Origin of the sequence: Saccharospirillum impatiens DSM 12546 (assembly GCF_000423605.1) — a bacterium.
In the GTDB taxonomy this organism is placed as follows: domain Bacteria; phylum Pseudomonadota; class Gammaproteobacteria; order Pseudomonadales; family Natronospirillaceae; genus Saccharospirillum; species Saccharospirillum impatiens.
In genome coordinates, this window is record NZ_KE384062.1 from 1 (window position 1) to 57,671 (window position 57,671).

At 56.2% G+C, this 57,671-nt stretch carries 47 protein-coding genes (1 of these 47 running past the window's edge); 29 read left to right on the forward strand and 18 right to left on the reverse strand.

Features of this window, described 5'->3' with window-relative positions:
• From G565_RS25485 to G565_RS0121515, 5 genes are all read left to right on the forward strand, one after another.
• Window positions 1–312: transposase domain-containing protein (locus G565_RS25485; protein ID WP_037341062.1), on the forward strand; the 312-nt coding region annotated here is incomplete at its 5' end.
• A gap of 287 nt (window positions 313–599) precedes the next feature.
• On the forward strand, window positions 600–1,349 hold the full coding sequence (locus tag G565_RS0121500) for a helix-turn-helix domain-containing protein (protein WP_037341089.1): 750 nt from the start codon (window positions 600–602) through the stop codon (window positions 1,347–1,349).
• Window positions 1,350–1,725: 376 nt separating this feature from the next.
• The gene (gene putA / locus G565_RS0121505; protein WP_211227255.1) at window positions 1,726–4,911 is read left to right on the forward strand and encodes a bifunctional proline dehydrogenase/L-glutamate gamma-semialdehyde dehydrogenase PutA; all 3,186 of its coding nucleotides are present in this window, start codon (window positions 1,726–1,728) and stop codon (window positions 4,909–4,911) included.
• 291 nt (window positions 4,912–5,202) lie between these two features.
• On the forward strand, window positions 5,203–6,666 hold the full coding sequence (gene putP, locus G565_RS0121510; RefSeq protein WP_028672622.1) for a sodium/proline symporter PutP: 1,464 nt from the start codon (window positions 5,203–5,205) through the stop codon (window positions 6,664–6,666).
• A gap of 157 nt (window positions 6,667–6,823) precedes the next feature.
• Window positions 6,824–7,162, forward strand: coding sequence for a carboxymuconolactone decarboxylase family protein (locus G565_RS0121515; protein WP_028672623.1), 339 nt, complete (start codon window positions 6,824–6,826; stop codon window positions 7,160–7,162).
• 55 nt (window positions 7,163–7,217) lie between these two features.
• Here the strand turns inward: G565_RS0121515 and nhaD are convergent, their stop codons facing one another.
• On the reverse strand, window positions 7,218–8,576 hold the full coding sequence (gene nhaD / locus G565_RS0121520) for a sodium:proton antiporter NhaD (protein ID WP_028672624.1): 1,359 nt from the start codon (window positions 8,574–8,576) through the stop codon (window positions 7,218–7,220).
• 655 nt (window positions 8,577–9,231) lie between these two features.
• Here nhaD and G565_RS0121530 point away from each other — a divergent pair.
• From G565_RS0121530 to G565_RS0121545, 4 genes are all read left to right on the forward strand, one after another.
• Window positions 9,232–9,834 (forward strand): DUF998 domain-containing protein, encoded by a 603-nt coding sequence (locus G565_RS0121530; RefSeq protein WP_028672626.1) that lies wholly within the window; start codon window positions 9,232–9,234, stop codon window positions 9,832–9,834.
• 39 nt (window positions 9,835–9,873) lie between these two features.
• Complete coding sequence (locus G565_RS0121535) at window positions 9,874–10,755, forward strand: AEC family transporter (RefSeq protein WP_028672627.1); 882 nt, start codon at window positions 9,874–9,876, stop codon at window positions 10,753–10,755.
• A 275-nt stretch (window positions 10,756–11,030) separates the two neighbouring features.
• Window positions 11,031–12,242 carry a cyclopropane fatty acyl phospholipid synthase gene (gene cfa, locus G565_RS0121540; protein WP_051208409.1) on the forward strand — a complete coding sequence of 404 codons (1,212 nt, stop codon included), beginning with the start codon at window positions 11,031–11,033 and terminating at the stop codon, window positions 12,240–12,242.
• A 472-nt stretch (window positions 12,243–12,714) separates the two neighbouring features.
• Window positions 12,715–14,850 (forward strand): M4 family metallopeptidase, encoded by a 2,136-nt coding sequence (locus tag G565_RS0121545; protein WP_028672629.1) that lies wholly within the window; start codon window positions 12,715–12,717, stop codon window positions 14,848–14,850.
• A 205-nt stretch (window positions 14,851–15,055) separates the two neighbouring features.
• Here the strand turns inward: G565_RS0121545 and ppsR are convergent, their stop codons facing one another.
• Window positions 15,056–15,889 (reverse strand): posphoenolpyruvate synthetase regulatory kinase/phosphorylase PpsR, encoded by an 834-nt coding sequence (ppsR, locus tag G565_RS0121550; protein WP_028672630.1) that lies wholly within the window; start codon window positions 15,887–15,889, stop codon window positions 15,056–15,058.
• A gap of 211 nt (window positions 15,890–16,100) precedes the next feature.
• Here ppsR and ppsA point away from each other — a divergent pair, with 211 nt between their 5' ends.
• Window positions 16,101–18,473 (forward strand): phosphoenolpyruvate synthase, encoded by a 2,373-nt coding sequence (gene ppsA, locus G565_RS0121555; protein WP_028672631.1) that lies wholly within the window; start codon window positions 16,101–16,103, stop codon window positions 18,471–18,473.
• 16 nt (window positions 18,474–18,489) lie between these two features.
• Here ppsA and G565_RS25490 read toward each other — a convergent pair whose 3' ends face one another.
• Together G565_RS25490 and G565_RS0121565 are read right to left on the reverse strand one after the other, a co-directional pair.
• Window positions 18,490–19,506: an endonuclease/exonuclease/phosphatase family protein gene (locus G565_RS25490; protein WP_051208411.1), complete on the reverse strand. Its 1,017-nt coding sequence runs from the start codon at window positions 19,504–19,506 to the stop codon at window positions 18,490–18,492.
• A gap of 33 nt (window positions 19,507–19,539) precedes the next feature.
• Window positions 19,540–20,775 (reverse strand): MFS transporter, encoded by a 1,236-nt coding sequence (locus G565_RS0121565; protein ID WP_028672632.1) that lies wholly within the window; start codon window positions 20,773–20,775, stop codon window positions 19,540–19,542.
• 100 nt (window positions 20,776–20,875) lie between these two features.
• Here G565_RS0121565 and G565_RS25500 point away from each other — a divergent pair, with 100 nt between their 5' ends.
• The gene (locus G565_RS25500) at window positions 20,876–21,811 is read left to right on the forward strand and encodes a LysR family transcriptional regulator (RefSeq protein ID WP_051208413.1); all 936 of its coding nucleotides are present in this window, start codon (window positions 20,876–20,878) and stop codon (window positions 21,809–21,811) included.
• A 14-nt stretch (window positions 21,812–21,825) separates the two neighbouring features.
• Here G565_RS25500 and G565_RS0121575 read toward each other — a convergent pair whose 3' ends face one another.
• Complete coding sequence (locus G565_RS0121575) at window positions 21,826–22,134, reverse strand: isoamylase early set domain-containing protein (RefSeq protein ID WP_028672633.1); 309 nt, start codon at window positions 22,132–22,134, stop codon at window positions 21,826–21,828.
• 174 nt (window positions 22,135–22,308) lie between these two features.
• Between G565_RS0121575 and G565_RS0121580 the strand changes: the two genes are divergently transcribed.
• The 3 genes from G565_RS0121580 to G565_RS0121590 all read left to right on the forward strand — a co-directional run bounded on the left by G565_RS0121580 (window position 22,309) and on the right by G565_RS0121590 (window position 26,058).
• Entirely contained in the window at window positions 22,309–23,571 is a 1,263-nt protein-coding gene (locus G565_RS0121580) for a DUF2868 domain-containing protein (RefSeq protein WP_028672634.1), read from the forward strand.
• A complete protein-coding gene (locus G565_RS25505; protein WP_051208415.1) occupies window positions 23,568–24,986 on the forward strand; it encodes a DUF3482 domain-containing protein in 1,419 nt (472 codons plus the stop codon). The genes G565_RS0121580 and G565_RS25505 overlap by 4 nt, the downstream gene beginning before the upstream one ends.
• A 76-nt stretch (window positions 24,987–25,062) precedes the next feature.
• Window positions 25,063–26,058, forward strand: a complete 996-nt coding sequence (locus G565_RS0121590) for an alpha/beta hydrolase (RefSeq protein WP_028672635.1) — start codon at window positions 25,063–25,065, stop codon at window positions 26,056–26,058.
• A gap of 20 nt (window positions 26,059–26,078) precedes the next feature.
• Here the strand turns inward: G565_RS0121590 and G565_RS0121595 are convergent, their stop codons facing one another.
• Window positions 26,079–26,519 carry a hypothetical protein gene (locus tag G565_RS0121595; protein WP_028672636.1) on the reverse strand — a complete coding sequence of 147 codons (441 nt, stop codon included), beginning with the start codon at window positions 26,517–26,519 and terminating at the stop codon, window positions 26,079–26,081.
• 206 nt (window positions 26,520–26,725) lie between these two features.
• Here G565_RS0121595 and trhO point away from each other — a divergent pair, with 206 nt between their 5' ends.
• Window positions 26,726–27,733 carry an oxygen-dependent tRNA uridine(34) hydroxylase TrhO gene (trhO, locus tag G565_RS0121600; RefSeq protein ID WP_028672637.1) on the forward strand — a complete coding sequence of 336 codons (1,008 nt, stop codon included), beginning with the start codon at window positions 26,726–26,728 and terminating at the stop codon, window positions 27,731–27,733.
• Between the two features lie 209 nt (window positions 27,734–27,942).
• Here trhO and G565_RS25510 read toward each other — a convergent pair whose 3' ends face one another.
• The 3 genes from G565_RS25510 to G565_RS0121615 form a co-directional block, all read right to left on the reverse strand.
• Complete coding sequence (locus G565_RS25510; protein ID WP_051208417.1) at window positions 27,943–29,013, reverse strand: aldose epimerase family protein; 1,071 nt, start codon at window positions 29,011–29,013, stop codon at window positions 27,943–27,945.
• A gap of 89 nt (window positions 29,014–29,102) precedes the next feature.
• The gene (gene galK, locus G565_RS0121610; protein WP_028672638.1) at window positions 29,103–30,251 is read right to left on the reverse strand and encodes a galactokinase; all 1,149 of its coding nucleotides are present in this window, start codon (window positions 30,249–30,251) and stop codon (window positions 29,103–29,105) included.
• Complete coding sequence (locus G565_RS0121615) at window positions 30,251–31,300, reverse strand: UDP-glucose--hexose-1-phosphate uridylyltransferase (protein ID WP_028672639.1); 1,050 nt, start codon at window positions 31,298–31,300, stop codon at window positions 30,251–30,253. The genes galK and G565_RS0121615 overlap by 1 nt, the downstream gene beginning before the upstream one ends.
• A gap of 155 nt (window positions 31,301–31,455) precedes the next feature.
• On the opposite strand from G565_RS0121615, the gene G565_RS0121620 reads away from it, so the two are divergent.
• The 4 genes from G565_RS0121620 (at window position 31,456) to murI (ending at window position 35,032) form a co-directional block, all read left to right on the forward strand.
• Window positions 31,456–32,472: a LacI family DNA-binding transcriptional regulator gene (locus G565_RS0121620; RefSeq protein WP_028672640.1), complete on the forward strand. Its 1,017-nt coding sequence runs from the start codon at window positions 31,456–31,458 to the stop codon at window positions 32,470–32,472.
• 15 nt (window positions 32,473–32,487) lie between these two features.
• The gene (locus G565_RS0121625) at window positions 32,488–32,781 is read left to right on the forward strand and encodes a hypothetical protein (RefSeq protein WP_028672641.1); all 294 of its coding nucleotides are present in this window, start codon (window positions 32,488–32,490) and stop codon (window positions 32,779–32,781) included.
• 231 nt (window positions 32,782–33,012) lie between these two features.
• Window positions 33,013–34,134, forward strand: a complete 1,122-nt coding sequence (gene ald, locus G565_RS0121630; RefSeq protein ID WP_028672642.1) for an alanine dehydrogenase — start codon at window positions 33,013–33,015, stop codon at window positions 34,132–34,134.
• Window positions 34,135–34,216: 82 nt separating this feature from the next.
• Window positions 34,217–35,032, forward strand: coding sequence for a glutamate racemase (murI, locus tag G565_RS25515; RefSeq protein WP_051208419.1), 816 nt, complete (start codon window positions 34,217–34,219; stop codon window positions 35,030–35,032).
• On the opposite strand, the gene G565_RS0121640 is transcribed toward murI, so the two are convergent.
• Window positions 35,005–35,250, reverse strand: coding sequence for a DUF2164 domain-containing protein (locus tag G565_RS0121640; protein ID WP_028672643.1), 246 nt, complete (start codon window positions 35,248–35,250; stop codon window positions 35,005–35,007). The genes murI and G565_RS0121640 overlap by 28 nt on opposite strands.
• A 202-nt stretch (window positions 35,251–35,452) precedes the next feature.
• Here G565_RS0121640 and G565_RS0121645 point away from each other — a divergent pair, with 202 nt between their 5' ends.
• From G565_RS0121645 to G565_RS0121655, 3 genes are all read left to right on the forward strand, one after another.
• Entirely contained in the window at window positions 35,453–36,721 is a 1,269-nt protein-coding gene (locus G565_RS0121645) for an ABC transporter substrate-binding protein (protein ID WP_028672644.1), read from the forward strand.
• Between the two features lie 100 nt (window positions 36,722–36,821).
• On the forward strand, window positions 36,822–38,699 hold the full coding sequence (locus tag G565_RS0121650; protein ID WP_245584234.1) for an ABC transporter transmembrane domain-containing protein: 1,878 nt from the start codon (window positions 36,822–36,824) through the stop codon (window positions 38,697–38,699).
• A gap of 387 nt (window positions 38,700–39,086) precedes the next feature.
• Window positions 39,087–40,715, forward strand: a complete 1,629-nt coding sequence (locus tag G565_RS0121655; RefSeq protein WP_028672646.1) for a BCCT family transporter — start codon at window positions 39,087–39,089, stop codon at window positions 40,713–40,715.
• A 101-nt stretch (window positions 40,716–40,816) separates the two neighbouring features.
• Here the strand turns inward: G565_RS0121655 and G565_RS0121660 are convergent, their stop codons facing one another.
• From G565_RS0121660 to G565_RS25530, 8 genes are all read right to left on the reverse strand, one after another.
• A complete protein-coding gene (locus G565_RS0121660; RefSeq protein ID WP_028672647.1) occupies window positions 40,817–41,323 on the reverse strand; it encodes a glycine cleavage system transcriptional repressor in 507 nt (168 codons plus the stop codon).
• 250 nt (window positions 41,324–41,573) lie between these two features.
• Window positions 41,574–44,459, reverse strand: coding sequence for an aminomethyl-transferring glycine dehydrogenase (gene gcvP / locus G565_RS0121665; RefSeq protein WP_028672648.1), 2,886 nt, complete (start codon window positions 44,457–44,459; stop codon window positions 41,574–41,576).
• A 97-nt stretch (window positions 44,460–44,556) separates the two neighbouring features.
• On the reverse strand, window positions 44,557–44,946 hold the full coding sequence (gene gcvH, locus G565_RS0121670) for a glycine cleavage system protein GcvH (RefSeq protein WP_028672649.1): 390 nt from the start codon (window positions 44,944–44,946) through the stop codon (window positions 44,557–44,559).
• Window positions 44,947–45,289: 343 nt separating this feature from the next.
• Window positions 45,290–45,529 (reverse strand): hypothetical protein, encoded by a 240-nt coding sequence (locus G565_RS0121680; protein ID WP_028672651.1) that lies wholly within the window; start codon window positions 45,527–45,529, stop codon window positions 45,290–45,292.
• A gap of 88 nt (window positions 45,530–45,617) precedes the next feature.
• Window positions 45,618–46,184 carry a cob(I)yrinic acid a,c-diamide adenosyltransferase gene (locus tag G565_RS0121685; RefSeq protein WP_028672652.1) on the reverse strand — a complete coding sequence of 189 codons (567 nt, stop codon included), beginning with the start codon at window positions 46,182–46,184 and terminating at the stop codon, window positions 45,618–45,620.
• A 59-nt stretch (window positions 46,185–46,243) separates the two neighbouring features.
• Entirely contained in the window at window positions 46,244–47,974 is a 1,731-nt protein-coding gene (locus tag G565_RS25520) for a sensor histidine kinase (protein ID WP_051208421.1), read from the reverse strand.
• Between the two features lie 46 nt (window positions 47,975–48,020).
• Window positions 48,021–48,908 (reverse strand): ketopantoate reductase family protein, encoded by an 888-nt coding sequence (locus G565_RS25525; RefSeq protein ID WP_169579700.1) that lies wholly within the window; start codon window positions 48,906–48,908, stop codon window positions 48,021–48,023.
• A 68-nt stretch (window positions 48,909–48,976) separates the two neighbouring features.
• Window positions 48,977–49,996, reverse strand: coding sequence for a GGDEF domain-containing response regulator (locus tag G565_RS25530; protein ID WP_051208423.1), 1,020 nt, complete (start codon window positions 49,994–49,996; stop codon window positions 48,977–48,979).
• Between the two features lie 259 nt (window positions 49,997–50,255).
• On the opposite strand from G565_RS25530, the gene G565_RS0121700 reads away from it, so the two are divergent.
• The 7 genes from G565_RS0121700 to gspD form a co-directional block, all read left to right on the forward strand.
• On the forward strand, window positions 50,256–52,133 hold the full coding sequence (locus G565_RS0121700; RefSeq protein WP_028672653.1) for a DUF294 nucleotidyltransferase-like domain-containing protein: 1,878 nt from the start codon (window positions 50,256–50,258) through the stop codon (window positions 52,131–52,133).
• Window positions 52,130–52,864 (forward strand): 3'-5' exonuclease, encoded by a 735-nt coding sequence (locus G565_RS0121705; RefSeq protein WP_028672654.1) that lies wholly within the window; start codon window positions 52,130–52,132, stop codon window positions 52,862–52,864. The genes G565_RS0121700 and G565_RS0121705 overlap by 4 nt, the downstream gene beginning before the upstream one ends.
• Window positions 52,865–53,070: 206 nt before the next feature.
• On the forward strand, window positions 53,071–53,358 hold the full coding sequence (groES, locus tag G565_RS0121710) for a co-chaperone GroES (RefSeq protein WP_028672655.1): 288 nt from the start codon (window positions 53,071–53,073) through the stop codon (window positions 53,356–53,358).
• Window positions 53,359–53,399: 41 nt separating this feature from the next.
• Window positions 53,400–55,052 (forward strand): chaperonin GroEL, encoded by a 1,653-nt coding sequence (gene groL / locus G565_RS0121715; protein ID WP_028672656.1) that lies wholly within the window; start codon window positions 53,400–53,402, stop codon window positions 55,050–55,052.
• Between the two features lie 199 nt (window positions 55,053–55,251).
• Complete coding sequence (gspN, locus tag G565_RS0121720) at window positions 55,252–55,986, forward strand: type II secretion system protein N (protein WP_028672657.1); 735 nt, start codon at window positions 55,252–55,254, stop codon at window positions 55,984–55,986.
• Window positions 55,986–56,897 carry a type II secretion system protein N gene (locus G565_RS0121725; RefSeq protein WP_028672658.1) on the forward strand — a complete coding sequence of 304 codons (912 nt, stop codon included), beginning with the start codon at window positions 55,986–55,988 and terminating at the stop codon, window positions 56,895–56,897. Before gspN ends, G565_RS0121725 begins: the two co-directional genes overlap by 1 nt.
• 36 nt (window positions 56,898–56,933) lie before the next feature.
• Window positions 56,934–57,671: the beginning of a type II secretion system secretin GspD gene (gene gspD / locus G565_RS0121730; protein WP_051208425.1), read on the forward strand. 1,233 nt of this gene lie beyond the right edge of the window; only the first 738 of its 1,971 coding nucleotides appear in the window; its start codon is at window positions 56,934–56,936; its stop codon lies off the right edge, out of view.

A 57,671-nucleotide genomic window follows, 5' to 3' on the forward strand; every position in this document is an offset into this window, starting at 1 on the left:
GAGCCGGATGTGCCAATGGATACCAATCATCTGGAGCGTGCTCTAAGGCCGATACCGATGGGCCGTAAAAACTGGCTCTTCTGTTGGTCAGAACTGGGCGCCGAGCACGTGGGTGTGATCCAGAGCCTGATCACTACCTGCAAGCTGCACGATATCAACCCCTACGTCTATCTGACTGATGTGCTACTGCGTGTTGGTGATCACCCGGCGAAAGAGGTTCAGGATCTGACACCAAGACTTTGGAAAGAACGCTTCGCTGCTGATCCGAGGCAATCAGATCTTTATATGGCCTGCAACCACTCCGTAGAATGACCGGTTACTTTGCAAGGCCTGTGCCTTTAAAATCGCCGCTTCCGGGATACTTGAAAGCCAAAAACGCTTTATTTTGGTGCGGATGCGCTTCTCTGGGGCGTTTTGTCGCACTTTCCCGGAGCACACTTGTCGCGCTCAAATTACCGCATTAGCCTGATCTCTCTTGGCGGCTGAGGCGACGGGGCGTATGGTATGAGACTGCAGTCGACGCCTTTTTGTCGCCGGTATCTGTTTAACACCTCTGGGGGTGCGTTATGTGGTTGGGAGGATTGAGTCGTTTGGAGCCCATGCCTCAAACGGGTGGTCGGCACCACCACAGCCACCATCAGGTTGTACTCGGGTTCGAGGGGAACGCCGCTTTTGAGCTTGAGGGTGAAGGGGGTGACCAGTTGTGCCTGGGCAATGGGTGCCTGGTGCCTACCCAGAGCGATCATGCCTTTCAGGGCCTGGGCGATAACCGCATGGTGGTGCTGGATTTCTCGGCGGACGCTTCTGTTGACAGCAGCATCGACCATGAGATGCTGTGCCGCCTGTTTGATCGCCCCCATTATTTTCAACTGGACGCTCAGTTTGGCAGCCTGCTGACCGCGATGGCGCGGGAGATTGATCAGTTCGGTCACGACCCTCACATGCAGCAACACGTCAGTGCCCTGTTGCTCCACAGCCTCTACCAGCGCCTGACAGGCCGTGCCGTACCGGGCCAGGAGTCCCTCGGGCGGTTCGATTTATCGAGAATCGACCAGATGATCCGCCACCGGCTGCAGGAAAAAGTGTCGGTGACGGAGATGGCGGATCTGTGTCACATGAGCATCAGCCAGTTTCACCTCCGGTTTCGCCAGGTCACTGGTATGACGCCCTATCAGTATGTGATGAAACTGCGCCTCGACCAGGCGATTTGGCTGTTACGCTGCTCTTCCCATTCCATCGCCGATATCGCACTCGAAACCGGCTTCAGCAACCAGAGTGCGCTGACGCACGCCGTTAAAAACCGCACAGGGCACTCGCCGGGTCAGATCCGTAAGAAGGGGATGAACTGACTTAGGGCGATAAAAGACGTAGGACATCAAAAGACGTAGGACATGGAAAGACGCAGGACATGGAAAGACGCAGGACATGGACTGACGTGAAACAGTAAGGGACGCAATACAATAAAAGACGCTCAACACGAAAAGACGATGGAGCGTCGGTATTTGGCAGGTTCTGCGTCAGTGAGTGTCCCACGTCTTTTATTGTTTCGCGTCTTTTCAGGTGTTACGTCAGTCCATGTCCCGCGTCTTTTGTTGTCCTGCGTCCTGCGTTTTTCCTTCATTTCCGTACTTTTTAACAAAAAAAGCCCCGTTTTTGACAATCGCTGCGCGAAGGTCACGGCTACTGTGTCTGCATAACGCCAACTAAATTGCAGGCAGGATGGTTATGACTCAGTTTGACGCCGCTCGGGCAGTATCGGGAGACTATCGGGATCTGACACCACAACAGTGGTTTCAGTTTATCGTGGATCAGTACGCCGTCGATGAAGATGAGTACATGGCGCAACTGGTTGAGGTTGCCGAACCCGGTGAGGGCGGTGCCGAGGCTATAGAGTCAACGGCCCGGCGAATTGTGGATCGTGTTCGCAGCCAGGGTGATGTAGCCCACGCGGTTGATAAATTGCTGCAGCAGTACAGTCTGGACAACGAAGAGGGCGTCATCCTGATGTGTCTGGCTGAAGCGCTGATGCGCGTGCCAGATCCGGATACCGCCGATGACCTGATTCGCGACAAACTGTCTGTAGCCGACTGGAAAGACCACATGGGCAAGTCGGATTCGCTGCTGGTAAACGCGTCTACCTGGGGTCTGATGCTGACTGGCCGGGTTACGTCGCTCGACAGCCGTGAAACGTCTCCGGCGAATTTGTTGTCAAAGCTGATTAACCGGGCAGGCGAGCCGGTGATTCGTGCGGCAATGAATCAGGCCATGCGCATTATGGGCAAACAGTTTGTGCTCGGGCGCACCATCAAAGAAGCCATTAAGAACGGCAAGTCCTACCGTAAAAAAGGCTACACCTATTCGTTCGACATGCTTGGTGAAGCCGCATTTACCGACCACGATGCAGAGCGCTATTTTCAGTCCTACCGCAATGCCGTCCAGACTCTGGGTGCTGGTATGGACGAGTGGGGCAACGATGCGCCCAAACCGACCATTTCGATCAAACTGTCGGCGTTGCACCCGCGCTATGAGGAATCCCATCAGGAATGGGTGATGACCGAGCTTGCCCAGCGTGTAACTGATTTGGTCAGTGAAGCCCGCGGATTGGGCGTGGGCATCACCATCGATGCCGAGGAGGCCGATCGTCTGGAGTTGTCATTGCGTCTGTTTGAACAGGTGTACCAGAGCGATGCCGTCAGGGGGTGGGGTAACTTTGGACTGGTCATTCAGGCCTATTCAAAACGCGCCTTAGCCGTACTGGGGTATCTGACGTCCCTCGCCAAAGAGCAGGGTGACCTCATACCGGTGCGTCTTGTCAAAGGGGCCTACTGGGATACTGAAGTCAAACACGCTCAGGTGCTGGGCCTGGCTGATTACCCGGTGTTTACCCGCAAGGAAAATACGGATGTATCGTACATTGCCTGCGCTCGCTATCTGATGAGTGCGGACGCTGATGGCGCGATTTATCCGCAGTTTGCAACGCACAACGCGCACACCGTAGCGGTGGTGGCCGAGTATTCCCGACAACGACCGGAGCGGGATTTTGAGTACCAGCGTCTGCACGGTATGGGCGATGCGCTGTACGACACGCTGCTCAGTGAAGACAAACATCGGGTACGCATTTATGCACCGGTGGGTGCTCATAAGGATTTGCTGCCCTACCTGGTGCGGCGTCTGCTGGAAAACGGGGCCAATTCCTCGTTTGTACACCGCCTGGTCGACGCTGAGACTCCCGTGGGGGATCTGGTGTCCTCTCCGGTAGATTTGGCGAAAAGCCGTGCGGTGTTCCGTAACCCCAAAATCCTGCGTCCCTCTGAAATTTATGGTGACAGCCGTCGCAATTCTCAGGGGTACAACCTTGCCGTAGCCTTTGAACGAGAGCCGTTAATGCAAACCATTGATGCCTGGAACGACACCCAATGGGTGCAGAAACCCTTGTTGGCGGGTAACGCCGTTTCAACCAGCGAAGTGATTGACGTCAAAAGCCCCTACGATACCCGTCAGACGGTAGGTCAGGTGCACTTTGCCGATGCAGATATGGCGCAGCAGGCCCTGGCTACTGCTGATTCGGCCTGGTTTGGCTGGAACCGGACACCGGCGATCAAACGCGCTGACTGCCTGGATAAACTGGCCGATTTGCTGGAAGCCAATACCGCTGAACTCATGGCACTGTGTGCCCGTGAAGCGGGCAAGTCCTTGCAAGACAGCATTGATGAAGTACGTGAAGCCGTCGATTTCTGTCGCTACTACGCGGTCCAGGCGCGTGACAACATGAACGAACCCACGTTACTTCCCGGACCGACCGGCGAAAGTAACGAGCATTATTACGAAGGCCGGGGCGTCTTCCTGTGCATCAGCCCCTGGAACTTTCCGCTGGCCATCTTTACCGGTCAAATTTGTGCGGCGCTGGTAGCGGGCAATACCGTTCTGGCGAAGCCAGCGGAAAGTACGTCGCTGATTGCCGGGCGCACCATTGAGCTCTTTCATCAGGCGGGCGTGCCGGGTGAGGTACTGCAGTATTTGCCGGGCGCAGGTCCGGTGATCGGCAACGCCGTGCTCAGCGATGAACGCCTCGTCGGTATTGCCTTCACCGGCTCTACAGAAACGGCGCAATTGATCAACCGAACGTTGGCTGAACGCACGGGGGCGATGCCCACCTTTATTGCCGAAACGGGCGGACAGAACGCCATGATCGTAGATTCAACCGCATTGCCTGAACAGGTCGTTGCGGATGTTATGGGGTCTGCTTTTGCCAGTGCCGGCCAGCGTTGCTCGGCGCTGCGTGTCTTGTGCGTACAAGACGACGTGGCCGACCGCATTGTTGAACTGATCGGTGGCGCATTGAGCCGAATTGAAATGGGCAACCCACAACACTATCAGACCGATTGCGGACCGGTTATTGACCAGAAAGCGCTGACGGGCTTGACCGACTATGTCGACGGCTGGCGTAAGAAAGACCGGGTGTTGGCTGAAGCGAAATTGAGTGAACACACCCGGCACGGTTATTTTATTCCGCCGGTTGCCATTCGCATTGAAGGCTTGCACGAACTGGGACGCGAGCAATTTGGTCCGGTCCTGCACATTCATCGCTTCAAGGCTCGTGAACTCGACAACGTCATCGCCGACATCAACAAAACAGGTTATGGCCTGACGCTGGGCATTCACAGTCGCAATGAAGCGACGGCCGCATACATCGAAGCCCGGGTCCGGGTCGGTAACTGTTACGTTAACCGTAACCAGATTGGTGCGGTTGTTGGCGTGCAGCCGTTTGGCGGTCGCGGGTTGTCGGGCACTGGCCCGAAAGCCGGAGGTCCAAACTACATCAAGCGCTTTGCGACCGAACGGGTTCGCACCATCAACACCACGGCAGTGGGTGGTAACGCGAGCCTGCTGTCACTGGAAAGTGATGACTGAGTTTATTGCCGGGCGGGTACTGCCAGCCCGGCAACGGAATCATTTGGCCGGTCTTTTTACCGGCGAATGACACTGGGCCGGAAGGTTGAATCCCGGCTACTGGCCCCTGTGTAATGTGGCCGCCTGAACGGCCATAAATAACTGACCCGACGCGATCCGGAATGTGGAGTTGCTACCCGCGCCTCTGCCACCCGGGTTGAATCCATTGCACTGGACAGCGACCGGTAGTCGGGAACAGCACGAGAAACGCTCGATAGCATAATCGATCACAACAACTAAAACTCGGAGTACATTATGAGCAACACCTTAGCGGTCAGTTTGACCTTTATTATTTACCTGGCGGGTATGATGTGGATTGGTCTCTGGGCTTATCGTCGCACAACAGACCTCTCTGATTACATTCTGGGCGGTCGATCGCTGGGTGCCTGGCCTTCGGCATTGTCGGCCGGTGCCTCAGATATGTCTGGCTGGTTATTGCTCGGCCTGCCAGGCGCTATCTATGCCTCCGGTATGGGCGAAGCCTGGATTGCGATCGGGTTACTGGTCGGTACCTATCTGAATTGGCTGATTGTCGCACCGCGACTGCGCGCCTACTCTCAGGCCGCGTCAGACAGCCTGACACTGCCTCAGTATTTCAGTAACCGCTTTGAGGACAAGGTGGCCATTCGCGCCATTTCAGCCTTCTTCATCTTGCTGTTCTTCCTGTTCTATACCAGCTCCGGCCTGGTGGCTGGCGGCAAGCTGTTCGAAACCGTTTTTGGCTGGGATTACACCCTGGCAGTCACTATTGGCACCATCATGGTGGTTTCCTACACCCTCTTTGGCGGGTACCTGGCTGTGTCCTGGACAGACCTTGTGCAAGGCCTGTTGATGGCGGCTGCATTGATTATAGTGCCAGTTTTTGCACTGATCATTATTGGCGATGGCCCGACGGCCGTTCTGGAAGCAAAAAACCCGAATCTCGTCAGTATTTTCACCAATGCTGATGGCTCGTCACTCGGGTTGATTGCTATCATTTCCTCGCTGGCCTGGGGTCTGGGTTATTTTGGCCAACCGCACATTCTGGCGCGTTTTAAAGGCATCAAAGATCGCAACGAAGTCAAACGTGCGCGCCGCATTGCGGTTACCTGGACATTCCTGGGTATGACCGGTGCCTTGTTGGTGGGTATTGCTGGTATTGGCTACTTTGACACGGGTCTGCCAGATGGTGAAACCGTCTTCATCAGCCTGGTACAGGCCCTGTTTCATCCTTTTGTTGCAGGCATTTTGCTGGCGGCTATTTTGGCCGCGATTATGTCGACAGCCGATTCCCAGTTGCTGGTCTCCTCATCCGCGTTGACTGAAGATTTCTACAAGTCGATTTTCAGAAAAGACGCCGACCCAGCTTCTCTGATCAAGATTGGCCGAGCGGCCGTGGTTCTGATTGCTGTGGTTGCCTGGTTCTTTGCGCTGGATGATGACAGCTCGGTACTGGCACTGGTGTCATACGCCTGGGCTGGTTTTGGTGCGGCCTTTGGTCCGGCAGTGATTCTGTCGTTGTACTGGAATCGCATGAACCGGGTCGGTTGCATTGCCGGTATACTGGTCGGTGGTATTACCGTTGTTGTCTGGAAACAGATGACCGGTGGACTGTTCGATATGTACGAGATTGTACCGGGCTTCCTGTTCTCGGCAATTGCCGTCTATGTCGGCAGTATGGCATCGCAAGAACCTTCTAAGCAGATGCATGCTACGTTCAAGGAAGTGAATGGCTAAGTCTGGCCAGAGATCACGCTAAGTAGTCGAGGCAACATGGGTTGCCCGAAAAAACCGAGCCAGATGGCTCGGTTTTTTTTGTTGTATTGATCGAGCTCAGGGTATCTTCCGGAACTCAATCTATACTGGTTGCTTCACTTCCCTGGAGCGCTACTGAATGAGTATTTTAAAGAAGACCAATGATCTGACTCCTCACCTTATTGCACTGCGTAAAGAGCAAGCGGCAACGTACGACGCATTTCAATCGGTTGGTAAAGCGACTTACGTGGATGGCGAATTGACTCATCTGACCAAGGAGCTGATAGCCACTGCCATCGCCATCAGCGTGAATTGTGAACCCTGTATCGGTTATCACGTACGTTCATTGGTAAAGCTCGGAGTGACCCGGCCAGCGTTCACTGAAATGCTGGGCGTTGTGATACAGATGGGCGGCGGCCCGGGTCTGATGAAGGCCGGGGAGGCCATGTCAGTGTATGAAGAGCTGACGGCCTCCTGAGAGGTAACGGTTGTTCGACCAGGCGCTGACCGTCAGGTCAGCGCTATCGGGGCCATTAGACAACCCATTGGTAGAACAGCGCTCCTCCTACATACCCCATCAGCGCCAGCGGAGCGATGTGTTTCAAGTACCAGAAGAAACTGATCCTTTCCATTCCCATAGCGGCAACGCCGGCGGCAGATCCGATAATCAGGCAACTGCCACCGGTTCCGGCTGAGTAGGCCAGGAATTCCCACATGGCCGCATCAGTGGGGTAGGTCGACAAGTCATACATACCCATGGTTGCAGCGACCAGTGGCACGTTGTCGATGATGGCAGACATCAGGCCAATCAGGAAAACAATGATATTGATGTTTCCTATCGACTGATCGAGTGTGTTGGCCAGCGACGCTAGCAATCCGGTTGCTTCGAGGGCAGAAACAGCCAGTAGAATGCCCAGAAAGAACAGTACGCTGGGTGTGTCAATGCGTTTTAGCACCCGGGTAATGTGCAGTTCGGTATCGTCGTCATAGTCGGCACGGTGGTGAATGATTTCACTGACAACCCATAGCACCGAGAGGCTCAGCATCATCCCCATAAAAGGTGGCAGGTGGGTGACCGTTTTGAACACGGGTACGAACAGCAAACCGAGAATACCCACAGTAAAAATGATATTTCGGTGATGTCGGGTCACCTGGTCCGCATCCTGTTTGTAGGGCATGGCCTGGGGAGGGTGAATCGTCTGGCCACGCAGTGACCAGGTCAGGTACAACATAGGTACCAGCAGGCAAATCAGCGAAGGCAAAAACAACGATTTGATGATCGCCAGTGTCGTGATTTGTCCGCCGATCCAGAGCATGGTCGTGGTAACGTCCCCGATGGGCGACCAGGCCCCTCCCGCATTGGCTGCGACAACGATCATGCCGGCGAAAAACAGGCGTTCCTGTCGACTGGCAATGAGTTTTCGGATCAGCGAAATCATGACGATGGTGGTGGTCAGGTTGTCGAGTGCAGCCGACATGAAAAAGGCCAGTACCGCGATCATCCATAAAAGGGTCACTGTGGACGTAGCCTTGATCCGATCGGTAATAATGGCGAAACCGCCGTAGGCATCCACAAATTCAACAATGGTCATGGCGCCCAGTAGAAAGAACAGAATGGAGCCGATCTCTCCGAGAAACCCAAGCAGCTGGTGTTCGCCGACCCAGGTGTGAATCAGCGCGCTCTGGTCCAGGTTGGCGTGTTCTTCCAAAAACCAGGCCGGTAGAGTATCGACGGCGATGAGATCGCCCGCGAACAGAATATAGACAGTCCAGCACAATACGGCACTCATAATGGCCGGTGCGGTCTTGTCAATTTTGAGGCTGTGTTCGGCAATTATTGCCAGGTAGCCGAGAGTAAAAATACCAATGATCAGAATTAACGCTAGGGGCACTTTAACACTCCATTAATAGCAGGGGTGACGACTTGGGTGTCAGCGGCCAGTGATCGACACCGGGTGAATACGCCCGACGGCACACATCTAAACTGGACACACCTTGAAACTTCAATTGAGAAACGATCAATCAAACAAACAGATTAGCTGAAGTTTCCGGCGGTGCTTGTGGCCAGGCCATGCAGTGGCAGATGCCAGGGTATTGGTTGCTTTGCGTTGGAGCTGGCTTGGTCCCGACCAATAGCAGTCGAGCCAGGGTATGCAAGGAGGGCACTGTAGCTGGGTCAGGCCGGTCGTCAAACGATGCGTCAGGCGTTAACCCGGTTTCTGCAGGCAAAGAGGGAATATTGTCTGCAAGCTCAGGCGAGGTTTCAGTGTCTTTCAGACAGGCTGGCTCAGATGAGGGATGCGCAACGGCAGCACCCGACAGGCTAAACAGTAGAAACAGCAGCGCGGCAGGAAGGGCGATTCCGGTGTGTCTGGTTAAGAACAGCGCAAGCATGGCAGAAGCGAAACCCGGTAGTAGGTGGGCGAAACAGGTCGCTATTATTCAGTTCTGCCGCCAGAAAGCAAAATCTGTTTGTGACTTGCCCTGTACCACCCGGGTCTGGCCCGGTAAGCTCTGCGCTGCCAGCGGCTGATCAAAAGGAACCCTGTGAAAAACAAAGCCATGATGTTGTCGATTCTTGCCACCCTGTTGTTGGTGGTTTTGCCCTGGGTGCTGGGCGCCAGAGTGGCGAATTACAGCAGTGTTCAATTCATCAGTGAGCTGGGTGCCCTCGATATGCCCAACCGATCGGCTGCCAATGGCGCTTTTCTGCTTATTGGTGCTTTCTGGATGGGGGCTGTAGAGGCCACCCGCAAAGCACTTGAACCGGCTAAAATGGACCCCTGGGTGCGGTTTGGGGCCATCGCTTTTGCCGCCAGCTACATCGCGAGTGTGGTGTTTCCCTGTGATCTGGGGTGCCCGGCAACAGGCAGCGGCAACCAGTTGATTCACAGCACACTGATCTGGGTTCTGAGCGCAGGGGCAGTCGTATCCGGTGTACGCCTGGTTCCGTTGACCTCCATCAAAGGCATGAGGGTGCTGAAGGGGACTCTGGTGCTAACCTTTCTTGTCTTGCAATGGGCCGCCTGGCAGCGCGGCTGGTTACCAGGCCTGTGGCAACGCTTGTTTGAAATGAATTTTGCGGTTTTGTGGGTCCTTTGGGTCTGGCGACTGCGGGTTGGCAGTCGGGCCTCTGAAAGAACACAGTGATACGGACTCTCTTCTGTCCAAACGTTAGGGTTGAGCCCAATGGTTGAGCGCATTGCGGGCATCGTAGTGCCCATTTTTCTGGTTGTACTGGTCGGTTTTCTCTATGGACGCAAGCATGCGCCAAACATGGAGGCGGCCAATCGCATTAATATCGATGTATTCACCCCTTTTCTGATCCTCAGCGTATTCGCCTCGCGTCCGGTTGATCTGGGTGATTATGCGCCCCTGGCTCTGGGCGCTATCCTGGTGACCTTGCTGCCTGGTATCGGCGCCTATTACCTGGCCCGTGCTCTCGGGGTCAGTTGGAAAACCTTCGTGCCACCCATGATGTTTCGCAACAGTGGAAACACCGGCTTGCCGCTGATGCTGTTTACCTTTGGCGAAGCATTCATGCCGGCTGCAGTTATTTTATTTATCGTCGAGAATACTCTGCACTTTACCGTGGGCGCCTGGTTGCTCAACCCCAGAACTCACCTGATGCATGTCATGAAGAACCCGATGATCATTGCTGCCGCCCTGGGGTTGGCGATTGCCGGCTTTAGCGTGCATTTACCCGACTGGCTGATCCGTTCCCTCGCGTTGCTGGGTGACATAGCGGTACCACTGATGCTGTTTGCCCTCGGTGTCCGTCTGGTTAATCTGGATCTCAGCGGCTGGCGGATCGGTGTAATCAGTGCGGTTGCCTCTCCGATTCTGGGTTTAGTGGTCGCCTGGCCACTGACCCTGGTGCTGAATTTGTCACCGGTGCAGGAGGCTATGCTGATTTTGTTTGGTGCCTTGCCGCCGGCTGTGCTGAACTACCTGGTTGCAGAGCGCTACAACCAACAGCCGGAACAGGTAGCTGCCATGGTGATGTTTTCAAATGCCTTGAGTATTGTGACGATACCGCTGGTGCTTGCCTGGGTGCTGGGCGGGATTTAAGACCGCTTAGTCCCGGTTGCCTCATGACCGCTCCTGATAAATCAAATGGAGTATTCACTGCTCCCGAGTAGATCAAAAATTGTACATTCCGGCTTGATACTCCTCGGATGCAGTGCTTAGCTGGGAGGGCGAAGTGTGTTCATAGCCTGGAGACAGTCGCCATTAACCGCCGTTTGATAGGTTGGTTGAGCAGTACCCTGATCACCGAATCGTTCGGTTGCCCCGGAAAACGGGGTGCGCTCTGTCTCGCTGAATACCGATTCAGGGGGAGCATTATGACGACCAAATTAACCCACCGTTATTCAACGGATAACGAGGCACGCCCGGCACTGGGCAAAAGGGCTTCCCATTTAACCTCGCCAACTCACTCACCGCCTCCGTCATGGCTCAGGAACGTACTGAATGCCGCTGATATCCGGGTTCAGGGCGACCGCCCCTGGGATCTTCAAGTACATGACTCCCGGTTATACGGCCGCTTGTTGCGACAGGGATCCGTTGGGCTTGCTGAGGCTTATGTCGATGGCTGGTGGAGCTGTTATCGAATAGATGAGCTCATTACCCGGCTGATCAAAACCGGGGTTCTGGGACGCATGCCAGCATTGGTGCGGTTTCGGGATGCCTTTCGTGGCTTGGCGTATCGGCTGATTAATTTTCAAACTCATCGCCGCGCCTTCACCGTCGGTAAAGTACATTACGACATCGGGAATGACCTGTTCCGGCGCATGCTCGACGACAGCATGATGTACAGCTGCGCTTATTGGGCGCAGGCCTCTGATCTGGCGACGGCACAGCAGGCCAAGATTGATCTGATTTGCCGCAAACTAAATCTTAACCCCGGGCAAACCGTGCTGGACATCGGGTGTGGCTGGGGCGGTCTGGCTGAGCATCTCGCCAGGCACTATCAGGTTAGTGTTGTTGGCGTTACGGTCAGTCAGGAACAACAGGCCTATGCCCGGCAGAAACTGTCGAATTTGTCTGTAGATATTCGCCTGGCGGATTACCGCAGTTTGAGCGGCCGTTTTGACCGGGTCGTGTCGGTCGGCATGTTTGAGCATGTGGGTGCTAAAAACCATCGCACCTTCTTCGAAACCGTGCACCGTCTGTTGGCTCAAGACGGTCTGTTTCTGTTGCACACCATTGGCGAAGAAGCGGACAGTGCGGCGCCGGAACCGTTCATCAACAAGTACATTTTTCCCAATGGCAAGGTGCCGTCACGACGCGAAGTCAACAACGCCAGTCTGGGTTTGTTTCGACTGGAAGACTGGCACAATTTTGGACCGGACTATGACCGCACACTGATGGCCTGGGCTGAGCGGGTTGACAGCGCCTGGCCAGATTTGTCGCACCAGTACGACGAGCGATTTCAGCGGCTGTGGATGTTTTACCTGTACAGCTGCGCGGCATTTTTTCGCTCTCGCCAGGGGCAACTGTGGCAGCAAGTGTATTCGCCACTGGGCTCAGAGTTGGGGTACCGCAGCGTGCGTTAAGCAGTCATGCTGAGCCCGGATCAGGCAGATATTGTCCATCCAGAGCGGTAATCACGGCATGTGGGTTAAGCAATATTAACACCAGTTCGGTCAGTGTTAAGTCATCTAACGGTAAAATTGTGAATGCAGTCTCAGGTCGGGCAAATAGTGGCCTGCCATAGCTGAAAACCCGAGTTAATCCGTATTGTCCAATGAATTATTCCGGCACTCTAACGGAGTTCGGTTACCTCCGAACAGAGTTTGAGACTGTCTCAGCTCAAGGTTTGTGAAAGAAACGGTGTGCCTGTCTGGCGCGGTCACCGTTAGCCTGTCTTCTGAAGTCTTACCTTCCCATTTCCGACGCGCTGATAGCAGTGTCGCAGTCCATCAGGGAACTTGATGGCGTGTGCTGCTGTTACGAGGTGATCCCTCATGGACGTGCACTGCGCTCCGCTGGCGTTGGATCAAAAAAATTAGAAGAAGGAATCGGAATATGAAGCAATTATCGAGGATTACACTGACCCTGGCCGCGACCTTGGTTGCCGGTGCTCAGGCAGCAGACCGCCTGCCCGCAAGCGCAGACATGCTGACCAGTCAGGGCGTCACTGCGAATCAGAACGGTGTGGAGTTGACGACTGTCAACAGCCGGACTCTGCCGGGTGGGACAACCGTGACGCGATTTCAGCAAAGGCACCAGGGCGTTCCCATTTGGGGGCAAACGGTGACACGCGCCGGCCAGGGCATTGCCGCCGACATCAGTGGTGATGTTCTGACCGGTCTGAACATCGAAGTCCCGTCAGTCGTGCCCTCCATTAAGGTAACGGACGCGGTTGATCAAGCCATGACACAGGCGGTTATCCAGCGCAATCAACAAGGTATAAGCAGCCGCGCCCAATCGGTTGAGCTGTTGAAGTTCGCAGCCAGGAATCAGGATCAGACACTGTACATTCATGTCGATGAGCAGGATCAAACGCGCCTGGCGTATTTGGTCAGTTGGGTTGAGTATGGAGATGAACCCTCGCGTCCTTTCTATTTCATTGATGCCCACTCAGGTGCGGTACTGGAGCACTGGGATGGGATCGCCCATCAGGAAGCTACGGGACCCGGCGGGAATGAGAAGACAGGCCAGTATGTCTACGGTACAGATTACCCGGCCATGGAAGTTGACAGCAATTGCCGGATGTCGACCGGTAATGTCGAGACGATCGATATGGGCGGTGCTACCAGCGGTGGCAGTGTGTTTTCCTTTAACTGTCCGAACAATGAAAATCGTTACACCAATGGCGCCTATTCACCACTGAACGACGCTCATTATTTCGGCAATGTGGTGTTCAATATGTACCAGCAGTGGTACGACACTGCGCCTTTAACGCAGAAGTTAAGAATGCGGGTGCATTACGGCAACAACTACGAGAATGCCTTTTGGGACGGCGCTCAAATGACATTTGGCGACGGCGCGAATCGGTTTTACCCACTGGTCAGCCTGGATGTATCGGCGCACGAAGTCAGCCATGGGTTCACTGAACAGAACTCCGGTTTGCAATATGCTAACCAGTCCGGGGGGATCAACGAGTCCTTCTCTGATATGGCTGGCGAAGCCGCCGAGTATTTTATGAAGGGCACAAACGACTGGATGGTGGGTGCTGACATTTATAAAGGTCAGGGTTCCCTTCGGTACATGGACGACCCAACCCAGGATGGGCGTTCCATTGGCCATGCCTCGGATTATGTCGGCGGTATGGATGTTCACCACAGTTCAGGCGTATTCAATCGTGCCTTTTACCTGATCGCAACCAGCGAAGGCTGGGACACACGCCAGGCGTTTGATGTCTTTGTATTGGCCAATCAAATGTACTGGAGCCAAACCACAAATTACGCCGGGGGCGCCTGTGGTGCTGTTGAGGCGACCGACACTCTGGGGTATGACCTGGCCACCGTGGTCGAGGCGTTCGATACTGTGGGGGTATCTACCACCGCTTGTTCGCCAACGGATCCGGTGGATTCCGTGCTGGAAAATGGTGTGCCGGTAACCGGTCTTCAAGGTACCCAGGGGTCTGAGCAGCAATTTGTGCTGGACGTTCCTTCCGGGGCCCGCGACTTGAACATCAGCATCAGCGGCGGCAATGGCGATGCTGATCTGTATACCCGGTTTGGCAGTGAGCCGACAACCTCGAATTACGAGTGTCGCCCCTGGAAAGATGGCAACGTGGAATCCTGTGCGATCGCCACGCCCGAAACCGGTGTTTATCATGTGATGGTTCGGGGCTACCGCGGTTATGAGGGTGTGACTCTGCGGGCTGATTTCGAACTGGACAACGATGACGGCAACCCTGATTCGGGCACAGAGTCAAACCTGTCAGCGACTCAGGGGCAGTGGCTTTACTATGCCGTAGAAGTGCCTGCGGGCATGTCAGCATTGGATATCGACATCGCCGATGGCAGTGGTGACGCCGACCTCTATGTTAAGCAGGGCGCTGAGCCGACTCGCAATGACTACGATTGCCGGCCGTATCGTGGTGGTAATACCGAACAGTGCCGTTTTTCCAGCCCGCAAGCCGGTACCTGGACAATCGGCATCAGAGCGTATGACTCGTTTTCCGGCGTCAATTTGAACTGGTCTTACTACTAATGGCTCCTTGAACTGTGGAATGCATTCAGTGTGTTTGACGCATTCCTCGCGAAACCGGTGACTGGACAGTCATCGGTTTTGTGAGATCAGGAAGAATCACCTTGTTTGGTTTTTGTGTGTTGAAAAAGGCAGGAAGTCATTTTCAACAATTTGGAAGGGGCTTCGGCTCCTTTTTTGGAATGAACCTTTCCTTTTCCCCAGTGCCTCAGGTGGCGGATCGAATCCGGTCGCGCAACCCCTTGTCGACAATAATGCGGGTGGATATTTCTTCGATCGACAGTCGCGTGGTATCAATAAAGGGAATGCCGAACCGACGGAACAGAGCTTCAGCCATACGCACTTCATCTTCGCATTGGCGCAGTGACGCATAGTCGCTGTTGGCCTTGCGCCCGTCTCGAATCTGATTCAGTCGTTTAGGGTCAATGCTCAGGCCGTACAACTTGTTGCGATAGGGCTCGAGTGCTTTGGGCATGCGCGCCTCTTCAAAATCGTCGTCAGTCAGTGGGTAGTTGGCTGCATAAATATTGGCCTGCAACGCCAGAAAGATGCTGGTGGGTGTTTTGCCACTGCGGGATACCCCTACCAGAATAATGTCGGCTTTGTCGTAGTGATGCAGTCGACGGCCATCATCGTTTTCCAGGGCGAATTGCATGGCATCCATACGGCGCTGATAGTGACCGTAGTCTGCCGAGACTTCAGGGCGACCGATGCGGATGTTGGAAGCCTGGCCCAGCAATTGCTCCAGGGGCCCGAGAAACGTTGAGATGATGTCTACGGTATGGGCATCGCTGTCGTGAACGATCGCCCGGATCTTGGGGTCGATGATCGTTTCAATGATAACCGGCTGCAAGCCGGATTCGCGTGCCGCTTTGGCCACCCGGTCGACCGCATTGCGTGCTTTTTGTTCTGTATCAATGAATGACAGGATCGTTTCGGTAAACTGGGTACGGTCGAAGTGGGACAACAGGCTGTGGCCCAGTGTTTCAGCGGTAATCCCGGTGCTGTCAGAAATAAAAAAAACGGGGCGATTGGCACTCATGACGAATTCCTTTAATCGGGGCTGATCTGGTGGGTCACATCCGGTGGCCTATAGCCTACACTATAGCGGCTAAATAGTGGTTCCGGCCATTCCGCTGGGTAATGGTCATCATTCACAGAATAAATGCACAGCACCCTCAATCTGAGGTTTAATGAATGCACTGCCCGGCAACAGGGCAGGCAACCCTATCAAGTAGCACGTGGAGATCAGCATGGAATTCGTTAAGGACTTTACCGAACTGGGTATTCACGATGTACCCACTGTGGGCGGCAAGAACGCTTCCCTGGGTGAAATGATCAGTCATCTGTCGGCGCTGGGCGTGTCGGTACCGGGTGGTTTTGCAACAACCGCAGAGGCTTATCGCGAGTTCCTCGCCTTTGAAGGCTTGAAAGAGCGGATTGACTCGCGTCTGTCATCACTGGATGTTGATGATGTTGAAGCGCTCGCCAAAGTGGGACGCGAGATTCGTAAAGAAGTCATGCTGGCACCGTTTCCCGAGCGCCTGGAAAAGGAAGTCCGGGCTGCCTACCAGACACTGACCGACGGAGATCCGGGCCGGTCACTGGCGGTGCGCTCCTCAGCGACTGCCGAAGACCTGCCGGACGCGTCGTTTGCCGGCCAGCAGGAAACCTTCCTGAACATTCACGGTATCGATGAAGTTCTGCAAGCGATTAAGGAAGTCTTTGCCTCCCTGTTTAACGACCGTGCCATCGCATATCGGGTGCATCAGGGCTTCGATCACGCTCACGTCGCTCTGTCGGCGGGCATTCAACGCATGGTGCGCAGTGATATTGGCGCTTCTGGCGTGATGTTCACTATGGATACCGAATCCGGTTTTGATCAGGTGGTGTTCATTACCGCAGCCTATGGCCTGGGTGAAACTGTTGTTCAGGGGGCTGTAAACCCCGATGAATTTTACGTCAGCAAACGCGCTCTGGCCGATGGCCACCATGGCATTCTGCGGCGCACACTGGGCAGTAAACTGATCAAGATGGTCTACGGTGCCACGGCCGAAACCGGCAAATCGGTCGAGACCGTTCAGGTGCCTGACGCCGACCGGTCCCGTTTCTCGCTGAGTGATGACGAAGTCGAACAACTGGCGCACCAGGCGATGACCATCGAAAAGCACTACAAGCGGCCCATGGACATTGAATGGGCCCGCGACGGTGAAGATGGCAAGCTGTACATCGTTCAGGCGCGCCCGGAAACGGTTAAAAGCCGGGGCTCTGCAACGGTCATTGAACGCTATGCGCTGAAAGAAAAAGGCAAACTGTTGATCGACGGTCGTGCTATCGGCCAGCGCATTGGCCATGGTCCGGTCAAGGTTATTGATGACCTGAGCCAGATGCACCAGGTGCATGCGGGCGATGTGCTGGTCACCGACATGACCGATCCGGACTGGGAGCCGATCATGAAACGGGCGTCAGCCATTGTGACCAATCGGGGTGGCCGCACCTGTCACGCTGCTATTATCGCCCGTGAACTGGGCATTCCAGCCGTCGTTGGCTGTGGTGATGCCACCGACAAACTGGTCAGTGGCGATGACGTCACGGTGTCGTGCGCCGAAGGTGATACCGGCCGGGTCTACCGCGGGCTGCTCGAATTTAATGTGGAAGAGAACGACCTGACCACCATGCCGGATTTACCGTTCAAAATCATGATGAACGTCGGTAACCCGGATCGCGCCTTCGACTTCCAGTCACTGCCTAATGCCGGTGTGGGTTTGGCGCGCCTGGAATTCATCATCAACCGAATGATCGGGGTTCACCCCAAGGCCCTGTTGCATTACGACGAAGCACCGGTCGAAGTGCGCGAAAGCATCGATCACCGCATGGCAGGTTACGCGAGCCCGGTCGACTTCTATGTAGAAAAGATTGTTGAAGGCGTGTCGTCCATCGCTGCTGCTTTCTATCCAAAACCGGTGATCGTGCGCCTTTCCGATTTCAAATCGAACGAATACGCGCACCTGGTCGGTGGTTCACAGTACGAACCTCAGGAAGAAAACCCGATGATCGGTTTTCGCGGCGCGTCGCGCTACATCGACGATTCCTTCCGGGAGTGTTTCGAGCTGGAATGCCGGGCCATGAAAAAAGTGCGTAATGAGATGGGCCTGACCAACGTTCAGCTCATGGTGCCTTTTGTGCGCACGGTGGACGAGGCACGTCAGGTGGTTGAACTGCTGGCCGACAATGATCTGAAGTCCGGGCAGGATGACCTGAAACTGATCATGATGTGCGAACTGCCGTCTAACGCCTTGCTGGCCGATCAATTCCTGGAATACTTCGATGGCTTCTCAATCGGCTCGAACGATCTGACTCAGCTCACCCTGGGGCTGGACCGGGATTCCGGCGTCATCGCGCACCTGTTCGACGAGCGCAACGATGCCATCAAGATTCTGCTCAGCATGGCCATTCAGGCCTGCCGCAAAGCCGGAAAATACATCGGCATCTGTGGACAGGGCCCGTCAGACCACCCCGACTTTGCCGAGTGGCTGATGGATCAGGGTATCGAATCGGTGTCGCTGAACCCCGATTCCGTTTTGAGCACCTGGGTCTACCTGGCTGAGCATCACGGCAAGTCCTGAATCAGGAAAGGGCATTTCACAGCCGGTCTGGCACCGTTATATCAATCCAGACCGGTCTGTGATCGGACGCCTGTTCAACCGCCGTGTTGAGCGGTGACCCTGGCCCGGGCCAAAAAACGCCGGTGTCGATGACCGGCACCTGAGTCGATGGCAGAACGTAATCCGCTCTGAGCCGCCAACGCGCGGTGAGATCATCGCCCCGGTCAGACAGCGGCCGGAGTGTATGTATCGCTGAATGATTGACCAGGCTGCTGATTGCACCCGGCTGGCTGTCGCCACCGGTCGGCGAGGCGTTTAAATCCCCGGCAACAATAAAAGCTTGTTCCGGTGCCAGCCCTCCCTGGTGGCCCCGGTCGTCTGTCATGTAGGACGCCCCATTGATGTAATCTACCCAAAACCGAATCTCGTCGTGGTTACGGCAGACATTGCGCCGTTCCGGGCCATCGAATGCGGGCGGTGTCGGGTGGCTGATCAGCAGATGGCACAGTCCGCAAGGCAATGCCACCGGCAGATCCCAGTGCGATTTGCTCGATAACCGCAGAACGGCCAGATCGTCATCCGTGTAGAACGCAGAACCATCCGGTCTGGCTGGCAACAGCGCCGATGGCATGTCTCGCCATAGAAAAGTCTGAAAGGTACGACAGTGTTCCACGTTAAGTGGAAAAGCCGATAACACGGCCATGCCATACTGACCGGGAAAATCGCCAAACCCGAATGGCGTCTCTTGCGTTTGGTTCTCGTCTTGTTTCACCAGATCCCGGCCGGATGGAACGCCGGTATTAACCGGGGCCGTGTAGACATGAGGGAAATCCATCCCCGCCCGGTGAAGCTGCGCCTGAAGCGCTGATAACGCACGTTGCTCCGGGTCATAGTCCAGTTCATTAATGACCCAAACCTGGGCATCTACGCTGGCCATCACCTGTAGAAGAGCCGAAACCTGAGCGCTGGGTTCACCGTTCAATTCAGCCACCAGATCGCCAGCGTGAGGCCGGTTGAGTGCAACGTTGTAGGTTGCCAGACGAAATCTATCCACCTGTGATCCTTGTTCACCGTCAATGGCACCAGTCTACGGTTTCGCCCTGGCGTTTGCAGCTTTCCGCTCGCGGTGTAAGTCAAGGTGGGCACAGATACCCACCAGTAGTAGCATCGCTGCCAGAGCTAGCCAGAACCCCTCAATCCCGAGTATAGGTACCAGCCAGGACAGACCGACCAACAGGATTACACCGCCTGCTTGCAAAGCGAGGCTGAGCAAGCTGTACAGTGTGGAGCGCACTGGACCCGGCACATGTTCAGCAATTAATGCTTCCATCGGGACTGACAGCATAGCTGCAATCAGCATTACCCCCAGGTACCCGCTGGCAAAACCGGGCAGGGTAGACTGCAGCGCCAGTGCGGTCAGTGCGGGCGATATCAGCAATAAGGTCACGACCATTATGCGGTCGGAAGAGACGGAGCAGCGTTTCAGCAGGCTAGCCAGCAGCGCGGGTCCGGCTGCAGCGGCGAGAAAATACCCGGTGACCAGCCAACCGAACACGGCGTAACCGGCACTTGGCGCCAACGCAAAGGCTCGCGGTTGCCAGTAGGTTTCCAATGCGAAAAGCAGCATACCGAGAGATAAGGCAACACCCAGCAGGCGACGCACTGGCCGCAACTGCCAGGCTAGCATCAGCGCTGGCTTCATACGGGGCGCAAGAATTCCAGAGCGTGTAGTTGGAATAACTGCCGGTTCGCAAAACAGCACGGGAATGAGTAGCAGGTGCAGTAGCGTGATGATCGCCTGAGCGATCAGGTTCCATTCGGTCGGCTGCATGTTCTCAGGGGTCCAGGGTGTCATTGCATCTGCGAGGTAACCCCCTGCGAGGGCTCCGCCGGCCATGGCTAGAGCACTGAGCGAATGAAAACCGGCGAGTCTTCTTGGTAGTGCCGCCGCCGACTCTGTTTGCTGTAGCTGCTCGCTTTGCCAGGCCTCGATGCTCCCGGAGTCTAGCGCCCTACTTGCCCCTAACAACGCCATAACGCCTAACAACAGCGAGAATTGATCGACAAAGATGGCCAGCATTGTACCCAGTAAACCAACCAGTCGAGCCCAGGCATAGAGACGGATTCGTCCCACTCGATCGGCTGCCAGGCCAAGTGGTAGTTCCAGCAAAGCGGCACTAACGCTGAAAGCGCCAAATAATATTCCCAGATGCCACAGGGTCAGCCCTTTCTCTTGCAAAAACAGCGTTTGAACCGTCAGAAAAAAACCAATGGCCAGTCCCTTCAGGGAGTGATGCACACTCAATCGTTGAATCAGTGTCATGGCGGAGTCCTTGTGTTTATTTTCCGGACACTCTACGCTCTGGTGATTGCCTAATTAATAGGCATTAAAATTAAGTTATCTAAACCACAGGTTTATAAATGTGTTGAAAACCGAATGGCTGGTCTCATTCAGGGCCGTCGCTGGCGAGGGCAGTTTTACCAGGGCGGCACAACAGCGGCAGCTCAGTACCATGGCGCTGAGCAAACACATAGCGGCTCTGGAACGGTCACTGGGGGAGTCGTTATTTGAACGCACGACCCGACGGGTTCGTCTGACTGAATTTGGTTCCGACTTTTTAGCGCGGGCTGAACAGGTGCTGCGCGAACAGGATAATCTGGCTGAGTGGGTTTCCGGCCGAAACAAAGAACCGGCCGGGTGCCTTCGGGTGGTGGGAATGGAACAACCGCTGCAAGCGACCATCATTCCCTTTCTGGCAGAATTCAGGCGCGCTTATCCGAACATTGATGTGGAAGTGGATGCAGTCAACGCCTTGCTGGATCCGACCCGCCATTCATTTGATGTAGTCTGGGGCGTGGGCCGGTATCTGGGGGATCGTTTCCCCGGCCTGGTTCGGCGTCGGTTAAAACGGTTGATAACCGGTATCTATGCAAGCCCTGAGTACCTGGCTCAATTTGGTGTTCCGCTGCATCCGGCCGATCTGGCCGCGCACCGGGTCGTTCCTCAACTGCACGATGAACCCAACGATTTTTTAGTCGTCAGGGGAGGGGCCGTCGAGGACGGTGGTTTTCCGCACACGCGCATGGAAGCTCCGGTGCGCACCAGTACCGGACATTTGGAGTTGTGTCTTCAAGGCCTTGGACTGATCAATGCCTCGCCCGATATGCCAGCGGTGAGTCAGGCCGTCAACGCTGGCCGCCTGGTACCGGTACTGGAGTCATACTGGTACGACGGACTGGACAGCTATTATTACATTCATCAGGTTCGTCTGCGTCAGCCCAAAGTCGAAGCCTTTACTGAGTTTTTTATGGCCCGAATGCAGGGCATAGTACCGCCAATAACGGACTCGGTGCTCTGAAAACAGGCAGCCGGCTATACGGTTACCAGGCTGTTGTCGACAGCCAACCCCGAAGCAGGAACATAAGCTTCAGCACTCCAGTCATTTTCCCAGGTACCCTGGTCGGTGAAAAAACGGTACTGATACTGCTGGCCGACGGGCAGGTTGATTTCGATTTTGAAATCACCGGACTTCAGCCTTTTCATCGGGTGACTGGTGGTCGACCAGTCGTTAAAATCGCCCGCCAGTGCAACGGTGCTGGCCTCGCGCGCAGCCTCAGCTGGCAGTACAAAGGTACAGCGGCACTCAGGTTTGGAGGTGAGGTAGCGTTTCTTGACGGTCATGGAATCTTCCTTTATCGGTGAACGAACGAAGCCTCTGTCGCCAAAGCATAGTAACGGGAATGAAATCTCGCCAATGGGCAGGCGACGCCTGCGATGCTCCTTGCTAAACTCGGGCCATTGCTGTGTTTATGGTTGAAACAGGCTGGATCATTCCAGCGATCTTAATAGGAATTCATGACGATTTCACAACCGCCCATTCGGGTATCCACCAATCAGGCCGTCGACTGGGGGCTGCGCTGGTTGCGTGCCGAGCCTGGCGTCAGTTCGGGCTCGTCTTACGACAACTGGCCGGCATTTCTGGCCAGCGCCCGACAATGGCCTGCACAGCCTGCGATAGGCCTGTTTTCCTGGCTGTTCTGGTTGGGTCTGATCAACGGTATTCTGGCGTTCAGTGGTCTTATGGTCTGGCCCGATGGCAGCGGCATACACATGCTGATTTTTCTACTGGTGTTCTGGCTAGCGCCACTGCTAGTACTGATATGGACACTGCTGAATGCCTGGTGGCGTAAGCGCAGTCCCTGGTGGCGCTATTGGCTCAGTGCAGAAGACGATGCCGTCATAGCGGCCTGGTGTGCGGCCCAAAGCTTAAAAGCACAGGCGTTGTATGTGGTCTCTGGCCTGGCCTGGATGTGGCTGATGTTGCTCACCCGGCAGTTGATTTTCTATTGGAGCACGTCATTGCAGGGGGCATCGGCCAGAGTGGATGATGTGTTTGCGATGCTGACGCTCGGGCTGCTTGATGTTCCCGAGCCATTGGCGATCAGTGCGTCACAGGCGGGCAGTATTACCGGCTGGGAAACTCAATTGCTGAACTTTTCCGAGTACTGGGCTGTCTGGCTGACGCAGGTGACGCTGCTCTGGGTTGTGATTCCGGTTCTCGTTGCGTTGCTGATCAATCAGTTGATTTTGCGACGCAGGTTGGCGAGCTGGCCGCGCTGGAACCGCACCCTGCATCAGCGCTATGAGCAGCAGCGTCCGCAGGCATTGCATTTCGAATCGCTCACGCCAGAACAACCCGGTGTCTTCACGCCCGGCGATAAGGATCTCGATAATGCCCCGCTGATTTCGGGGGTGCCAGTCATGGTCTGGCAGGACCCGCCCATAAACCTGCCACAGGGGTCAGTGGTTATCGGGCGTGGCAGTTTGTCGCAAGACGAGGCAACGGTGATGCAACACACAGAACAGGAAGAGCCGGTCTGGGTGGTGTCGGCCCGGGCTGTGCCAACCGGCGATCTTGCTGACCTGATTACGCTCAGCGCCGGGACCCACAAAGAGGTGAAGGTGTTGTTGCACAGTTTGGCAGAGGCCGGGTCTGAACAACGGATCAATGAGCGTCACAGCTGGCAAGGCTTTGTCAGCAATCAGGAGTTGCCGGCGCGCCTCTACTGGCTCGATGAGGGAGCGAATGCGCAGGAGAAAGGGAAGTCGCGCCCATGACCACCAACTCGAGTTCCACAGCGCTAACCCCGGTTTTTGCCGTGGTTGGTCACCCGAACCAGGGTAAATCCAGTCTGGTGTCCACCCTGACCCAGGACGATCATATCGCGGTGTCTCCTGTCAGCGGCACCACACGGGAGGCGCATCGCTATCAGCTGATGTTCGGGCAGACCGTGCTATACGAGTTGATTGATACACCCGGGTTTCAGCGAGCACGACAGATCATCGACTGGTGCGAGCGGCACAGTGACAGTGCCGCAGGTCGACCCGACGCGTTGCGGCGGTTTGTCGGGGAGCATCGTCATGACCCCAAATTTGCCGACGACTGTGCCTTGCTGGTGCCTGTTTTGGCGGGGGCCGGCATCGTCTACGTTGTCGATACCAGCCAGCGCTTTGATGCCACCTTCGAAGCCGAATTAACGGTGCTGTCCTGGACAGCTCAGCCGCGGCTGGCCCTGCTTAACCCCATGCGGGAAACCGGCAATGAAGCCGACTGGCAAGTGGCGTTGCAGCAGTATTTCTCACTGGTACGTACCTTTAACCCGTTGCAAGCACCCTTTGAGTCTCATCTTGCGCTGCTGCGCAGCATGGCTGAGATTCATTTGCCCTGGCGTGACGGGCTGAAACGCAGTGTCGAGGCATTGTCGGAGCAACGTCAGCAACGTCACCAGCACAGTGCCGAAGCCCTGGTTTTATACTTGCAGAACGTGTTGCAACACCGCTTGCGATTACCCCTGGCCGGGCCGAAAGAGCAACTGAAGACGCAAGGGCTGGCGCAATTCAACCGCGATATACAGCGTCAGGAGCAGCAGTTGCAAGGGACGCTTGCTGAGTACTACGGTCACCGTAAACTTGACTGGAAAGGTGAATGGCAATCGCTGGCAACCGATGATCTGCTCGATGCACACGAATGGCGTGCCTGGGGGTTGTCGCGTGCCCGGTTGGCGTCGCTTAGCGGTGCAGCCGGGGCTGCCTCGGGTCTGGTTGTTGATGCAGCTGTTGGCGGGGCGTCGTTACTGCTCGGTGCTGTGGTAGGAGGAACACTGGGTGGTCTGGCAGGTGGCTTCGCCGGTCGCGACCCCCTGAGCTTTGAGGTGTTGTCTCGAGTGCCCGGGTATGAGCAATGGCAGTTGGGCCCGGTTTCCAATCTGGAATTCGCCCTGGCACTGGCCGGTCGGAGCTTGCGCAGCTGGTATCAGATGCGCTGTCGAAACCACGCCCGGCGCGATGCCGTCATGCTCAAACAGTCGGACCTGAGTCGTTGGTTGGACGGGCTTGGGCGCAAACAGCAAGTTCAATGGGTGTACTGGGTTCGAAAAATGATGAAGCGATCCTTGACGGAGAGTGAACAAAGCCAGTTGATGGGCCTTATTCTTGCGCTGGGGGAGCAAATGGATAAACCTGAGTCTGACTAATGTTAGTTAACGGTTATTCCTGTGATACCATTTGCTGGTCATACTGGTTTATCAACTGTTTTAAGGACGCCGAAACGTGATCTGGATTGTGCTGACCCTGGTGGTCGTGCTGTTGATCGTATTGGGCCCACGCCCGCGAGTCATGCTGCAATGGGTTGCCGATGAATTGCCGGTTGAGTTGGGTGGTCTGGCTAACTGGCTGGCTGAGTCCGAGCAGTCGCTGGGGGCGGTAACTGAAGGCGCAGAAAAGCACGTGCGTTTCGCGAACCCGGCGGTCCCCGCCAAGACGCCTCTGGTAGTGCTCTATTTGCACGGTTTCTCCGCCACCCGTCAGGAACTGGCGCCCATACCTGAACGAGTCGCCGAGGCCATTGGCGCAAATTACTACGGCGCTCGCCTGACCGGCCATGGGCTCGATGGCGAGAGTCTGGGTAAAGCGCGAGCGGGCGACTGGCTAAAAGACACGGCAGAAGCCTGGCAAATTGCCCGGTCACTCGGGGATAGGGTCATTGTCATCAGTTGCTCTACGGGCGGCACTCTGTCTACCTGGCTGGCGCAGCAGCCATCGGCGCAAAAAGCGCTGGCGGCCATGGTGCTTTTTGCCCCCAACTATCAACCCCGGCACTGGGCGATGAAGCTGTTTGGCTGGCCCTGGTCGAGCTACTGGATGCGCCTGATCGCTGGCAATGAATACGGCTGGGAACCGGCGGGAGAATTGAACGGGAAATACTGGACGCATTGCTATCCGACCCGTGTCTTGCATGAACTGCAAGCGCTGGTGGTTGCGGTGCGCAAAAGCGATTTGAACAGTATCCGGGTGCCTTCGTTGTTTTTATACAGTACCGATGATCAGGTGGTCAGTGCAAAATACACAGATCGTGTTTTTGATGAATGGGGTTCCCCGGTGAAGCAGCGCATTCGAATCGAGGGTGTGGAAGGGGAGTCAAATCACGTATTCACAGGTGACATCGTTGCACCGCATCGCACCGATACGAGCATCAGCCAGGTGATTGCATTTCTGGAAGAGCAGGCCATTGTGGCCACTGGTGCGCCAGGTTCACCACAGGTGTAACCCGGCGTTTGCTGCCAGTTTTAGAAGTGCAGCCCAACCGTGAAGTAGCTATTGCCAGGGTGTGCGCCACCTTCAATGAACAGGATGCGGTTGTTGATCAGGATATTCAGGCCAACTTCGGCAGCCAGACCGAAGTCGGCATCCGGATCAGCCCCAATACCCGGGCCCAGGCTGGCGTAGAGGTCCAGTCCGGCATCGAGTGGGAACAATAAGCCCAGTGACAGATCGCCACCGATAGCGACTTCGTCAGCGAACCCGGCGCCCAGTTCCAGCTCACCGTAAGTGTTCAGGCCGTTGTTCTGAAAGGCGGGAACACGGATTGGAAAACCAATGGCGCCGATGAAGCCGACACCACCACCGTAGGAAGCCAGACCCAGCTCAGCGCCCCCGCGTCCGCCTGCATAGGCAGTACTGGCCAGGGTGGCAGCGGCCAGGGTGGCAGCGATCACGATCTTTTTCATGGAAGCATCCTCAAAACTAGTCAGTGGGTGTATCGATGCTGAACGGCCCTGTTCATGAATCGCAGGAGGCAGTCTAGCCGGTATTCAAGCCAATTTGAACGCTGTAATGTCTGCGTTGAATCTGGAAAACGGTACCCGGGTCGCTTACACTTCGCGCCCCAACTCATGGCTCTGGATTTGCGATCCAGCCCGCTATAGGAAACAACATGACTGACACCACTGTAGCAGAAACCATTGCGGTTTCTGCAATGTACCACTTCGTTCGTCTTAATAACTTTGCCGACTACCGTCAACCCTTGCTTGATCTGATGGAGGACGAAGGCATTCGTGGCACACTGTTGCTGGCTTGCGAAGGCATCAATGGCACCGTCGCCGGTCGCCCGGAAGCGATTCAACGGTTGCTTGGCTGGCTCAAACAGCAAGGGCCGTTCTCGGGACTGAGCCATAAGGAATCGTTTTGCGATGACATGCCGTTTTACCGCACCAAGGTTAAACTCAAAAAAGAAATCGTCACCATGGGCGTCGAAGGCATCGACCCGCTCAATGTGGTGGGCACCTATGTAAAACCGGAAGACTGGAATGCGTTGATTTCAGACCCCGAGGTTGTGCTGGTCGATACCCGCAACGAGTATGAAGTGGCTATTGGCACATTCCAGAATGCACTGAATCCCCATACCCAGACGTTTCGTGAATTCCCGGACTATGTGAAACAGAATCTCGACCCGGCGAAGCACAAGAAAGTCGCCATGTTCTGTACCGGTGGCATACGGTGCGAAAAGTCCACGGCGTATCTTAAAGAGCAGGGCTTCAATGAGGTTTATCACCTCGAAGGAGGCATTCTCAAATACCTGGAAAATGTGCCGGAAGCCGACTCCCTCTGGCAGGGAGAGTGCTTTGTCTTCGATAACCGCGTCACGGTGAAGCATGGCCTCGAGCCCGGTCGGTATGATCAGTGTCATGCCTGCCGGATGCCCATTTGCGATACCGAAAAAGCCCACGCTCATTATGAGCCCGGCGTCAGTTGCCCGCATTGTTACGACAAGGTCACTGAAGACCGTCGCCAGCGTTTTATTGAGCGTGAACGTCAGGTGCAACTGGCCAAAGCGCGTGGTGAAGCTCACATTGGCGCAGATGCCAAAGAAAGCATCGAACAGCGCCGGGCTCTGAAAGCCGCTGAGCGTGAGGCCCAGCGGTCTGCTAACGTTTCGGCATAGTGTTTGGAAGCTCAAGCTTCCGAGTTCGAATTGGGTGTGTTGCCGGGAGTTCGTATCAGTCACCGGTTATACCTCTCTGGGGTCGGCGTAAACCCATCCATGGGGCCTAGATCGCAGCATCCTTGCTGCGAACTACCCCAGAGAGGTATAACCGGCACCTGATACTTAACTTGTCACGAACTCGAAAGCTTGAGCCTCGTTGGCTGCCTTTAGTCTTGTCCGAACCCGAATACCAGAGTGGCCCGGTAAGTCTGCTCTGGGGTCAGGGTGCAATCGGGAAAGTGATCGTGATTGGGCGAATCGGGCCAGGCACCGGGTTCCATGCAAAATGCCCCATGCCGCAGGTAAGTGTCCCGCTCGTTTCTCGGCGTGCCACCCAGAAAACCACCACTGTAAAACTGCAAGCCGGGCAGGGTGCTCGAACAGCGCATCCAGCGACCGCTCGGGCTGTGTCGGGCTTCGGCCATCAGTGTCAGCGGCCCTTCCATAGCGCTACCAAACACATAGTTGTGATCGTAACCGCCGGCCCGTGCCAGAGCGGAGTCGTCGAGGCTGGACAGTGCCTGGTCAATAGAGCGCCAGTCACGCAAGTCCAGTGCCGTTTCGGAAACCGGTATCAGTTCGCCAGTGGGCAGTAGAGTGGCGTCGATGTCAGTAACGGTGTCGCTGTAGACCCGAAACTGGTGATCTCTCAGCGAGCCAGCTGTTGCACCGGCCAGGTTGAAGTAGGCGTGGTTGGTCAGATTAACCAGCGTGGTTTCAGTTGTGCTCGCCTCGTAGTCAATAACAACATCATTCTCGTCGGTCAGCCGGATACGTTGAATAATGGACAGTTCGCCCGGGTATCCGGCATCGCCGGCGGGTGATGTCAGGCTGAATGTCAGCGTTGGTTCGCCGTCTTCCAGGTTGATCTGGCCATCCCATACGCATTTACCGAACCCCTGTGAACCACCGTGCAAATGGTGACCGCCGCTGTTGCACTCAAGGTCCAGCGCCTTGCCGTTGATGCGGGTTTTGCCATGACCGATACGGTTGGCGTAACGACCAATAGTCGCGCCAAAGTTGGCGTTCTGGGCAATAAAAGCGTCCAGTGTATCGCAGCCCAGCACCAGGCTTTCGCTGGCTGACATTCCGGGCAGCCGAAAACCGACAAATGCCGCCCCCAGGTTGTAAAACCGAGCTTCGCTGCCGTTTTTATTGCGCAGCGTGTAAGCCTTGACCGCGCGACCATCGCTCAGTGTGCCAATGGTTTCTTCCGAGTTGATGGGGGTGGCTGACACAGGTGACTCCAGTTTGTTATTGGGAACAGGGTAACTAGTCTGTGAGCTTCACTCTGACAAGTCCATCACGGCAACGGCTCACACCCCAATTATTCGGGGTAGGCGCCGTCGACCGGATGGCAGACGTACACGCTTGGCACGATGCCAAAGTCGGCTTCGTAGCGCTGGTGAACCCGTTCAATAACAGCGTCGACCTGGTGCTCGTGCACCAGCGAGACGACACAACCACCAAAACCGCCACCGGTCATTCGAACGCCTCCCTGGTCGCCAATCAGATCGGCAATCATTGCGACCAGGCCATCGATGGGCGCCACGGTAATTTCAAAATCATCGCGCATGGAGGCATGGCTGGCAGCCATCAGTTCGCTGATGCGTGGCCAGTCAGATCGGGCGAGGGCGTCTGCCGCTGCCAGAGTGCGCGCGTTTTCAGTAATGATGTGACGGGCGCGCCGGTAAGTGACCGGGTCCATATCCTTTTTGGCTTGTTCAAGCTGTGCCATCGTTGCGTCGCGCAGTGCTGGTACTTGCAGGTGCCGGGCGGCAGCTTCGCACTGCAATCGGCGCTGGTTGTATTCGCTGTCAACCAGGCCGCGTTTAACGTTGGAGTTGATGATCACAATGGCCGCGTCCTGAGGCATCCGAACGGACTGGGTGGTCAGGCTGCGGCAGTCGATCAAAGCGGCATGACCTTGCTGTCCGCGAGCCGAAATTAACTGATCCATAATGCCGCACTGGATGCCCACAAATTGATTCTCGGCTTGCTGGCTAAACAGCGCGGCCTGGGTACCACTGAGGGTTTCGCCGGCCAGTTGCGTCATGGCGCGAGCGGTGACGACTTCCAGTGAAGCCGATGAACTCAGACCGGCTCCCTGAGGAACGTTGCCGGTAATCACCAGGTCAGCCCCGCTGAGCGAATACCCGGCTTTTCGCAGCACATTGCAGACACCCCGAACATAATCTGACCAGGGGGCTGCGCTGTCGTGTTCAATGGGTTCATCCAAATGAAAACTGGAGCGTGCCCCGGCCAGGTCGAGGGCGACCAGATTCACGACCCGGTCTGAGCGCGGGTTACCCACGATGCAGGTGTGGTAGTCGATGGCCGCCGGTAACACAAAACCGTCGTTGTAGTCGGTGTGTTCGCCAATCAGGTTGACCCGGCCGGGTGCTTGAAAGTGGTGTCGTGCGCCAGTGCCATAAAGTCGTTCAAAGGCCTGGCAAGCAGTGGTGTACAAATCCATTAGCGTTGTTCCCGGTAGTGGATATCGCTGAGTGCCTGTAACCGGCTGGCAGCTTGCTCAGGCGTTAAATCACGTTGCGGTTCAGCCAGCATTTCATAGCCGACCATGAACTTGCGCACAGTGGCGCTGCGCAGCAAAGGTGGGTAAAAGTGCGCATGGACCTGCCAGTGGTCATTGGCATCGCCATCACTCGGCGCACCGTGCCAGCCCATTGAGTAGGGGAAAGAGGTCTCAAAGAGGTTGTCATAACGGGTCGTCAGACGTTTGAGAATATCTGCCAGCGAGTGTTTTTCGTCGGGGGTCAGATCCGTCAGGTGACGCCGGTGCTGGCGGGGCATCAATAACGTTTCAAATGGCCAGCTCGCCCAGAAAGGGACCACCGCCAACCAGTGATCGTTGCTGACGACGGTGCGACTGCCGTCGGCGGCTTCGCGTTCAGCGTAGTCCAGCAGCAGTGGTCGGCCGTGCTGTTCAAAATAGGTGCGCTGAGCTGAGTGTTCACGCGCGGGCAGGGTCGGCAGTGCGTTGCTGGCCCAGATCTGGCCGTGTGGGTGCGGCTGTGAACACCCCATGACGGCCCCTTTGTTTTCAAACAACTGGACCCAGCGATAGCGGGCGCCCAGTTCTTTCAATTGGTCAACCCAGGTATCCACGACTTTGCCAATGGCCGAGACTGACAACTGGGGCAGCGTCATCGCGTGATCCGGGCTGAAACACAGCACCCGGGCTTCCCCCTGTTCAGCCTGGACACGCATCAGCGGGTCATTCCCGGTCTCGAACTCGGGGGTATCAGCGGTTAAAGCGCCGAAATCGTTTCCAAAAACAAAGGTATCGGTGTACTCCGGGTTCCGGTCGCCTGAGATGCGGGTATTGCCTGCACAGAGGTAGCAATTCGGGTCGTGATGGGGCAGCTCAGGTTCGTTGACTGTCTCCATCTGCCCTTGCCAGGGCCGCTTGGAGCGGTGCGGAGAGACCAATACCCAATCTTCTGTCAGTGGGTTAAAGCGGCGGTGAGGGTGGTCACTCGGGTTGAAGGAATGGGCGCTCATGGCTGCCTCCTGTTATTCTTTGCATCGCAGTTTATCGCATTTGAAAACGTTTTCAAGATTGAATTGGGACGGTAGGAGTCGCCTCGCGTTGTAACAGCTCTGAAAAGCGGTCAAACTTGGGCTTTGCATACTCAAAACGTTTCAGGAGTGGGGCATTGGCAAACATTAAAGATGTTGCGAAAGCAGCGGGCGTGTCGGTTTCGACGGTTTCACGGGTCATCAACGACTCGGCGTCGGTGGTGCCCGATAAGCGTCAGGCCGTGCTGACTGCCATGGAGGCTCTGCAATATCGCCCCAACTCGCTCGCCCGTGCTCTGGTCAACAGCCGCTCTGATTGTGTTGGGTTGCTGGTGGGTGAAATTGATTCGCCATTTTTTGGCGCGCTGATGGCCGGTGTGCATCACGTGGTACACGACAGTGGCAAACACGTCATTGTGACCGCGGGTTATCACCACATTGAAAAGGAACGGGACTCTATCCGGTTTCTGCTCGATCGTCGTTGTGATGCCCTGGTCATTCACTCCAAAGCCCTGCCCGATGATGAACTGGTGCGACTGCTCGAACTCGATATTCCCATCATCATCGTTAACCGTCTGATCAAGGGGTGGGAGCATCGCTGTGTTTACCTCGACAATGAATACGGTGCCTACCTGGCCACCCGCCATTTGTTGTCCAAAGGTCACCGGGATATTGCCTACATCGGCACCAATATCGCGATCGAAGACGGTGCCGACCGGGTGCATGGTTATCGCCGTGCGCTGGAAGAGTTCTCGATCCCGTTCAATGAGCGCAAGGTGGTTCGTACCTTTCCCGACGAAGAGGGAGGTCACAATGCCATGGCGGAGGTCGTCAGTCGCGATCTGGGTGTCACCGCCGTTTTTACGTATAATGATGCAATGGCGGCCGGGGCGATTACCATGCTGCAGGATTCGGGACACCGGGTGCCGGAAGAGATCTCAGTGGTCGGTTTCGACGATGTGATTCTCGCCCGGTTACTGAACCCCAGACTGACTACCATTCGCTATCCGGTTTATGAAATGGGTGCTCTGGCTGCGCGCATCGTCCTGCATCAGCTCGACAGTAAATTCGCCCGTGCCGACCAGCCATTGCGATTTACCCCACGATTGATTGAACGCCAGTCAGTCAGAGACGTAGCCCCGGTCGCCGTCTGACTTCGGAGCCCAGTTATGCACCAACGCCAACAAATGATCGAGTGGTTTGCCGACCAGTTCGATCAGCGCGGTATTCGATTTGACCAGCCTCATCGCATGCACGATTTTGACGCACCCGACAACCGGGCGTGCGAACGCCTGCTGGTTGAGGCGGATCGTCGCTTTCGAGTGAGGTTCAATCGCCCCATCGCCCCTATTGAACTGACCGAAGCGCTCTACAGCGCCTGCTTTTATCAACATCGTGCCGACCGAATGCTGCGCGAGCACTCATGGCTGGGGCGATTGCGCGGATGGCTGGGTAAAAGCTGACGCCGCTGAATGACTCCTTCACTGACTGGGCGCAGTTAATATCTCTGCAAAATCTCGGTATGAGTCGATTAACCTCTGGTTTTGATGCTTTAATTCCAGCTATTTTCCTGTTTTTGGTGTTTATTTCAGTGCCACCCACCCGGGTGTTTTTTTCTATACTGAGTTGGTTCCCAGCGTTCTCAAACGAGCAACGACGAAACGGTTTCAGCCATTGAAGTACAGGAGAAGATCATGCGAGTAGGCGTCCCCAAAGAGATTAAAAACCACGAATACCGCGTCGGCCTGACCCCGACCGCAGTGCGTGAACTGGTACACAATGGCCATGAAGTTGCGGTTGAGACCCAGGCGGGTGCCTCGATCGGGTTCAGTAATGAGGAATACGAAACCGCGGGCGCGCAGATACTGGACTCTGCTGCTGGCGTATTTGACTGGGCTGACATGATCGTTAAGGTCAAGGAGCCACAGGCCGTTGAACGCAAGATGCTCAAGCCGCATCACACGCTGTTTACCTACTTGCACCTGGCACCGGATGTTCCGCAAACCAACGATCTGATCGCCTCGGGCGCCACCTGCATTGCTTATGAGACAGTCACCGACCGGGCTGGCCGGTTGCCGCTGCTGGCACCCATGTCAGAAGTGGCGGGCCGGATGTCGATTCAGGCCGGTGCCCACTGCCTCGAGAAAGCCCAGGGTGGGCGTGGTCTGCTGCTTGGCGGCGTGCCCGGTGTTGCACCGGCGCTGGTTACCGTGATCGGCGGTGGCGTGGTTGGCCAGAATGCCATTGCCATGGCGGTAGGCCTGGGCGCCGACGTCACTGTGCTCGACAAAAGCATCGACACCCTGCGTGATCTGGATCGCCAGTATGGCAACAAGATTCGCACGGTATACTCTACCCGCGAAAGCGTTGAACAGCATGTTCTGGAGGCCGATCTGGTGGTTGGCGCCGTACTGATTCCCGGCGCAGCGGCCCCGAAACTCGTGAACGCTGATATGATCAAACGCATGAAACCGGGTGCCGTTGTGGTTGATGTCGCGATCGACCAGGGTGGGTGTTTCGAAACCTCCAAAGCCACGACGCACGCGGAACCGACTTATGTCGTTGACGAAGTCGTGCATTACTGCGTCGCCAACATGCCGGGCGCCGTTGCCCGAACCTCGACCATGGCCCTGAACCACGCAACCCTGCCTTTCACCCTGGCGCTAGCGAATAAAGGCGCCAAACAAGCGATGCAAGATGACGCTCATCTGTTGAACGGGTTGAATGTCTGTCGTGGCAAGGTGACCTATAAGAGCGTGGCCGACGACCAGGGGCTTGAGTATCTGGCCCCGAAAGATGCCCTGGCGCTGTTGTAACCACCGGTAGCGGCAATTCCGTTTACAAGCGACGGGGCAGGCCTTAGGCTTGCCCTGATCGTAAACGGAGGCGAATGGTACAGTGATAGGGGTTTTTGATTCCGGCATTGGTGGTCTGACAGTCCTGCAATGGATTCGTCAGCGTCTGCCACAGGCCGATTTGCTGTACCTTGCCGATCAGGCGTTTGCCCCTTATGGGGCCAAATCCAGTGCGCTCTTGCAACAGCGATGCGATTGCATTGCAGACTGGCTGATTGCGCAGGGTTGTACGGCTCTGGTTGTGGCGTGCAATACCGCAACAGCGCATTGCGTCGACGCGCTGCGTGACCGGTTAGCGATCGATATCATTGGCGTTGAACCAGGCATTAAGCCGGCTGCCCTGGGTACTCGAAGCGGCGCCATCGGCATACTCGCCACTGAAAACACCCTGGCTTCCAGCCGCTACCAACAACTGGCCTCACGGTTTAACCCCAATACCCGAGTGGTTAATCAACCCTGCTCGGGTCTGGCTGATGCCATTGAGCAGGGCCCCGACAGTCCCCAAATCGATACCATTCTGGCGCGCTGCACGACTGCCATGACAGCCGCGGGCGTTGACCGGGTTGTGCTGGGCTGTACTCATTACCCTCTGGTGAAAGACCGGTTACAGGGTTTGCTGGGTACCCGGGTTCAACTAATCGACACCGGCGAAGCCATTGCCGGTGAAGTGGCTCGACGGGCCGGTGCTGCCGCATTGGGGCAGGGTACTACCCGGTTGCTGACCACCGGGTCGCTGGCCCGACTGAAGCAACTGATCAGTGCTTATCCGCAGCTTTGCACTCATTTTCAGGCAAGTCAGTGTGAGGCTGCTCCGCCGTTAACGAGTAAGGCTCAGACCTCGGGTTCCTCCAGTGCATAAAGGTCATCCTCCATTCGGGCGTGGTGTTCCTGCACCATCGCCAGCGCCTGGGCAATGGCCCGGTTGTGCGCGGCCGGTTTCAGCGCCTCAATGAAATAATCGATAACGGCTTCGCATTCAAACTGGCCCAGTTCGATGTCCAACTCAGTTTCAAACCAGCGTTTGGTCGAGTAATTCAACGCTTCCCTTGCTTCTTTTGTTAACAGCGGTTGTGCCATTGCGTGTTTCTCCGGTAGGCCTTGCTCAGATTCCACCTTCGCAGAACGGTGTTTAGGGATCAAATAATCGTTGTCTTGCGATATACTACAACTTAAACGATTAAGTTACGTTTGAATCCGCGAGACCTAGACTGTCCGTTCAACGAGCGACCTTGCTGAACGGCCTCCCGGGACGCCAACATAAAAACAAGAGAGCGCAATCATGAAAAACACAGTGATTCCCATCGCTGGGGTCGTCTCACTATGGGCCGCCCTGTTCGCAACCCCGGTGACAGCGGTGGAGTTAACCATCGCATGCGGAGCGGTAGGCCTGGAACGACAGGTTTGCATCGACGGTGCCAACCGGTGGGCACAGCAAACCGGGCACAGCGTCGATGTTATCGCGACCCCGCAATCGTCGACGGAACGTCTGGCGATGTACCAGTTGTTGCTGCGTGAACGCCACAACACCGTCGATGTGTTTCAGATCGACGTAATCTGGCCCGGCTTGCTGGGCGAGTATCTGCTCGATCTGTCGCCTTACGTCCCCGACAGCAGTGCCTTCTTCCCCAATCTGATGGCCAACAACACCGTCGATGACCGCTTGATAGCCATGCCCTGGTATGTGGACACCGGTTTGTTGTATTACCGCGAAGATCTGCTTGAACAATACGGTCATCCGGTGCCTCAAACCTGGAACGAACTGGAAGCCATTGCCACCGATGTGCAACGTGGCGAACGATCACAAAACGGCAACTTTTGGGGGTATGTCTGGCAGGGCAACGATTACGAAGGGCTGACCTGCAACGTCATGGAATGGCTGGTCAGTAACAATGGCGGTACGGTCGTTGACGCCAGCGGTGTGGTCACGCTCGATAATGACCGTGCGTCTGACATCATCGGCCAGGCTGCCAGCTGGATCGATACGATATCGCCACCCGCCGTGCTGGACTATCAGGAAGAGGATGCCAGAGCCCACTTTGAAGCGGGCAATGCTCTGTTTATGCGAAATTGGCCCTATGCCTGGCGGTTGGCCAATGAACCGGAATCAAAGGTGGCCGGTAAGGTCGGGGTCACGGTTCTGCCCCGGGGCGAAACCGGTGCGCCCAGTGGCGCACTGGGGGGCTGGCAATTGGCTGTAACACAGGCCACCCGATACCCGAACCTGTCGGTCGACCTGGTCCGGTTTCTAACCAGTGAGGGCGAGCAGCGCCGCCGGGCCGAATTTGGTTACCTGCCCACGCGGACGGCTTTGTATCAGGAAGCGGAGCTGACACGAGACAATGCCGTCTTTGCCCCTGTTGGCCAGGCACTTGAGAACGTCGCCGTCAGGCCATCGTCGGCAACAGGGCGCACCTATAAATATGTCTCACGGTATCTGTCCGGTGAGGTTCATGAGGTCTTGCGTGGCAACAAGGCGGCCCCGGAAGCCCTGGCGTCGATTACCGATCGCATCGTCGAGCGGGGGCTTGGCGAGTTGCAACGCCCCTGAGCGGGTTTGCTCCGGGGCTGAAAGTCACAATCTGCCCGGTCACCCTTGTATTCCCGGGCGTTAGACCTGACTTGACGGGAATCGATCAGGAGAAATGCCCGTGAGTTCATCGAGTGACCTTCAGACTGCAGACGAGGCTGAAACAACAGACGCGTCTGCTTCCCCATCGCCATCCCCGGCTACAGGCCCTGTCGCGGCTGCCATTCCTTTTGGGTTTCTGGCCCAGTTGTGGCCCTATTTAAAACGTTACCGCCACCTGATGCTGGGCGCAGCGGCTGCGTTGGTGCTGACGTCGGGTTTGACACTGGCGTTGGGGCAGGGCGTACGGCTGGTGATCGACCAGGGCATACTCGCTGAATCGCTGGGTGCGCTGAACCGCACACTGGGGTTTGTTATGGTGCTTGTCGTGGCAATGGCCGTCGGCACTTTTGTGCGCTTTTATCTGGTGACCTGGCTGGGTGAGCGAGTCTCTGCAGATTTGCGCGCCGATGTCTTTGCGCACCTGGTGCAGATGCACCCGAGTTATTTTGAAGAAAACGCCAGTGGCGACATTATGTCGAGGCTGACAACAGACACCACCCTGTTGCAATCGATCATCGGCTCCAGCTTATCGTTTGCGCTGCGCAACGCCCTGACCGTAACCGGTGGCCTGATCATGTTGCTGATCACCAACCTGAAACTCTCACTGGTGGTGTTGCTGGGTGTCCCCGCTGTGCTGATTCCCGTGCTGTACATGGGCAAGCAGGTGCGTCAGCTCAGCCGGCGCAGCCAGGACACGGTAGCCGATGTTGGCAGCTATGCTGGCGAGATCATCCGCCAAATCAAAACGGTGCAGAGCTATGCACGCGAACCGTTCGAAAAAGCCGCCTTTCAACTTGAAGTTGACGCCGCACTGGAGGTTGCCCGCCAGCGTATTCGTCAACGCAGCATACTGATGGCGGTGGTTATTCTGCTGGCCTTTACCGCGATCGCCGCCATGGTTTGGGTGGGCGGTTACGACGTCATGACCGGCACCATGAGCGGTGGCGAACTGGCGGCGTTTGTGTTTTACGCGGTCATGGTGGCTTTTGGTGTTGCCGGTGTCTCCGAAGTGTACGGTGAAGTTCAGCGGGCTGCCGGGGCGACCGAACGTCTGATGGAGTTATTGGCCGAACCATCGATCATCGTCTCGCCGACCGAGTCCAGATCGATGGACGAGGCGGCAGAGCATCATCTGACGTTGAACAACGTAAGCTTCAGTTACCCCAGCAGACCGGAAACCAACGCGTTGAGCGACGTAAACCTCGCCATCAAGCGCGGTGAAACGGTGGCGTTGGTAGGCCCGAGTGGTGCAGGCAAATCCACCCTGTTTGAGCTCCTGTTGCGCTTTTACGACCCACAGCAGGGGTCAGTCAGTGTGATGGGGCAGGACGTTCGGGATATCCCCCTTCCTGAGTTGCGGCAGCACATCGGCCTGGTTCCCCAGCAGCCGGTTTTGTTTAGCAACGATGTCTGGCATAACATTCGCTACGGTCGGCCAGACGCGTCTGATGCCGATGTATTGGCCGCTGCAGAATCGGCCAATGCGATGTCCTTTATTAACGCTCTGCCGCAAGGCTTTGCCAGTGATTTGGGTGAGGCCGGTGTGAGGCTCAGCGGAGGTCAGAAGCAGCGGCTGGTAATTGCCCGGGCCATACTGAAAGACCCTGATCTGCTGCTGCTGGATGAAGCGACCAGTGCGCTGGATGCCGAAAGTGAGTTCCAGGTGCAGCAGGCGCTCGAAAAGCTCATGAAACAACGAACAACGCTGATTATTGCCCATCGCCTGGCGACGGTTCAGGGGGCTGATCGCATTGTTGTAATGGATCAGGGCCGCATCGTGGCCGAAGGCACTCACCAACAGTTGATGACCCAATCACCCTTGTATCGGCGATTGGCGGACCTTCAGTTCGGGCAGTCGGCAGTAATGGGCAAAGCAGCAGGCATCACCACTGAATGACGGTCAAATGTCGGGATTTGGTCAAAAAACAGCGCCTATGGGCGCTTTTTTTTGGTGCGCAGATCCTACGATTGAATCGTGCTCGCAAAGTCCTGACTGATCACGACTTTGCGAGTCATGTGACTGTTAGTGGGTTGTCAGCAGCGTGTCAGTGCGTTAGTTTAGACCACGAAACGTTAAGTTGGGGGGTCTATACCCTCCAAAGCGCGACCTGTCAGCGACAAACAACCGTTGTATCGCCGGCCACCAGTGCATGTCGACTGGGGCCGTGCAGTCGATAGTCGCGGCTTTTGCAGTAGATGAACGATGTTCCAGGTGCACTTGCCTGAGCGAACTGCTCTCCGTTTGTCTAAACTTATCATCCCAATCTGACAGTAGGGAACCTTTATGACAGAAAATACCGACATGATACCGCCCGATGGGCGTGTGGAGGCAATCGATACTGACTACCAGATCGGTCAGGACAACATAACCATGAACATTGGGCCTTTTGGTCTGGACATTCATAACCGTGTGTTCCTGATATCTGGTCTGTCCGTTATCGCCTTCGTCTTATTGACGTTGATGTTTCAGGACAGCGTTGGTCCGATGTTTGGCAACTTACGCGACTGGTTAACTGGAAATCTTGACTGGTTTTTCATCATTTCAGGTAACATTTTTGTGCTCGTTTGTCTGTTCCTGATCGTGTCTCCGATGGGTAAGGTCCGGATTGGTGGCACCGATGCTACCCCCGACTACTCCTACGCCGGTTGGTTTTCGATGCTGTTCGCAGCTGGCATGGGCATCGGCTTGATGTTCTATGGCGTGTCCGAGCCGATGTCCCATTTCGCCTCGTCGCTTGGCGGTGTAGCGAGTGAAGGCGGCGTACGCACCGACTGGGCTCCGCTGGGCGGTGCCATGGGCGATGCGGCAGCCGCTGAGCGGCTGGGCATGGCAGCAACGATCTACCATTGGGGCCTGCACCCCTGGGCAATTTATGCCGTGCTGGCGCTTGCCCTGGCGCTGTTTTCGTTCAACAAAGGGTTGCCACTGACCGTGCGCTCCATTTTTTACCCATTGCTGGGTGAGCGTGTTTGGGGCTGGCCGGGCCACCTTATTGATATTCTGGCGGTGTTCTCGACCTTGTTTGGTCTGGCAACCTCGCTGGGTATTGGTGCATCTCAAGCCAGTGCAGGTTTGAACTATCTGTTTGGTGTGCCGTTAGGTGCTACCACAGAAGTGTTGCTGGTCATCGGTATTACGGCCATTGCCCTGGTATCGGTGGTTGCGGGACTGGATGCCGGCGTCAAGCGCTTGTCAGAGATCAACATGAGTCTGGCTGTGCTGTTGCTGTTGTTCGTGATTCTAGTGGGACCAACAGTGGCGATCCTGACCGGTTTTGTCGGTAATTTGTGGGGCTACGTACAAAACATTCCTGCTCTGTCGATGCCCTTTGGGCGTGAAGACGATAACTTCAGGCAGGGCTGGACGGCCTTTTACTGGGCCTGGTGGATCTCCTGGTCGCCTTTTGTCGGCATGTTCATTGCGCGGGTATCTCGCGGGCGCACCGTACGGGAATTCATGGTTTCGGTTTTGCTGATACCTTCTGCGGCTTGTGTCCTGTGGATGACGGCTTTCGGCGGTACTGCCATTGATCAATTCGTTAACGATGGTTACGAGGCGGTTTCCAACTCTGCCCTTGAGCTGCAACTGTTCGCCATGCTGGATGTGATGCCGTTTGCACAGATCACCTCCTTCATCGCTATCGTGCTGGTGATCGTCTTCTTTGTGACCTCATCCGACTCGGGGTCACTGGTGATCGACACGATTACGGCCGGTGGCAAGGTGAACGCACCGACGCCTCAGCGGGTGTTTTGGGCAACCTTTGAAGGTCTGGTCGCCATTGCCCTGATTTTGGGCGGCGGTCTGGTGGCCTTGCAGGCTATGTCTGTCTCGACCGGGGCGCCATTCACCATCGTGTTGCTGTTGTGCTGTGTTTCCCTGTTCAAAGGGTTAGCCAGCGAACCACGCGGTTAAGCGCCAAACCACAAAAAAGCGACCTTCGGGTCGCTTTTTTTTGTTTAAGGCTTTGGTTTCGAGTAAACAACGCAGCCGTTGGTGCTTTCTAAGTCGTGACTTCAGTCGTCAGCCAATACATCGACCATCAGGTCGGCGGACAGGCCTTCCAGGCCCTGAATCACGCTATCGAGGTTCTGTTCATCGGTTAATCCCAGTTCCAGCTCAGCCCGAAACAGCACGCCACCGCTCATCGATGCCGGTTCGACATCGGTATGCACATCCACCAGGTTGATGTTCATCGTTGCCAGCTTGCGGGTGACTTCCGCGACAATGCCAGTACGGTCGTTGCCAACTACCGCGATGCGGTGATGATGCAAAGCTGGGTCTTCGCTGTCACCGACCTCAATCTGTATTGAAAGACCTTTTTTGCTCAGAGCCTGAGTGCTGCCGCGAAGCGACTCCAACTGGCCAGAGTCGAGATTCACCCGGACAATACCGGCAAAACGACCCGCCATGGTCGACAATCGGCTTTCCTGCCAACTACCGCCGGCGTCGGCGACTGCTGAGGCAACCTGCTCGACAATGCCAGGGCGGTCTGACGCCATGATGCTGAGTATGATTTCCATGAGTGCTCCAAATTATTGTTTTGATTTAACGAATACCGATCGCTAAACGCTGTATTGCTTGTCTGAATAGTGTACCAACATAAGCGAAATGACTGTTTGTGGTCATTTATAATCAACCACAGAGTAAGTGCCAGCTGCCGGGTTATCCTGTCCGGGGTAGTCCACAGCAAGGATGCTGTGGCCTAGGCCCCATGGAAGGGTTCACGCCGACCCCGGACAGGATAACCCGGTAGCTGGCACGGACTAGTGGCTACAAATAGCTGTCCAGACTGGGACAGGAGCAGAACAGATTGCGATCGCCCCAGACGTCATCGACCCGGTTGACGCTGGGCCAGTATTTGGCCTGGCTAACCCAGGGCCTTGGAAAAACAGCCGTCTCCCGGCTGTAAGGGCGCTCCCAGGTACCGATCAGATCCGCTTGGGTATGGGGCGCGTTGACCAGCGGATTGTTGTCGGCAGGCCATTCACCCGAAGCTACCGAATCGATTTCCGCCCGAATGCACACCATGGCATCCACAAAGCGGTCGAGTTCGGCTTTGCTCTCGCTCTCAGTCGGCTCAACCATAAAGGTGCCCGGTACCGGGAAACTCATGGTCGGTGCATGAAAACCAAAGTCCATCAGCCGCTTGGCAATGTCCACCTCAGTGATGCCAGTAGCCGCCTTCAGCGGTCGCAGATCCAGAATACACTCGTGGGCGACGCGATCATTGCGCCCGGTATAAAGGATGGGGTAGTGCGGCTTCAGCTGCTGCGCCAGATAGTTCGCATTAAGCAGAGCCACCTGAGTTGCCGTGCGCAGGCCCTGAGCGCCGAGCATGCGAATGTACATCCAGGAAATGGGTAGAATGGAACTGCTGCCAAAGGGCGCAGCCGAGACCGCGCCGTCAGCAGCCAGTCCGGTTGCACTCGCCATCACACTGTGACCGGGTAAATAGGTCGCCAGGTGCGATTTAACACCGATCGGGCCCATGCCCGGGCCACCACCGCCGTGGGGTATAGCAAACGTCTTGTGTAAGTTCAGGTGAGCGACATCGGCACCGATGTCGGCGGGACGAGTCACGCCAACCTGAGCATTCAGGTTGGCGCCATCCATATACACCTGGCCACCAGCTTCGTGTACCGCTTCGCACAGGGCCTTAACGCCTTCCTCATAAACACCGTGAGTTGAGGGGTAGGTGATCATCAGGCAACTGAGCTCATCGCCCGCCGCGGTAATCTTCTTCCGCAGGTCTTCGGCATCCACGTTGCCGGCTTCATCAGTCTTAACCACCACCACCGTCATCCCCATCATCTGGGCCGATGCCGGGTTGGTGCCGTGGGCCGATTGCGGAATCAGGCAGATGTGACGACTGGCCTCGCCCTGGGCTTCCTGATAACGACGAATCGCCAGCAAGCCTGCGTATTCGCCCTGTGCACCGGAATTGGGCTGCATGCTGACCGCATCGAACCCGGTAATGGCGCGCAGCATGGTGTCCAGCTCCTCCAGCAGTACCCGATAGCCTTTGGTCTGAGCGCGGGGCGCAAACGGATGGATGCGCGCAAATTCGGGCCAGGAGACCGGGATCATCTCGGCCGTCGCGTTCAACTTCATGGTGCAGGAGCCCAGCGCGATCATGCTGTGGGTGAGCGCCAGGTCCCGGTTTTCCAGCCGCTTCAGATAGCGCAGCATGGCGGTTTCGCTGTGATGACTGTTAAAAACCGGGTGCGTCAGGTAATCGGATTCTCGTTCCAGGGTCTCTGGCAGAAAAGTCGTGCCGTGTTCGGTAATCTGAGCGTCTATATCGGCCACGTTAAAGTCGTGATCACCCATCAATACGTCAAACAGGTCTTCCACATCCTCACGGCTCGCACACTCATGCAAACTGATGCCCAGCGTACCGGAGGCATCTTCGCGCAGGTTGATCTGCTTTTCGGTTGCGCGTTCAAGTATCAACTCCCGGTTGCCCTGGGGGTCGATGGTCAGCGTGTCGAAAAAGTGACTGTTGACGATATGAATGCCTTTGGCTTCCAATCCCTCGGCCAGAATGCCGGTAAGGCGATGAATGCGCTGGGCAATGCGCCTCAGGCCTTTGGGGCCATGATAGACCGCATAAAATCCCGCCATATTGGCCAGCAGCACCTGAGCGGTACAGATGTTCGAATTGGCCTTCTCACGACGAATGTGTTGTTCCCGGGTTTGCAGCGCCATGCGCAGCGCAGGCGTGCCCCGGGTGTCTTTGGACACCCCGATCAGCCGGCCGGGAATGTTGCGCTTGAACTCATCGCGGGTGGCAAAAAACGCCGCATGCGGGCCGCCATAACCCAGGGGCACGCCGAAACGCTGGGAATTCCCGAGCACAATGTCAGCCTGCATTTCACCGGGCGATTTCAGCATCAGCAGCGCCATCAAATCGGTGGCGACCACTGCCAGGGCACCGCGGGCATGCAGTGCCTCAATCACCGGTTCGGGGTCGCGAATCTCACCGTTGGCGCCCGGGTACTGCAGCAAAGCAGCAAATACAGGGTGATCCGCCGCCTGATCCATCGGGCCGGTAATAACCTCAAAGCCCATGTAGCGAGCCCGTGTTTTGATCACCGCCAGGGTTTGCGGCAAGACGTTTTCATCGACATAGAAAACAGTACCCGGCGCCTTGCGCAGACAGCGGTGGGCCATCGCCATGGCTTCGGCCGCCGCGGTGGCTTCGTCAAGCAGTGACGCGTTGGCCAGAGGCATGCCGGTCAGATCAATGATGGTTTGCTGGTAATTGATCAGTGCTTCCAGCCGACCCTGGGCAATCTCTGGCTGATAGGGCGTATAAGCCGTATACCAGCCCGGGTTTTCGAGTACATTGCGGGCAATGACGTTGGGCGTCAGAGTGTCGTGGTAGCCAAGCCCGATGTAGCTTTTGTAGACCCGATTTTGACGTGCCACAGCATGCAGATACTCGAGCGCATCCTGCTCACTGGTAGCGCGTTCAATGTTCAGGTCCGAATTGAGTCGAATGGCACCGGGCACGATCTGTTCAGTCAGGTGATCCAGGGTGTCAGCGCCGACTGTTTCCAGCATGGCCAGCTGTTCAGACTGGCCCGGGCCAATATGGCGACGAATGAATTCGTCGGTATTTTCCAGATCATCGAGGGAATAGGGTGCGGTCATGGTGCTCGCTCTTGTCCGTTAGGGCAGGATAGGGCGGGCCATTATTCAGGCCAGCCCGGATACAACGTCTCTTCAGCGGCCCCGGGCCGCATGCAGATCAGTCTTCGGCGCACTGGTCCTGATAGGACTCGGCGTCCATCAGGTCTTTCAGTTCACCCGGATCCTGCATTTTTACTCTGAAGAACCAGCCATTCTCGTACGGATCTTCGTTGACTTGCTCTGGCGCATCTTCGAGTGATTCGTTGACGGCCACAACGGTGCCGGTAACCGGAGTATAGATGTCGGACGCGGCTTTGACCGACTCGACCACGGCAACCGGGTCACCGGCGACGATCTCAGTGCCCACTTCCGGCACTTCAACAAAGACCACATCGCCCAGTTGTTGCTGGGCAAAATCAGACACGCCAATGGTAATGACATCGTCACCTTCTTCACGGACCCATTCATGGGAGGCGGCGTATTTCAAATCGGCTGGAATCGTGCTCATGGTATAACCCTTTGGTCTCGGATCGTCACGGATCATGGTTTGCAGGCATGGGTAACGCGGCGACGGCTGCTGCCTGACACCGCGTTACCGGAATTGTTGCGTAATTTAGCAGCCTGAATGCGAAACAGCCACCGCTGCTTTGCGATGGCAGGCAGAGGGTTTGCTTTCAGGGTTTTAACGTCAAAGGAGGTATTGGCCCGCAACGGGTACCGGGGTTGCCCCTGTGGGGTCGGCGTGAATCCATCCATGGAGCCTAGGCCGCAGCATCCATGCTGCAGACTACCCCACAGGGGCAACCCCGTCACCCGTCGCGAGTCATCTCAGTTTTATCTGATCCTGGACACTACTTGAGGGTTGGGGGTGTCGGTGCCTGGGGTGGGGTGCGCAGCGCTGGCTTGTGGCTGATGTAGATGCGCTCCGCCTTCATGATCCGGATCAGCAGCCAGGAGGACTCCAGCGCCGCCTCGCTGGCTTCGGCTGTCAACTGACCCAGCGTTCGGTCGTTGAGGTTGTCCTCGCTGAATGCGAACTCTATCAGTTCATCTTCGCTGATCAGGTTCTTGCCAAGAATGATGGCGGCCATGCTATACGCTCAGTTTGTCAGTGCCTGATAGCGCTATCGGCGGATAATGGGCATTGTTTAGTGTCCCGGTTCAATTCTGTGAACCCGTTCAGGCATCTTTTTTCCGGTGACGGGATTGCCACAGCACTTCCTGTGAACCATCCGCCCGGGCCAACTGTCGGGCCAGCACGAAAAACAGATCCGACAACCGGTTAAGGTACTGCTGGGCCAGCAGGTGCCCTTTAGATTCCTGACGGTTGAACGCCACCAGAGTGCGTTCGGCGCGGCGACACGTTGCCCGGGCGAGATGGCACCGGCTGGCGGCTTCGTTGCCGCCTGGCAGAATGAAATTCTTCAGCGGCGGCAAGTGTTCGTTGATGCGGTCGATGTGGTCTTCCAGGTCACTGATCAGGGCGGCATCGAGCAGTTCATAGCCGGGCATCGCCAGTTCGCCGCCCAGATCAAAGAGGTCGTGCTGAATCTGGCTGAGCATCCCGTATTCGCTGTGGTGGTCTCCCAGGCTGACCATCAGGAAACCAACCAGGCTGTTCAGTTCATCAATGTCACCCATAGAGGCAATTCGCCCACTGTCTTTGGGGACGCGGCCATCCATGCCAAGGCCTGTGTCTCCGGCGTCACCGGTTCGGGTATAGATCTTTGATAGACGGTTTCCCATGGTGCAATCTGTCCTTGCAGTTGAGCATAAAAGTGACCCGCGACTGTCTGCGGGCCGGTTTAAATTGGGGGCTGGTCGGCATCGGTGTCATCCGCCGGGGCTGGCAACGCGCTGGCTGTTTTCGCCGGGTCCAGCGCCTGGCGAACCGTGGGGTCCGTCAGTGGTAACGACAGGATAAAGCGCGCGCCCTGGCCGACGGTCGATTCCACCTGCAACCGGCCATGATGGTGAGTCGTGATGATAAAGAAACTCACCGACAAACCAAGGCCTGTGCCCACGCCAACATCTTTAGTGGTAAAAAACGGTTCAAAGATGCGTTTTCGAGTCAGCTCGTCCATGCCAATACCGTTGTCGGCCACTTCGATGACGCAATGATCATCCTGCACGTACTGTCGAATTTGAACGATGCCCTCGTCGATGTCATTCAGCGTATCGAACCGTTCGCGGATGGCCTGGGCGGCGTTCTTCATCAGGTTCAGCAGCACCTGTTCGAGCTCTGTCATCACGCAAGGCACTTCGACTTCGGGCGATCGAAAATCCTGATCGACAAACAAGTGCTGTTTGCGATAACCCGATTTCAGATTAAAGTCGTTCAGCGCAATGTTGATGGCCTGATCGAGCAACAGGCCAATAGGGTAGGGCTGTAACAACCGGTCACTGTCGCGGCTGAACTGCAGCATGTTGGTCACAATGCGTGATGCTCGCAAGCCGGATTCAGAAATATTGGTCAGGAACTTGGGAACGTCTCTGGCGGCCAGGTATTGCTGCATCAGTTCCAGATTCAGCCCCAGGCTTGTCGCCAGCTCATGGTTGCGTTTCAGCGCCGGATTGAGGCGTCGTTCTATATTCTGAGCGTTCTGGACAATCGCACCCAGCGGGTTGTTGATTTCATGAGCCATCCCGGCTGCCAGGCCACCTACAGACATCATTTTCTCGGTTTGCACCATGACTTCTTCGAGTTTGAACTGTTCGGTCACATCGTCCAGCCGAATCACGGCTCCCTGGGAGTCAGTCTGTTGCAGTGGGTAGACCACCAGATCAACGCGGATCGGTTGCTCCGCAGACTTGAGTTCCAGGTTATGCCGGCTTTGCACTTTGTGTCGGGTCAGTGCCAGCAAGATCAGATCCTGGTGTTGGCCGAGAAACGGAAAGGCGCCTTGCAGAGACAGCCCGATCGCCTGCTCCGGGCGGGTACCGCTGATCAGGGCTGCCTCGGTATTCCATTGGGTGACGATCAGTTTTTCATCAACCGCAATCAGTGCTGACGGCATGGAATTGATAATGGCGTTGAGGTAATTCTGGAACTCGGTTAGCCGGCGTTCAACCCGGTGTCGCACCTGAACCTCGAACTCCAGTTTGTGCATGGCTTTCTGGGCTTCTTCGGCCATGGCTTCAGATTCCTGCCTGGCGAGAGTGGCGCGGTCCCGCTCGGCTTTCAGATCAGCCTCACGGCGGGCCATTTGGTCGAGCATGGCATTAAAGGCATCAACGACCTTGCCCAGCTCATCCTGGTGGTGCTTCCTGGCCCGCAGCGTGACGTTTGAGGTCGCCGTCACCTGGTTCGACACCAGCATCAACTGATTCAGGGGGTTCAGAAAATGCCGCCGGAAAATTTGCAGCAAGACCGCTGAGCCCAGAATAGAGATCACCACAATCAGGCACATGACCACCAGCGGGTGCAGGTGCTGGCCTGAAAAAAAGACAAAGCCAATGCTCAGACTGCTGACCACGGTAATGCCAAGTAACCACCAGAGTATTCGCCCCAGTAGCGTTGGTGATGCGTAGGCCATGCGGGCTCCTTGGGTGTCGGTTAGCGGGTTTTCGGTGAATGGCCGTTCAACGGATCAGTGGGTGCAGGCGTATCACAGCCTGGTACCAGTATTGCAAACGCGCTGCCGACAGGCCATGCCGATCGGCGGCACAGAGCAAAGGCCCCAGAATTGCGTCGATTTCCGTTTCACGTCCGGCTTCAATGTCCGTCAGCATCGACGACCGGTTGCGACGGGTCGCCTTTGCTACCTGAATTACCCGTTCAGCCAGAGCTTCGGGTAACTGAACACCACAGGCCCTGGCAATAGACTGTATTTCTTCACACAGGGCACTGATTTCACTCTGCCATTGTGGCTCGGCCAGGGCACCATTCTGGCACTTATGCACCGCTGTGATCGGGTTGATAACGGCGTTGATGGCCAGTTTGCGCCACAGTACGGAGGTAATGTCAGGTTCCCAGTGCAATTCCAGTGGGCCCGTCTGACTGGTCAGCCAGTGACCCCAGTTTTCCGTTTTGGCGCTAACAGGGTACTGAGCCGGGCTGCCAATCCGGGTTTCACCCACCCCGGTGTGTTGAACCCGGTCGCCAAAGCGCCCTGCGCCTTCGGTGGTAGAGGCCCACAATACCTGGCCCGGCAACTGCTCGCTGAGCCAGGCCTGCGGCCCCAGGCCATTGCACAGCACCAGCCAGGGGACATTGGAAAGTTGCGGAATCAGGGGGAGGGTGGCGCGTTCTATTTGGGTGGCTTTGCAGCACACCACGACGGCATCAATGCCGTCGAGTGAGTCGGTCAGTGACCATAGTAGCCGATGCGTTGCTTCATCAGATTCGACAGTGCCAGGCAGAGACACACCCGCCCGGTGGGCATAGACCTTAATGGTAGCCCTGTCTTGCAGCGACCAGGCCATCAGACTGCCGATGGCGCCCGGACCTATTAACAGAATCGTTGCCATAAAAAAGAATGCCATGTCCCGGCTGGGTAAGTGCCTATGGTAACGCTACCGCGGCACTGGGGCGAGTCTCAGGCGCTTTGTCCGTTTTGCCAGACATGCATGGCATGGCGTTGTTCTATGGGAATTTGCTGCAATCGCACCAGTGCTTGTTCCAACATCCATTCTGCCGAGGCAGGCAACGGCTGGGAGGCATCAGCCAGGTCGAGCTGAATGCAACCGGTCAGCGATACAAAACCTGAAGACGTTGAATAGGCACGGGTAAATAGTGCGTCGTAGAGCCGCCGAATCAACTTCTGGGTGGCGACATTACCGCCGGTTGAATGCAGCAGTACGCCAATGATGTTTTCGCCAAGCCGGGCGGTATCGTCCAGTGGCCGGGTATGTTCAGTGAGCCGGTTGCAAGCTTCGCGAATCAGCTCATTACGCAGCCCCCGACCGCCCTGGGTCGCCAGCTCGCCGAGGTTATCCAGCCGGCACAGAATCAGCCCCATCTGGCCGGTCCGACCTTTGATGTGGGTCAGCGTTTTGTCCAGTTGAAGGCGAAGGTGCTGTGAATTACCCAGCCCGGTGGTCGCATCGAGCCGGTTCATGCGGGTAACCGCCCGAAACTGGTCTTTCAGTTGACGCTCGCGAGAGATCAGTGAATTGTGCAGCCGCGACAATCGCTGACCGGCGTGGACCCGAGCCAGCAGTTGGGTTTTCAGGTGGGTTTTGCCGATAAAGTCGTCAACGCCCTTGGCAAAAGCCTCTTGCAAGGCTCCGTCGTTTTCCTTGGCGGTCAGCAGCATGACATAGGTGAAACAGCCTCGCCGACGATCCAGCTCACGGACCAGTTGGGTCAGTTCCAGGCCGTCCATGCCCGGCATCAGCCAATCAGCCAGCATTAACTCGGCCGGACGCTGTTTCAGCGCATCCAGCGCATCGATGGCATTGTCGGCTATGCGTATGTCTCTGAACCCGGCATTAACCAGCATGCGTTGAATGATCGCGCTACTGAACTTGGTATCGTCGACGATCATGATGGCCGTATCATGCGTCTCTGCTGGGGTCAGCCTGGGTTGCGCCGGGCCTTTGGGGGTGTCTGACATGTCCATATATCCTTGTTGTCATCGCGCATACAGCGCACGACCTGACTACTGCAGCCTTCCACCGGGGCGGGTGACCGCGTCCTTTGCAAAACGCTTACAACGAATGCACTTTGAGTATAAAGGTCGGCGCTGAGGTTGGACAACCATTGTTTGAGTCGGCACCATGCGTTCTTCAGACTGTCCGGATCCCGTTGCGCTGCATGTGTCGGGTAATCGGGCTTTTTATGTGGGATAACCAGTGTGATGACAGGGGGTGACGATGGAAGTTGAGCATCTGGAGATACGAGATCAGCTCAAGCGCTCTGCCCCGTTCGACCAGCTCACCGATGACTGGCTAGACACACTGGCCAGCCAGATAGAAATCGGCTATTTCAAGGCCGGTTCCGAGATCATGGTCGAAGGCGACGAAGTCACCCATCTGCACATCATCCGCAGTGGTGCCGTGGAGCTGTACCGGCGCAACGGGGAGCTCTACAACCGATTGGCCGAAGGAGATATTTTTGGTCAGTGGGGGCTGCTGATGAATCGCCCGGTGCGCTTTCCCGCCAAAGCCATTGAAGACACCCTAATCTACTTTGTCGCCAAAGACCTGTTCGATCGGCTCTGGGAAGACAGCGAAGCGTTTGCTGAATTCGTCGAAGTCGAAGATCAGTCCCGTTTGCGCGCCGCCGTCAACCAGCAGCAAAACACCGACCTGATGACCTCCCGGGTATACAAGTTGCTGTCGCGCTCTGCCGTAATGCTGCCCAGAACGGCGACGTTGCATGAAGCCGCCCTGGCCATGACCGCAGAAGGCGTCTCATCGCTGGTGATCACCGATCCGGATCACCCGGATAGTCCGGAGCAGGTCGGCTACATGGTCGGCATCATCACCGACCGGGATCTGCGTACCCGGGCCCTGGCTGAGCGCCTCGATTACGATACGCCAGTCAGCCAGATCATGTCGACTGAGCTGATTACCATTGATGCCAAAGCGTTTGTGTTCGACGCCATGCTCAGCATGTTGCGCCACAATGTGCACCACTTGCCGGTACTGCGACAACGCAAGCCCATCGGCGTGCTGGCGCTGTCCGATATCATTCGTTATGAGTCCCAGAGCAGCCTCTACCTGGTCAGCCAGATTCATCGCCAGCAACGCCGCAAAGATCTGGGCAGTTTAACGTCAGACGTTCACGCAACGTTTATTCGCATGGTCAATGAAGGGGCCACAAGCCATATGATCGGTAGCGCCATAGCCGGCATTGGCCGTAGCTTTACCCAGCGCCTGCTTGAGCTTGGTGAAGAAAAATTCGGCCCGCCCCCGGTTCCCTACTGTTTTCTGGCCCTGGGCTCGATGGCGCGCGATGAACAGTATGTCGTCACCGACCAGGACAACGCCATGATCCTGAGTGATGACTTCAAACCGGACGAACATGACGAGTATTTTGCCAAGCTTGCCGGTTACGTCAGCGATGGCCTGGCAGAGTGTGGTTACGAATATTGCAAGGGCGGGATCATGGCCACCAATCAGCAATGGCGTCAGCCGTTGTCAGTCTGGCGGGGCTATTTCAAAGACTGGATCGACAACCCCGACCCGCGGGCGTTGCTTAACAGTTCCATCTTTTTCGATCTGGATGGCATTTTTGGTGAAACCGCACTGGCAGAAACGCTGAAAGTCGATATTGCTCGCCGGGCCCAACGCAGCCCCCGATTCCTCGCTTGCCTGGCACGCAATGCCCTGAACCGCACACCGCCACTGGGTTTCTTCCGAACCTTTGTGATGGAGAACGATGGCAAACACAACAAATCGATCAACCTGAAGCGGCGCGGTACGGCACCGTTGAGTGACGTGATCCGGGTGCACGCCCTGGCAGCAGGCTCCACCGCCCAGAACTCCTTTAACCGCCTTGATGCCATCGCAGAATCCCGCATTTTGGGCCACAGCAATGGCGATGACTTGCGCGATGCGATGGAATACATCTCAATCGTCCGTGCCCGCCATCAATCGCTGGACCTTGAAGCAGAGCGCGAGCCCGACAACAATGTTGAGCCGGAAAACATGACCGTTTTTGAACGCCGCAATCTAAAAGACGCGTTTCAGGTCATCAGTAACGCCCAGAAGTACCTTCGCATGCGTTACCAGGTGAACCGGGTGTGAGTTTCTTTGTACCCCGCGACCGGGAACAGCCTGAAGCCCGGCCAGACTGGTCCGCCTGTTTTGGTGCCTGGGCAGGGCAGGTCAAACGGCCTGAATTGCAGCGCTTCTACGCGGCCGGCACAGTCGCCCCGGATTGCCCGCTCAGCGAGGTGCCTTTTGTCGCGCTCGATGTAGAAACCACGGGCTTGAATGCAGACCGCCATGCCATCCTCAGCGTCGGGCTGGTGCCCTTTACGCTAAAACGCATCACCGTGGCCGGCAGCCGGCACTGGGTGGTCAAGCCGCGACTGCCTTTGTTGCAACAGTCGATCCAGTTTCACGGCATCACCCACACCGACATCAAAAACGCACCGGATATGGCCGAGGTGCTGCCTGATCTACTGGACAGTCTTGCCGGGCGGATCGTCGTTGTGCACCATCGAGCCATTGAACGATCCTTCATGGATGTCGTCGTCAAGGCTCGCTGGGATGAAGGTCTGCAATTTCCGATAGTGGACACCATGGCCATTGAAGCGATGCTGCACCGCGACAAACCACAAAGCCTGTGGGCGCGTCTGACAAACCGGCGTCGCGAGTCCATCCGCCTGTCTGACAGTCGCATACGCTACGGCTTACCTCATTACCCCCCACACAACGCGCTCACCGATGCGCTGGCCACCGCAGAATTGTTTCAGGCGCAGTGCGCCTATCATTTTGAGCCATCAACGCCCATTTCCAACCTGTGGTACTAGCTACTAGTAACGCCCGTTGCCGCTGAACCCTGTGTCGGGCTGCTTGGTTAGCGCGAAGTCAAATAAAAAATTTAACTCCGGGGGTGTTGAAATGAAATTTTGTCGGCCCCATTAACGGTGGGCATTGATATTCCGGGGCCGTTCCATATTGAACAGACCCGAATTAACAACAAAACTCCCACTATGTGTTCTAGGAGATTGGATCCATGAAAATTCGTCCTTTGCATGATCGCGTCGTTGTACGCCGCAAGGAACAAGAGGAAAAGACGGCGGGTGGCATCGTTCTGCCCGGTTCTGCCAAAGAAAAGCCCTCCCAGGGTGAAATCCTGGCAGTCGGTAACGGTCGAATCCTTGAAAACGGCGACGTTAAGTCGTTGGATGTGAAGGTAGGCGATACCGTTGTTTTTGGTCAGTATGCAGGCAGCCCCGTTAAAATCGACGGTGAAGAATTGCTCATCATGACCGAAAGCGACATCTTCGGCGTTATTGCGTAAACCGAACCCGTTTAACGAATTTTAAGGAAGGTAAGCACATCATGGCAGCTAAAGACGTTAAATTTGGCGATTCCGCTCGCAGTAAAATGCAGAAAGGCGTGAACCTGCTCGCCGACGCCGTCAAAGTAACACTGGGCCCTAAAGGCCGTAACGTAATTCTGGACAAATCCTTTGGCTCACCCGCCATCACCAAAGACGGTGTATCGGTTGCCAAGGAAATCGAACTGGAAGACAAGTTCGAGAACATGGGCGCGCAGATGGTCAAGGAAGTTGCTTCCAAGGCCAATGACGAAGCCGGTGACGGCACCACCACCGCTACCGTGCTGGCCCAGGCGCTGGTCAACGAAGGCCTCAAATCTGTGGCTGCGGGCATGAACCCGATGGACCTCAAGCGCGGCATCGACAAGGCAACACGTGCTGTTGTTGACGAAATCGCCAAGCTGGCTATTCCCTGTTCAGACAAGAAAGCCATCGCTCAGGTCGGTACTATTTCTGCAAACGCCGACGCCACCATTGGTGGGTTGATCGCTGATGCAATGGAAAAAGTCGGTAACGAAGGCGTGATCACCGTAGAAGAAGGCAGTGGCTTCACCGACGAACTGGAAGTCGTTGAAGGCATGCAGTTCGACCGCGGTTACTTGTCTCCGTACTTCATCACCAACCAGGAAACCATGACGGCCGAGCTTGAAAACCCGTACATCCTGTTGGTCGACAAGAAAATCAGCAACATCCGTGACCTGATTCCAGTGCTGGAGTCTGTCTCCAAGGCCAGCCGTCCGCTGATGATCATCGCTGAAGACATCGAAGGCGAAGCTCTGGCTACCCTGGTAGTCAACAACATGCGCGGTACTGTTAAGGTATCGGCAGCCAAGGCACCCGGTTTCGGTGACCGTCGTAAAGCCATGTTGCAGGATCTTGCGATTCTGACCGGCGGTACCGTGATCTCCGAAGAAGTGGGCATGAGCCTGGAAACCGCTACCCTGGAACACCTGGGTAGCGCCAAGAAGGTTACCCTGTCCAAAGAAAACACCATTGTTGTTGACGGTGCCGGTGACGAAGCCGACATCAAAGGCCGTGTCGAACAGATTCGCGCCGAAATCGAGCAGTCCAGCTCCGATTACGACAAGGAAAAACTGCAGGAACGCGTGGCCAAGCTGGCAGGCGGTGTTGCAGTCATCAAGGTTGGCGCCGCCACCGAGATGGAAATGAAAGAGAAGAAAGCCCGTGTTGACGACGCTTTGCACGCAACCCGTGCTGCGGTTCAGGAAGGTGTGGTTGCCGGTGGCGGTGTTGCCCTGGTACGTGCACTGATGAACGTTGGCAACATCCAAGGCGATAACGAAGAGCAGCGTACCGGTATTGCCCTGGCACTGCGTGCCATGGAATCACCGCTGCGTCAGATCGTTTATAACGCCGGTGGTGAACCATCAGTTGTTCTGAACGAAGTTAAGAACGGCTCTGGTAACTATGGCTACAACGCGGCAACCGGTGAGTACGGCGACATGATGGAACTGGGTATCATCGACCCGGCCAAAGTGACTCGTGCGGCCTTGCAAGCAGCAGCCTCTGTTGCTGGTCTGATGATCACCACCGAAGCCATGATCACCGACAAGCCAGAAGACAAGTCTTCCGGCGGTGGCATGCCCGATATGGGCGGCATGGGTGGTATGGGTGGCATGGGCGGCATGATGTAAGCCAGCCCGGCCCAATACCCGACAAGCCCGCTTCGTGCGGGCTTTTTTATGGGTGTTTATTGCCTGCCCGAGGCAGTAGCGGGGGACTTTGAGCACTGTCAGATGGTTGTAAACCGATTGTCGTAATTAGGGGCCTTCTATACACTGGCGGGCCGAGATTTTGATCTTTGAGCGCAGGGATAGTGCGGAACGGAAGTCTATGAGAATTAACCTTAAATTAGTCGTGCTGTTTGTTGCGATCTATGTGATTACCCTGGTGGCGACTGTGCCGTTAAGTTGGGTTATCCATTATGGTGACCCGATATTGCGGTCACTGGGCGTTCGCCTGGAGCAACCGCAGGGTAATATCTGGCAGGGACAAAGCCAGGTTTTGGTCCCCAACAGTCCCGAACTCAATGTGGAATGGCAAGTGCGTCCCAGCGGGCTGTTCACTGCCCGGTTGCCCTATGACGTGCGGGTGTCCAATGCAGCGCTTGATGTAAGCGGGCAGGTTCAGCTGCGCCCAACCGGCATGGGCGTTGAACAGGTGTCCGGGTACGTCGATGAAGCGGCGTTCGCTCAGATAACACAGGCCTACAATTCGACTCTGCAAGGTCGGCTGGTCATGTCCGATCTCAGTGCAAACGTTGGCTGGGGCGGCGCCCTGGGCGAGGCGGCGGGTGAGCTGTCCTGGTCGGGCGGGCCGGTTGAAGTGCCGATGGGTCGATCCAGGCAGCAATTTGACGTGCCGCAGATGCAAGGCCGGATATCGAGCGACGACTCGGCCTGGCTGGTAGCCATTAACGCACTGGACAATACCTCCCTGATCCAGGCTGAACTGAGTCGGGAAGGGCAGGGGCAAGTCACCGTGCAGCGGGCAATGGCCGAGCGGCTGGGTATACCCGTTCCCGGGGGTCGCGAGACCCTCGTAGAAATCTCGCAGAAGGTGTTTTGATGGACTGGGTCAATCAAAGTCGGCAACTTTGGCTGCCATTGCAACGCTGGGTCGTGGTGATCCTCATTGGGTTGAGCGCGATCTATAGTGCCCAGCTCACCTGGCTCTTACTGCAACCGGCGCCCACCGTTACCGCGCCTCGCATTCAGCCGGCCAACCTTAACAGCCGTGCAGGCAGCACCAATCCTGAACAAATGGGGGCTACCCTGGGTGAGCGCCAATTATTCGGACAATTTGAAGCGGTGGCCACCGTTGAGCCTGAAAAACCGGTAGAAGCTCCCGAAACGCGGCTGAACATGACACTGCAAGCCGTGCTCGCGCGTGGTAACGATGGCAGCGGCTTTGCCATTATTTCCCGGGGGGGCAGTCAGTCCAGCGCTTTTTCGATCGGGGATGATATCTTCAACCAGGCCACGTTATCAGCGGTCTACCGCGACCGGGTTATACTCGATCGTAATGGCCAGTTAGAAACGCTGCGCTATGAGCGTGAAGAAACCTCAGAGCTGCTGCAGGTCAATAGTGAACCGATCGAAGACGACAGCAGCTTCAGGGAAACCATTGATCAGGCCCAGCAGCGGGTTGACCGGGGCGAAGATGTCCAGGCACAGGTTGAGCAGATGGTGTCGTATGTTCAGCAACGGGCTAATTCAGACCCTCAGGGTCTGCTTGATGAAGTGGGCCTCGAAGCCACCGGTTCAGGATATCAGGTCACGCAGAATGCACGTCAGTTAGCCATGGCCGGGCTTCGCCCGGGCGATGTGGTGACGGCCGTCAACGACCAGTCCGTCGGCAACATTGGGCAGGACCAGGCATTGTTGAACCAGATTCTGCAAACCGGCGGTGAACTGAAAATACAGATTCAACGGGGTTCGCGCTCCTTCACGATCTACCAATCCATACCTCGATTCTGACGAATGCAGAACAATCGATTAAGAAAGGACAATGACATGTTTGCTATCAGCTTGGTTCGCAGGAGTGCAGAGCCTCTGTTACGGTCACTGGTATTAGTGCTGGCCCTGGTGATGCTCAGTTTAGGGGCTCGCGCCGAAGAACCTACCTATCAGTTGAATATGCAGGGCGCAGACATCAACGAAGTGATCGATCTGGTGGCTCGCGTCACTGGAAAGAGCTTTATTGTCGACCCCCGGGTGCGTGGTCAGGTAACGGTTATTTCAGATCGGGAACTGACGGCTGACGCCATCTATGAGATTTTCCTGGCCACCATTGAAGTATACGGATTCTCGGCCGTAGAGACCGACAACGCCATAAAAATTATTGGCCAGGCTGACATCAAATCAGCCGGGTTGGAAGTCGATACCGATGGCTCCATGTCGGGCGAGGAAATCATTATCCGGGTATTCCCGATCCAGAATACATCGGCTATGGAGTTGGTGCCGATTCTGCGCCCATTGGTTGCCAAATACGGTCATCTGGCCGGTGTCAGTACGGCTAATGCGCTGATAATCGCCGACCGCGCCACGAACATCGAGCGCATTTCTGAAATAGTCGAGTTGCTCGATCGGGCCGGTAGCGAAGAGATCGAAGTTGTTGAACTGGAGCATGCCTGGGTTGGCAATGTCATCAGCCTGCTCGAGCGTGTGGCCCCAACACCGGTCACCTCCGGTGCACAAAATGGTGATCCCAGAGGAGGCTCACGCAGCGTTCACCTGGTCGGTGACGAACGC

What these genes read in the sequence shown, in the direction of transcription:
- G565_RS0121500 (WP_037341089.1), top strand. Translation starts at nt 600, where the DNA reads ATGCCTCAAACGGGTGGTCGGCACCACCACAGCCACCATCAGGTTGTA.
- putA (WP_211227255.1), top strand. Translation starts at nt 1,726, where the DNA reads ATGACTCAGTTTGACGCCGCTCGGGCAGTATCGGGAGACTATCGGGAT.
- G565_RS0121515 (WP_028672623.1), top strand. Translation starts at nt 6,824, where the DNA reads ATGAGTATTTTAAAGAAGACCAATGATCTGACTCCTCACCTTATTGCA.
- G565_RS0121535 (WP_028672627.1), top strand. Translation starts at nt 9,874, where the DNA reads ATGGTTGAGCGCATTGCGGGCATCGTAGTGCCCATTTTTCTGGTTGTA.
- cfa (WP_051208409.1), top strand. Translation starts at nt 11,031, where the DNA reads ATGACGACCAAATTAACCCACCGTTATTCAACGGATAACGAGGCACGC.
- G565_RS0121545 (WP_028672629.1), top strand. Translation starts at nt 12,715, where the DNA reads ATGAAGCAATTATCGAGGATTACACTGACCCTGGCCGCGACCTTGGTT.
- ppsR (WP_028672630.1), bottom strand. Translation starts at nt 15,889, where the DNA reads ATGAGTGCCAATCGCCCCGTTTTTTTTATTTCTGACAGCACCGGGATT.
- ppsA (WP_028672631.1), top strand. Translation starts at nt 16,101, where the DNA reads ATGGAATTCGTTAAGGACTTTACCGAACTGGGTATTCACGATGTACCC.
- G565_RS0121565 (WP_028672632.1), bottom strand. Translation starts at nt 20,775, where the DNA reads ATGACACTGATTCAACGATTGAGTGTGCATCACTCCCTGAAGGGACTG.
- G565_RS0121575 (WP_028672633.1), bottom strand. Translation starts at nt 22,134, where the DNA reads ATGACCGTCAAGAAACGCTACCTCACCTCCAAACCTGAGTGCCGCTGT.
- G565_RS0121580 (WP_028672634.1), top strand. Translation starts at nt 22,309, where the DNA reads ATGACGATTTCACAACCGCCCATTCGGGTATCCACCAATCAGGCCGTC.
- G565_RS25505 (WP_051208415.1), top strand. Translation starts at nt 23,568, where the DNA reads ATGACCACCAACTCGAGTTCCACAGCGCTAACCCCGGTTTTTGCCGTG.
- G565_RS0121595 (WP_028672636.1), bottom strand. Translation starts at nt 26,519, where the DNA reads ATGAAAAAGATCGTGATCGCTGCCACCCTGGCCGCTGCCACCCTGGCC.
- trhO (WP_028672637.1), top strand. Translation starts at nt 26,726, where the DNA reads ATGACTGACACCACTGTAGCAGAAACCATTGCGGTTTCTGCAATGTAC.
- galK (WP_028672638.1), bottom strand. Translation starts at nt 30,251, where the DNA reads ATGGATTTGTACACCACTGCTTGCCAGGCCTTTGAACGACTTTATGGC.
- G565_RS0121615 (WP_028672639.1), bottom strand. Translation starts at nt 31,300, where the DNA reads ATGAGCGCCCATTCCTTCAACCCGAGTGACCACCCTCACCGCCGCTTT.
- G565_RS0121625 (WP_028672641.1), top strand. Translation starts at nt 32,488, where the DNA reads ATGCACCAACGCCAACAAATGATCGAGTGGTTTGCCGACCAGTTCGAT.
- ald (WP_028672642.1), top strand. Translation starts at nt 33,013, where the DNA reads ATGCGAGTAGGCGTCCCCAAAGAGATTAAAAACCACGAATACCGCGTC.
- G565_RS0121640 (WP_028672643.1), bottom strand. Translation starts at nt 35,250, where the DNA reads ATGGCACAACCGCTGTTAACAAAAGAAGCAAGGGAAGCGTTGAATTAC.
- G565_RS0121645 (WP_028672644.1), top strand. Translation starts at nt 35,453, where the DNA reads ATGAAAAACACAGTGATTCCCATCGCTGGGGTCGTCTCACTATGGGCC.
- G565_RS0121655 (WP_028672646.1), top strand. Translation starts at nt 39,087, where the DNA reads ATGACAGAAAATACCGACATGATACCGCCCGATGGGCGTGTGGAGGCA.
- G565_RS0121660 (WP_028672647.1), bottom strand. Translation starts at nt 41,323, where the DNA reads ATGGAAATCATACTCAGCATCATGGCGTCAGACCGCCCTGGCATTGTC.
- gcvP (WP_028672648.1), bottom strand. Translation starts at nt 44,459, where the DNA reads ATGACCGCACCCTATTCCCTCGATGATCTGGAAAATACCGACGAATTC.
- gcvH (WP_028672649.1), bottom strand. Translation starts at nt 44,946, where the DNA reads ATGAGCACGATTCCAGCCGATTTGAAATACGCCGCCTCCCATGAATGG.
- G565_RS0121680 (WP_028672651.1), bottom strand. Translation starts at nt 45,529, where the DNA reads ATGGCCGCCATCATTCTTGGCAAGAACCTGATCAGCGAAGATGAACTG.
- G565_RS0121685 (WP_028672652.1), bottom strand. Translation starts at nt 46,184, where the DNA reads ATGGGAAACCGTCTATCAAAGATCTATACCCGAACCGGTGACGCCGGA.
- G565_RS25520 (WP_051208421.1), bottom strand. Translation starts at nt 47,974, where the DNA reads ATGGCCTACGCATCACCAACGCTACTGGGGCGAATACTCTGGTGGTTA.
- G565_RS25525 (WP_169579700.1), bottom strand. Translation starts at nt 48,908, where the DNA reads ATGGCAACGATTCTGTTAATAGGTCCGGGCGCCATCGGCAGTCTGATG.
- G565_RS25530 (WP_051208423.1), bottom strand. Translation starts at nt 49,996, where the DNA reads ATGTCAGACACCCCCAAAGGCCCGGCGCAACCCAGGCTGACCCCAGCA.
- G565_RS0121700 (WP_028672653.1), top strand. Translation starts at nt 50,256, where the DNA reads ATGGAAGTTGAGCATCTGGAGATACGAGATCAGCTCAAGCGCTCTGCC.
- groES (WP_028672655.1), top strand. Translation starts at nt 53,071, where the DNA reads ATGAAAATTCGTCCTTTGCATGATCGCGTCGTTGTACGCCGCAAGGAA.
- groL (WP_028672656.1), top strand. Translation starts at nt 53,400, where the DNA reads ATGGCAGCTAAAGACGTTAAATTTGGCGATTCCGCTCGCAGTAAAATG.
- gspN (WP_028672657.1), top strand. Translation starts at nt 55,252, where the DNA reads ATGAGAATTAACCTTAAATTAGTCGTGCTGTTTGTTGCGATCTATGTG.
- G565_RS0121725 (WP_028672658.1), top strand. Translation starts at nt 55,986, where the DNA reads ATGGACTGGGTCAATCAAAGTCGGCAACTTTGGCTGCCATTGCAACGC.